Source organism: Pseudomonas sp. LJDD11, assembly GCF_024584215.1.
Classification (GTDB): domain Bacteria; phylum Pseudomonadota; class Gammaproteobacteria; order Pseudomonadales; family Pseudomonadaceae; genus Aquipseudomonas.
On record NZ_JANJFL010000023.1, the window covers coordinates 57,672 to 107,727 of the forward strand.

A 50,056-nucleotide genomic window follows, 5' to 3' on the forward strand; every position below is an offset into this window, starting at 1 on the left:
TGCCATGGCTGCCACGAATCCCCACCTCGAAGGTATTGGCTTTTTGTGGCCGCACATCCGACAGCCACGGGTTGCCGGTACTGCCCAGTTGCCAGGTTACCGGCGGGTCGATACTGCGGCTGACATTACTGAACAGCTGAAGGTCAGGGTTCAACTGGTAGCGCACGCCGATACGTGGCGCCAGGTAGTTCTCGCTGTATTCAACCGAACCGGGGAAAGCTGAGGTATTGACGCCAGTGGTGTATTCGATCTCGGCCTTGCGCTTGATGTTGATCGCCGACAGGCCGGTAGACAGCCAGAGCCTGTCGGCCAGTTGCAGCTCGTTACCGAAGGTCAGCACGGTGTCGCGCGAGCCGGTGTAGTTGGTTTCCTGCTGTTTGATGCCGGTGGCAGCGCTGTGGGATTTCACGTCGGCCAGGTAGGCCCGGGTGTTGCTGAAAATGATGCTGCTGTCGCTGGGCAGGCCGAAGAAACTGTCGCCGGTACGCAGATAGCGCAGGGTCAGGTTGATGTCTTTGGAGCGCCAGTCCTGGGGCGCTACCGCGTAGCGCCAGCCGTTGAGCAGCGGGTAGTTGTTGTAGGCCGCACCGACTTCGAGCCTGGCACCGTCATCGAAGGTCCAGGTGGTCTTGTTGCCGATAAAAGTGGTGCCGTCCTTGCGCCGCCCGGTGGGCAGCAGATTGCTGCGCGGGTCGTGCTTGAGCTGCTGGCGGGTCAGGGTGTTGCCGTTGACCAGTTCTTCTTCACGGTATTTGACGAAGAAGCGGGTTTGCAGCTTGGGGCTGAACACATGGCCAAAGTTGGCGGCCAGACTCTGGCCTTCATTGGCCGCATGATCCTGATAGCCGTCGCGCTCGTTGTGGGTCAGGTTGATGTAGTAGTCGCTGTCGCCCACCACCCCTCCGGTGCTCAACTGCTGTTTACGGTAGCCGTAGCTGCCGATTTCAAAACGCGCGTAGTGACCGGGGTCGGTACGCCCGGTCTTGCTGACGAAATTGATCGCCCCGCCGAGCGACAGCGCCGCGTACTCGGCAGCGTTGGCGCCGTACAGCACTTCGGTGTGGTCAACGGCCTGCAGATCGAGAAAGTCCTCTTGAGTGCCGCCGGGGCCGGTGATCGGCAAGCCGTCGAAGAGGAATTTGGTGCCCAGCACATAGCCTTGATAGAAGGTGTTCAGGCCCGAGCCGCGAATCGAAATCTTGTTGGCTCCGGTGCCGCTGGTGGCCTGGGCGAATACCCCAGGCTGCAGGGCCAGCACGTCTTCGGCATTGGAGGCCCTGCCCTGCTCGACCTGGCGGTTATCGACCACGGCGGTATTGCCGGCCACCTTCTGCAAGCGCTTGCGCTCTTTGTGCACGTCACTGACCGCAGCCCCGGTCACCGTGACCCTCTCCAGCGTGGTTTGCGAATCGCCCGCCGCCTGCGCAAAAGGCACCAGCAACGCCGTCAGGATCGGCAGGCTGGCAGCACTGGCCAGCACCGGCAAGTAACGCCCATAGTTGTGTTGCTTAAGCATATTAACGACGCCCCAAGTTAGAATTTCGCTGGCCCGGAAGCCGGGCACGATTAAAGGTTCTTAAAAGAGGCATTGCACTTGTCGTGCCAGCACCCAACAAGGTGTTATTCAGCACCCACAGACTTTTCTGAAGTAACAAGCCCGTACAATCTGTTTATTCACTGTTGGCAGGCAAACAATAAACCGCGCACAACAGTCAAATCCCGAAGGCAATAGCCGGGCTGTGCAAACCTCAACAAACACGAAGCCAACCGGCTAATAACCATCGGTTACTGGCTTATTACTCGCACTGACCGCCACCACACAGTCATTCCACAAAGTTTCCTGTTTTCGCTCAGCTCATTATTAAGCAGCGCTATAAAACCCGCTATTTGCCGTTCTTTTAATACTGGCATAGAACCTGCTCTGCACTCTTTCCAGTGGCCTGACTATGCGCATAGAACGCCGAAGACAATGACCCATGGACGTCAGGAAACATCGCAATGTATTTAACAAAGAAAGATCACTTACAGGGAGCCTCTAAAAACGTCGGCGAGGAAGCCAGCGCAAGGCAAAAACAGGCGAGGAAGCGGAGTTTACAGGATGTAAATGAGCATTCTGAGCCTGTTTTTAACGCAGCGATGGCGACGCAGGTAGTTTTTAGAGGTTCCCTACAGGCAGCTATTGGCCGGGCCACCTTATTGATAGGCGCGTTGGGTTGCAGCATCGCCATGGCTGACGACAGTCCGCGTCGGCTCGAAACGGTCACCGTGCAAGGCGAACGGCAGAGTGCCGCTGAACAGGCCAGGAGTCAGTTGGCCGAGGTGCCGGGCGGCACCAGTGTGGTGGACAGTGAAGAGTTGGGCAAAGGCCGTACCGCCAACCTGCAAGACACCCTGGGTTACCAGCCCGGCGTGTTCGTGCAATCAACCGGCGGTAACGATGCGGCCAAGATTTCAATTCGCGGCTCTGGCGCCAACACCTCGCCGGGTTACTTTCGCGAGGGCATCAAGTTTCTGTTCGACGGTTTGTCGCTGACCGGGCCGGGCGGCACCCCCTATGAGTTTCTGAACGCCTCCGGGGTCGACTACACCGAGATTCTGCGCGGCGCCAATGCCTTCCAGTACGGCGCGTTGACCCTGGGCGGGGCGGTAAATTTCGTCAACCACACAGGCTACAGTGCGCCTGGCCTGCGCTTGCGTGCCGAGGCCGGCAGCTATGGCTACCAGAAGCAGGCGGTCAGCATCGGCGGCGTCGAGGGGGCGCTGGATTACTACCTCAACGTCGACAATTATCGCAATGAGGGCTATCGCGACTACAGCCTGTCGAAAAGCTCAGGCGTGGTGGCCAACGCCGGTTATCGCTTCAGCCCGCAACTGGAAACCCGCGTATTGCTGCGCTACCGCGACGAATTCCACAACGACCCCAGCGCCACCACCCTTACAGCGATCAAAGACAACGCCCGCCGCGCCAGTGCCACCGCCCGCTCCAGCGGTGCCGGGGCCAGGCGCCCCGGGAGTATCTGGCTGGGCAGCAAGACCACCTACACCTTCGATGACGATTCACGGCTATCGCTGGGCCTGGCCTACCACGACTACCGGCACACCAATAACCCCAACAGCCCGAGCAACCCGAGCTATTGGGACTGGCACGACCTGAACCTGGCACTGGGTTACGAGCGCTTCGATCAGGTGTTCGGCCGTGAGAGCCGCAGCAGTATTGCCTTCACCTCGACCCAGCATTTGCGCGGCGGGGTCAACTCGGCAACCGCTGGCAAATCCACGCTCAAGCGGGTGAACTACGAGGACTCGTTCGACCGGGTGTTTTCCCTGGGCAATGACCTGAGCCTGACCGACCGGTTGTGGCTGACCAGTGGCGTGTCGTTCGTCAATGTCCGGCGCAAGACCGACATCGAGCAGGCGGTCAATGCCAACACCACCAGCTTTCCCACTTACGAGGATTACAACAACTGGAGCATCGCCCCGCGCATCGGCTTGCGTTACGAGTTCACCCCGCAGCTGCAGGCGTTCGTCAACTTCAGTCGCTCCATCGACCCGCCGGCCTCCTGGGAATACTCAGGTTCCGGCCCGACCACGCCTTACATCAGGCCGCTGGTCGAGCAGAAAGCCAACACCCTGGAGTTCGGCATCAAGGGCACAGCGGGGATCTTCGACGGCAGCCTGGCCCTGTACCGCTCGTGGATTCATGACGAACTGCTCAATGTGCAACTGATTGCCGCCACCGCGAACTCTGCGGCAGTCACCGGCGCTTTCAATGCTTCACCGACCATTCACCAGGGGGTGGAAGCCGGGTTGACCACCCGCCTTTGGGAAAATCCGCAAGGCGACCGGTTGAACTGGCGTCAGGTGTACACCTGGAACGACTTCTACTACCGCAACGATGACACCTTCGGCAGCAACCAGTTGCCGGGCCTGCCAGAACACGTCTATCAGTCAGAGTTGCAGTACCAGCATCACAGCGGCTTCTACACCGGCGTCAATGTGCAGTCGGCGGCGCGTACCGCAGTGGACTACGCCAATACCTTTTATGCGCCCTCTTACACCATCTGGGGTGCCAACGTTGGTTTCGCCGCGCCCAAGGGCGACTGGAAAGTCTCGCTGGACCTGAAGAACCTCGCCAACAAGGCCCACGTAACCGCAGTGACCCCGCAATACAACGTGGCAGGCAACGACACCGCAGCGCTGTGGCCCGGAGACGGCATCGGCGCTTATGTGGCGGTGGAACTGCGGTATTGAAAAAAGCCCTGGGCTGGGCTATTCAGGCAGTTCAATGCGTCCTGAGCCTGGAGTGATGGCCAATGAAGTGGCTGCGTTTGCTGTGTGTTGTAGCGCTGGGCGCGGGCCTGTCCGGTTGCCTGAATGGCGCCGCTATCGAGCTGCCATGGCAGCCGCTGGAGCCATACCGGGCGGGCTATCGCGACGGCTGCGCAGACAAGCTCAAGCAAGACTATGACCGCAACCGGCAAGTACCCGCCACCGACGAGGCTGAGTACCTGCGCGGGTTGTCTGACGGTTTTGCGCTGTGTGATGCAGAGCGGGCGCGCCGCATCCCCAGCGGCAGCTATGCGCCGCCGCCCGCTTTCCCGGACGACGACAAGGACGCAGCACTCAAGACCAAGGACTGCCGGGAAAAGCGCCGGTTGTGCTACCCCGAAGTGCGCAACAACTGACGCCGACCGTGCGGCTTACTCCTGGCCAAATACCGGATCGCCCAGGTTGAGCATCAACCGGTTGGCCCAGGCAAAGATCGCCACCGCCTGAATCAAGTCCAGAATCTCGCCATCCTCAAGCCCGGCTTCACGCAGCGGCAGGACCTGCTCCGGGCCGGTGGCGCCGGGGTCGAGGGTCAGGTCGATGGAGAAGCGGATGATCGCTTGCTCGCGCTCATTGCCGCCTGCGGTTTGCGGGTCGGCGAAGATTTCGGCGATCACTTCATTGCGTTTGGCCAGTTGTTCGAAACGCTGGGCATGCACCGAGGCGCAGTACACGCAGTGGTTGACCCGTGACACGACGGTGCTGGCCAGTTCGCGTTCGGCACGCGGCAGGCCGCCGGGGGCGTACATGATGGCGTTGAACACCAGCGAACGCTGGCGCAGCACTTCGGGTTGATGGATCAGGGTCAGGTAATACTCACTGGTCAGCGCCTTGGGATGGCTTTCCTTGAGCACTTCCAGTTGCTCGGGGTTGGCCTGCTCCGGGGTGACGATCGGCAACCAGGATTTCCAGCCCAGGGTTTCATTGGTGAAGCCGTTGTGACGAATGATCTGGCTCATTGCGCAGCTCCCAACGCTTGCAGGGCAGCGAGACCGGCGGTCAGGCGTACCTGGTAAGAGATAAAGGCGATCAGTTGCGCCAAGGTCACGACGTCGAGCGGGCTGAGGCCGGCTTCACGCAATGCTTCCAGGGCCGCGCGGTCGCCTTCTTTCGGCGCGACGATCAGGGTGCGGGTATAGCCCAGAACCTGGCGCAGTGGCGCGTCATTGATAGCGCTCAGGTCGTCTTGCTCGACGGCATTGATTACAGCCGTGGCGCTGTTGAGCTCGACCAAGCGTTCACGGTAGTAGGCAACCAGCGCGGTCTGGCGGCTCAATGCGCTGCCATAGAGCGCCACCAGCAGGCGGGTTTCGACACTCAGGCTGCCAGCCAGCTCGGCGGCGAACAGGGCGTCGTGGCTGGCCTGAGTGGCCAGGGTGACTTTGCTGCGCGCCTGGCGAATCTCGCGCAGCGGGCTGTGTTCGCTCAGCACCAGGCTGTCGATCAGATCTGTAGCAGTGGCACTCATGGGTGTTTCTCCAGACTCGCCTGGCGCGCGGCCACGGCGTCTTGCAGGAATTGACGCACGCCCTGCCACGATTGCTCGTTGGCCTCGGCGTTGGCGGCGGGATTGCCGTCATTGCTCCAGGTGGACGGAATGTACGGCAGCAGGATGCTGTGCCCGGCCTGCGGGAAATCCAGATGCTGCACCGGCCAGCCGTGGTGGTGCTGCTCCAGGCGTTCACTGACCATGCGCGAGAACAAATCCGACGGCCAGGCCGCGTCATCACCGGCCGAAAGCAGGATCACCGGACCTTTGATGTTCTCGACCTTGATACGCGCCCGCTCGACCGCCTCAGGGTCATCCAGGGCGGTGCGCATCGATACGGCGTTTCGCTGGCCGGCATCGCGGGCCTGCCAGTTGGCGGTGCGGTTGTCATTCCACAGGTGCACCAGCGGTTTGCCCTGATACAACCAGGCCGGGCCATCACGGCCCACGGCAGGGTCGGCGGCGGCCTGACCGCCATGCACCAGCGCGCTGGGCACGTAGCCGATCACTGCCGAGACCTTGTCCGGGAACAGGCTGCCGAGCAGCAGCACCAGTTCACCACCGCGCGACTGGCCGCTCAAGGCGACGAAGTCATGGGCCGGTTTGACCTCACGGCGCAGCCAGTCCAGGCCGCGCTCGAAGTACTCCAGCGGGGTGTTGGAGATGTAGCCCGACAGCCCCGGCGCCTTGAAGTAACCCAGGGCCAACGCGGCGTAGCCACGCGAGGCATACAGCGCCGCGCGGGGTTCGTTGATGCCGCCGCCTGAGCCGTTGAGCACGATCACCGCCGGGTGCGGCCCGGCACCGGCCGGCAGGAACAGGGTGCCGACCAGCCCCTCTTCACGCACCTCACGCCGGGTCACCCCGGCAGCCGCCAGATACTGGGTCAGGGTCGCGGATGCCTCGCTGCCCTCAATGCTGATGCGGGTCTGCAAGGGTTGCAGCAAGTCGTGCGGGAACACCGCGCCGGTGGCCGGCTGACTTTCGGGTTGCTGGCTCCAGAGCAGGCCCAGCGGGCTGATACCCTGATAATCGCCAGCCACCGGCGCATCACGTTGCAGGTCTACCGTGCCGTGGGCATCGGCGACAAAGCTGGCCTGGCTGACCCAGTCCACGCCCTTGCCACGCCGGGTGCGGGTCCTGAGGGTGACGGTCTGCCCCGCCGCCAGACCCGCGACACGAATGTGCCGCGGCTCGTCGAGCAGGCCGCTGGCCGGGCTGATGCTCAGGCCGGTCACGGCTTTCCCCCGCTGGTTTGTTCTTCAGTCACCATCAGTGCGGTGGTGCGGTCGCTGACCCACGGCACCACTTTCAGGCCGTCACGGGCCGCCCAGATGTTCTGGTAGTGGAACAGCGGCAGGATGCCGACGTCGTCGCTGACGCGCTTGACCGAGTCACGCAGGATCGCGGCGCGTTTGGCTTCGTCGAACTCGACAGTGGCCTTGTCCAGGTCCGCATCGACCTGCGGGTTGCTGTAGCGGCCCCAGTTGGACATGCCCAGGCCTTTGCTTGCATCGGCAGTGGCGAGGATGTTGGTCAGGCCGTAGCTGGCTTCGCCGGTGCCGTTGCCCCAGGCAATCACGCTGACGGCGAACTCGTTCTTGTTGGCGCGGCTGGCGTACACCGACCATGGCACCACCTGCAGATCAACCTTGACCCCGATGCGCGCCCAGAACTGCGCCACCGCCTGCATCGATTCCGGCGCCAGCGGGTAACGGTCGCCCGGCACGTGCACGGTCAGTTGAAAGCCTTCCGGGTAACCGGCCTCACTCAAAAGCTCCTTGGCTTTTTTGGCATCGAAGGGAATGTCCTTGACCTCGGGGTTATAGCCGAAGGTATTGGCCGGCATCCACTGGTTGGCCTCGGTGACGGTGTTTTGCAGGATGCGCTCGACGATGGCCTTGCGGTTGATCGCCAGCGACAGCGCCTGACGCACTTTCACGTCACGCAGCGGGTTGTGTGCCAGCGGCTTGCCGCTGTTGTCACGGATGAACTCGTTGGGGCCTTCGCGGAAGCTTGGCTGGATGATCAGCGCACGCAGCCCGGGGTAGGCGAACACCTTCACGCCGCTGGTCTTGTTGAGTTTCTGCACGTCGCTGGGCGAAACCTTGTCGATGACGTCCACGTCGCCGGCCAACAGTGCGGCGGTACGCCCGGCCGGGTTGGGGATGTAGCGATAATCGACCTTGGCCCAGGCCGGTTTCGGCCCCCAATAATTGTCGTTACGCTCGAACAGTGCACGGTCGCCTTGACTGTAGGACACCAGCTTGTACTGGCCAGTGCCGATGGCGGCCTTGCCGCTGCCGTAGTCTTCGCTGGTGGCGGTGGCGCCGACGTGGCGGCTGACCAGGTAGGTGGCGTCGACGTTAGCCACCAGAATCGGGTTCGGGACGTTGGTCTTGATCTCGACGGTATGGGCATCCAGAGCCTTGACCGAGGCCACCGTGCGCAGGCCCGCCGCGTAGGACGCCACGCTGCCCGGCACATTGCGCGCCCGCTCGATGGAGAACACCACGTCGTCAGCGGTGAACGGCTTGCCGTCCTGCCACTTGACGTCGTCACGCAGGTGGAACACCCAGGTCAGGTTGTCTTTGGCTTCCCAGCTTTTCGCCAGGCCCGGATGATTGCCGTCGTCGCGGCGTTCGAGCAGCGACTCGTAGGTGTGCAGGGCGATGGAGCGGTCGCCGGCATGGTTGTTCAGTTGCGGGTCAAGTGACGACACCGGGTCGGCGTAGGCGATGCGCAGGGTCTTGTCGGCGTCGGCGGCCAGCGCGTGGTTGGCGCTTAGCAGGGCCAGGGTCAGCGCGCTTGTCAGTAAGGGTTTCAAATGGCGTTCCTCGTTCATACGGGGTGATTGAGATGGCAAGCGCTGAAGTGCCCCGGCGCCACCTTTTGCAACGGTGGCGCCTGCTCGCGGCAGCGGGCGCTGGCATACGGACAACGGGGGTGAAAGTGACAGCCCGAAGGGGGTGCCAGCGGGCTGGGCATCTCACCTTCAATAGGCGCGTACTGGCTGCGGCGCAGTTCAAAGCGCGGAATCTGCGCCAGCAAGGCCTGGGTGTAGGGGTGGTTGGGCCGGGCGAACAGGTCGTCCACCGACGCCTGTTCCACTACACGACCGAGGTACATGACCACCACCCGGTCGCACAGGTGCTCGACCACGCCAAGATCGTGACTGATGAACAGGTAGGTCAGGCCCAGTTGCTCGCGCAGGTCCATGAACAGATTGAGAATCTGGGCCTGGATCGAGACGTCCAGCGCCGCCACCGATTCATCACAGACCAGCACATCAGGCTGCACTGCCAGGGCGCGGGCAATGCCGATGCGCTGGCGCTGACCGCCGCTGAACTGGTGCGGGTAGCGCAGCCGCAGAGCCGGGTCGAGGCCGGCGCGCTGCAACTGGGTGCTGACGTAATCATCAAAGCCGGCGCGGTCAGTCAGGCCTTGCAGGCGCGCGCCTTCACCGACAATGCGGTCGATGCGCAGGCGCGGGTTAAGGCTTGAGTACGGGTCCTGAAAAATCATCTGCACCTTGAGCCGCGCCGCCTGACGTTGCGCACTCGGCAGCTCGTCCAGCACCTGGCCATCCAGGCGCACCTGGCCACGGGTCGCAGAGTTGAGACCGGCGGCGATGCGGCCGAGGGTGGACTTGCCACAGCCGGACTCACCGACCAGGCCGACCACCTCGCCACGGCGGATGCTCAGGTCAACACTGTCCACCGCACGGGTCAGCGCCGCTGGCCGGACCAGCCCCAGGCGCTGCAAGGCACGCCCGGCGATACCGGGCTGGCCGGAGGAAAACTCCTTGCTGACCTGACGCAGCTCGATCAATGGAATATCACTGGGCATGCGCTTCTCCTGCTCCGGCGCCGGGATGAAAACAACGCACACTGCATCCCTCAAGCAACTGCAATGGCGGCTCGTCAGCACAGGCCTGACTGGCCCGCGAGCAACGCGGTGCGAAGGCGCAGCCGTTGGGCAGGTTGCCCAGTGACGGCGCCATGCCGGGGATCTGCCGCAGCCGTTCGCCGCGCTTGTTACGGCTCGGCAGGCTGTCGATCAAACCTTGCGTATAGGGGTGCTGCGGGTTATCCAGCAGCGCGTCCACCGGGCCTTGTTCGACGATGCGCCCGGCATACATCACCGCCAGTTCATCGGCGAGCCCGGCGACCACCGACAGGTCGTGGGTAATCCACAGCAGCGAGGTGCCTTGTTCACGCACCAGTTTCTGCACCTCGGCGAGGATCTGCGCCTGAATGGTCACGTCCAGTGCGGTGGTTGGCTCGTCGGCAATGATCAGGTCCGGGCGGTGCAGCAAGGCAATGGCGATCGCCACCCGCTGGCGCATGCCGCCAGACAACTGATGCGGGTAGGCGCGCAGACGTTCATCCGGGCTGGCAATGCCCATGCTCGCCAGGGTGTTGCTGGCCAGGGTCCGGGCTTGAGCCTGGCTAACCCGCCGATGCGCGCGCACCGCCTCGATCATCTGGGTGTCGACCCGCAACACCGGATTGAGGGTCATCATCGGGTCCTGGAAAATCATCGCCAGCCGGTCGCCCTGCAACTCGCGCAGCTCACGGGGCTTGAGCCGGCGCAGGTCGCGGCCCTGGAACAGGATCTCGCCGGCGGTGATACGTCCGGGTTTATCCAGCAGACCCAAAATGGAAAAGCCGGTCACCGATTTGCCCGAACCAGACTCACCGACCAGCCCCAGAATGCGCCCCGGTGCCAGTGTCAGCGACAGGTCGCGCACCGCCGGCAGCAGGCCGTCGCGGGTCTGAAAGGCGGCGCTCAGGCCACGCACTTCCAGGGTAGCCGGCCGTACTTCAAGAACGGCCGTCATGCTTGCAGCCTCGGGTTGAGCACATCGCGCAGGCGGTCGCCCACCAGATTGATGGCGACAATGGTCAGCAGCAGGGCCAGCCCCGGAAACACACTGATCCAGTATTCATCGCCGAGCATGTACTGAAAGCCGTTGGCGATCAGCAGACCCAGCGAGGGTTCGGTGATCGGCACGCCCAGGCCAAGGAACGACAGGGTCGCTTCCAGGGTGATAGCGCGGGCGATCTGCAATGCGCCGATGACGATCAGCGGCGGCAGGCAGTTGGGCAGGATATGACCGAGCAGAATGCGCCAGCGGGTAATACCCTGGCCGCGTGCGGCCTCAACGTATTCACGACGGCTCTCGACCAGCGCCTGACCGCGGGCGGTGCGCGCGTAGTAGGCCCACTCCAGCACCACCAGGGTCAGCATCACGTTGCCAACGCCCTTGCCCAGCCAGGCGAGGATCATCAGCGCCATGAGGATGCCGGGGAACGACAGCAGCATATCGACCAGACGCATCAGCAGCGCATCGACCCAGCCACCGGCGTATGCCGCAGCCAGGCCGATCACGGTGCCGACCACCGCTGCAATCAACGCCGAGCCCAGCCCCACGACCAGGCTGATGCGCAGGCCATAGGCGATCGCCGAGTACAGGTCGCGGCCCTGGCCGTCGGTGCCCAGCCAGTAAGTGAAACCGCCACTCATGCTCTCGCTGCCCGGTGCCAGCCGTGCGTCGAGCACATCCAGTTGCAGCAGGTCATAGGGATTTTGCGGGGTGACCCACGGCGCCAGCACCGCCAGCAGGACGATGCCCAGCAACAGCACTAGCCCCAGCAAGGCCGAAGGCGAGCGCAAGAAATCGCCCAGGGCGCGCTGCCAGGGCGAAACGACAGACACGGCAGACACAGCACCACTCATCGCGCAGCCTCCAGACGAACCCGCGGGTCAAGCACGCGGTACAAGATATCGACGATCAGGTTGAGGGTGACGAAGATCACCACCACGACCATCAGGTAGGCGACCACCACCGGGCGGTCCAGGCTGTTGATGCTGTCGAGGATCAGCTTGCCGGAACCGGGCCAGGCAAAGATGTTCTCGGTGACCACCGCGTAGGCGATGGTCGAGCCCAGCTCCAGGCCCAGCACGGTGACCAGCGGAATCAGGGTGTTGCGCAGCACGTGCATCAGCACCACGCGCAGCGGCGACAGGCCCTTGGCACGGGCAAACCGGACGAAGTCCTGGGGCAGAATCTCGCGCACCCCGGCGCGGGTCAGGCGCAGGATCAGCGAGACCTTGAACAGTGCCAGGTTCAGCGCTGGCAACAACAGGTGCTGCCAGCCGTCGAGGGTGAACCAGGACCACTGGATACCGAACAGCTCACGGGTTTCGCCCCGGCCACTGGCCGGCAGCCAGCCCAGATGCACCGAGAAAAACAGCACCAGCATCAGCGCCACCCAGAACGACGGCAGCGAGAAACCGATGATGCTGGTGGCCATCATCAGCTTTGACAACGGGTGGTCAGGATACAGCCCGGCAAACAGCCCCAGCGGCACGCCGACCAGAATCGCCAGCAGCAGCGCCGTGACCGCCAGTTCAACGGTGGCCGGCAGGCGGTTGAGGACCAGTTGCAAGGCATCTTCGTGATGCACATAGCTCTTGCCCAGATGCCCGTCCAGCGCCCCGCCGATGAAGTGCAGGTACTGTTGCCACAGCGGCTGATCCAGACCCAGTCGGGCAATTGCCGCCGCCCGTTCAGCCTGATTGAGGTCTTCGCCGATCAGGATATCCAGCGGGTTACCGATGGCATTGAGGCCGACGAACACGATCAGCGACATCAGCACCAGCACGATGAACGCCTGGCCGATACGGCGCAGCAGCCAGCCGGTCACGTGCGCAGCTCCCCGGCCCGCAACCGGCCGGCCTGCCACTCATCACCGAGCAGCTCTGGGTCGGCATAGTCCTGCATCGCCCGGAAGTGATACTCGATGTCTTCATTGAACAACTGGCCGGCCAGGCCTTGGGCGATGCGCTTGGCGCCGTCGCTGATCGCCGGGATATCTCCCGACACGCCGCCGTAGGTCAGCGCAGCGGGATAGTTGAAGCAGTGGATACGCTCCAGCCCCGGACAGATACCCGGCTCACGCGGCAGAAATTCAAACAGCGGCCCCAGGTCGGGCAGTTGCGCGGCTTCGCTGTCGAGTTGGTCGGCCGGCAACGGAAAACGCTCGGACCAGCGCCGGATGTACGGCGCGAACGGGGCGAATTCCGGGCGTTTGTCCAGGTCGGTGCGAAAGCCGGTGGCGAAGACAATGAAGTCATAAACCAGATTGGCTTGCGAGGTGCGCACCTGCAACTGGCCCTGGCTGTCGAGTTCGACCGCTTCCAAGGCGTTGTCCAGCAGCAAACGGGCATTGGCGTGACGCGCCACACGCAAGGTACTGCCGCGTGGCGGCGGGGTCTGCTGGGCATTGAGGTATTCGCGGATCTGCCATTTCCAGGCATCGGGCAGGCGCCAGTAACCGTGGGTCATGCCGGGGCTGCCGGCCCCCTTGCCCTTGTTGATACGTGGCAGTTCACGGCGGCGCGCCAGCATGTCGACCGAGGCCGCGCCGGCTTCCAGCGCCGTGGCCGCCGCATCCATGGCCGAAGCCCCGGCACCGATCACCGCCACCCGCTTGCCCGTGAACCAGGCGTCCTGCAGGCCATCGGCCGAATGCGCCCAGTACTGGCGCGGCAAGGCCAGCGCCAGATCCGGCACCCAAGGGCCGCCCATGCCGTCGCGGCCGGTGGCGAGTACCACGTGCCGGGCGAGCACTTCCTGAAGGCCGTCAGGCGCATCGATCAGCAAGCGCACGAAGCCTTCGGCGGTCGGTTGCACACTGGCGATGCGGTGCTGGTTGCGTACATCGAGGTTCAGTACCTGGCGATACCAGCGCAGGTACTCGGCCCATTGCAGGCGCGGGATCTTGTCCAGCGCCTGCCATTGCGCAAGACCGAAACGGGCTTGATACCAGGCCCGAAACGTCAGGGCCGGCAAGCCCAGCGCGGGACCTGCCAGTTGTTTGGGCGAGCGCAGGGTTTGCATCCGTGCCGTGGTCGCCCACGGCCCTTCGAAACCCGCCTCGGACTGATCGAACAGCACGCTGCGCACGCCCAGGTGATGCAACTCGGCAGCGGCGGCCATCCCGGCCATGCCGGCGCCGACGATGGCGACATCGAGCAGTTCGGTGTCGCCATGCTGCTGAGTCTTGACCCAGGGTTGTGCGGGCAGGCCGAGCCATTCCAGGTCTTCGCGCAAGCGTGCTTCGAGGGCAGGCAGGCCGATGGGGGTATGGGTGTCAGGCATGGGTGTGCGGTCTCGGTAAAGGAAGTCGTGTGGTCTTGCTCGGCCTGTAGGAGCGGCTTCAGCCGCGAAGGCAAATACCGTGATTCGCGGCTGAAGCCGCTCCTACGACGAAACAGTTATCAAAAATCGATATTCAGCCGCCCATAGTAAAAAGCCCCGTATGAGCCAAACGGCGAGATCGACGAGTAATAGGAAGCGCCCGATACGTCGGTGACGGTGTGTTTGTCCGGGTAGACGTTGAACACGTTGTCCGCGCCCAGCGAGACTTTGACGTTGTCGGTGATCTGGTAGCCGACGTCGATGTCGGTGATCCATTTGGCGCCAAAGCGTTCGTCCACCCCGCCGTTGGTGTCACCCAGGCGTTTGACTTCGCCATAACGGGTGGTGCGCAGCCCCACGTCCCAGTCGCCACGCTGCCAGTTCACGCCCAGCAGAAACTTGGTTTTCGGCGTCAGGTCGGTGATGCCGCCCAGACCGCTGCGCTCAAAGCGCGACAGGCCAAGGCTCTGCAACTGGGCTGGGTTGTCTTTCTGATCGGTGATGGTTGCCTTGTTCCAGTTGGCGCCAAGGTTGTAACGCAGGCGGCCGAACTCGCCCAGGTGCTGGGTGTAGTCCACCACCAGATCCACACCGCGAGTACGGGTGTCGAAGGCGTTGGCGTAATACTGCACTTGTTGCACATGGGAAAAGCCGTAGGTCGCCAGGATGCCGTCCACCGCCGCGCCTTGCAGCGGGCTGACCAGGGCGATGCGGTCTTGCAGGTCGATCAGGTAGGCATCCAGCGAGACGTTAAGGTTTTTCAGCGGGTTCCAGGTCAGGCCGGCCGACAGACTCTGCGAGCGCACCGGTTCCAGGTCTTCGGCGCCCAGTGCCCGGCCGATGGCCGAGTCCGGCTGGACGCGCTTGATCATGATGTCGCGGGTTTCATTGCCAATGGTGCGACGGCCCAGGCCAGTCTTGGCGTAGCCCTGCTGGATCATCGACGGCGCCACGAAGCCGCTGCTCAATGCACCGCGAGCCGCCAGTTCCGGGGTGAAGGCATAACGGGTGGAAAGTTTGCCGGTCCAGGTATTGCCCGAGCTGTCGGTGTAATGCTCGAAACGCCCGGCCGCACCGACAAACCATTTGTCAGTAACGTCCAGACCGAAGTCCACATAGGCTGCGGTGTTGCTGCGGCGCAGATTGACTTCGTCTTCAGGCAGCAACAGGTAGTTGCCCAGCGCGCCGATAGCCGCCTGCTGGCCGGCACGCGGGTGGCCGGCCGGGTAACGGTAGCCGCCGCTGGCGTAGGAGTCCGGGTCGCCGGATTCGGTACGGTAATGCTCGAAGCGATGCTCCAGACCAGTGGCGAAGGTCAGCGGGTTGCTCAGGCCGATGTCCAGGGTCCGGTTCAGGTCCAGGTTGGTGGTCCACTGATCGAAGGTGTTGGTCTGCAACCAGAAGTCGGTGGGGCTGCTGGTGCCCAGCGACGGGTTGAGGTTGTTATCGGTCAGTTGCTTCTGGCGGTTGCGGCCATACGAGGTGCTCAGATCCCAGTCCCAACCGGCCACGTCCTTGCCACGGGCGCCAAACACGGCCTGGTAATCAAGGCTTTCAAAGGTGAAATTCGGCGCAATGCCATCGGGATACAGCTCATTGATGATGGTGTTGGAGTTGGGCCGGCGAAAGCCGATGGACACCAGCGCGTCCTGCTTACCCAGGGTGCTGAACGAATACAGGGTGGTGTCGTCGGTGATCGGCAGCTCGGCGTTGTAGGCCAGGTTGTATTGCTCGATCTCCGGCAGGCCGCCGCCGTAGTTGCGCCGCTCGACGGTGGTTTCGCGTGGGTCAGGCTGGCCGTTGACCGGGTAATAGAAACTGCCGGTGGCCTCGGCGGAGCGCTTGGTACTGTCCTGGTTCTTGGCGTCCAGGGTGAAGTTGAAGAAGCCGCCATTGGGCAGCTCAAAGCCTTTGTTGATGCTTTGCTGATAAGTCTCGCCGTTGGAGCCGACCCCGTGATAGCCGGAACGACGGCCGACCAGCGTCGTGGCGCTGCCGCCGCTGCTGTCCTTTTTCAGGATGATATTGATCACCCCGGCGATCGCGTCAGAGCCGTATTGGGCAGCAGCGCCGTCGCGCAATACTTCGACGCGGTCCACCGCCGCCACCGGAATCAGCTCAAGGTCAGCCGGGTTCCAGCCTTCGACCAGCACCGAGTTTTCCGAGGCCACCGAGCCGCCATGGCGACGCTTGCCGTTGACCAGCACCAGCACATAACCGCCCCCCAGACCCCGCAGGCCAGCAGCACGGGCGACGTTGCTGTAGGCGCCGCCGGTGACCTTGGCCACGTTGAACGACGGCAACAGATTGGCCAGCGCATCGCGCAGGCTGACACTGGCGCCCTGTTTCTCCAGGTCCTGGCCGCCAATCACATCAATTGGCACGGCGCTTTCGGCCACGGTGCGCTCGACACCACGGTTACCCACGGACACCACGGTCTGCAGCTGGACCGCCTGTTCTTGCTCGTCTGCCGCCTGGGCACCGCTTGCGCAGCACAGACCGGCCAAGGTCAAGAGCGCGGGCGCTGAAACCGTTGAAAACTTCGCTTGCATGAAACATCCCTCCGACAAGTCGCCGTGAAAAGTGATGCGGCGATTTGCCGAGGTCGGCTGGATTTCCGCTAAGCAGGATTGTGGTCTGAGCCATATAATCCATTTTTCGTATATTCAAAGCCGTTTCATTTGGTAATCGAATACTAAGAGACGCGACTTATCACCACAACAACTTAAAAATGCTATGGATATTCAGTATTGGAATATGAGCGATGCAGGAGCGAGCGCTGCTCGCGAAAGGGCCAACCCAGGCGCAACATCTGTAGCGTGTGAAAAATGGCCTTCGCGAGCAGAGCTCGCTCCCACAAGAACCTGCGATCAGCTGGCGTAAATCGCCTGCATCAACACATCGTGACGGTTGGCCGGGTGCAGGGTCATGCCGGGCAGCAGTGACTGCGAGGTGGTTTTCAGGGCCTCGACCAGCGCCCTGGCGACATCCGACAGCGGGCTGGCGTGGGCTGAGACCAGGCCGAAATAGAACGGAATCGCCGACTCGATGGGCCTGACCACCACGCCTTGCAACGGCACACCGAAGGCGGTGAACGGATCGACCAGCGCGACGCCCAACCCGACCCGCGCCATCTGCATGGCGATCAGCGAGGTGTTGGTATCCAGAATGTGTGCCGGTTCAAGACCTGCGCGCTCGAAGGCCTTGTTGATCCGGCGGCGAAAGCGGAACGGGTTGGAAATGCTCACCAGCGTCTGCCCCGCCAGTTGCGCCATGCTCAACACCGGCTCGCCCGCCAGCTCGCTGTCTGCGGCCAGCACCGCCACGCAAGGTGCCTCACCAATCCAGTGCAGTTCCAGGCCGCGATGCTCCAGTGGCAGGCTGATCATGCCCAGGTCGAAGGTTTTCGACAGCACTGCCTGCACCGCCGCCTCCGGCGACAGGCTCTGGATTTGCAGCTGTTGGGCGCGCAGGTCTTCAGGCAGCAGCGCCAGCGCCGGCGGTAACAGGCCGGCGGCCAGCGCCGGGGTGGCGACCAGACGCAGGCTGCGGTTTTCGTCGCGGGTCAGGTTCAGCGCGCGTTGATGCACATGCCGCACCCCTTGCAGGGCGCTCTCGACCTCGGCGGTCATCATGAAAGCTTTTTGGGTCGGGGTGACCTTGGGGCCGCTGCGTTCGAACAGAGCAAAGCCCAGTTCCTGCTCAAGTTCCTGGATCTGCCGGGTAATGGTCGGTTGCGAACGCCCGAGCATCTGCCCGGCACCGGTCACGCTACCGGCCGACATCACGGCGGCAAAGGCTTCGAGTTGACGCAGATCCACAAAAGCTCCTGATCGATGGGGAATCGAGAGACGAGGAGCCTACAGGTTTGTCGCGGATCTGGCACGTATCGATGTTTCGCGGCTGAAGCCGCTCCTACGGTTGTCGCAAACCCCGTAGGAGCGGCTTTAGCCGCGAAGACCGAATTACACCGCCAGGCTGCGCTCGCGCAGTTCGGTGTTGAGGATGCGGTCGTTCTCGCTGTAATCGACCGGGCAGTCGATCACGTGCACGCCTGGGGTGCTGATGCATTTCTCCAGCAGCGGCAGGAACTCGGCAGCGCTTTCGACGCGGTGGCCAAAGGCACCGTAGGCTTCGGCGTATTTGACGAAGTCAGGGTTGCCGTAGTCCAGGCCGAAATCGGTGAAGCCCATGTTGGCCTGCTTCCAGCGGATCATGCCGTAGCCGTCGTCACGCAGAATGACCACGGTCAGGTTCATGTTCAGGCGCACGGCTGTTTCCAGCTCCTGGCTGTTCATCATGAAACCGCCGTCACCGCACACCGAGATCACCGGACGCTGCGGATACACCAGGTGCGAGGCCATTGCCGATGGCAGGCCGGCACCCATGGTCGCCAGGGCGTTGTCGAGCAGCACGGTGTTGGGCTTGTGCGCCTTGTAGTTGCGGGCGAACCAGATTTTGTAGATGCCGTTGTCCAGCGCCACGATGCCTTCGGAAGGCAGCGCGCGACGGATGTCGGCCACCAGACGCTGTGGATACACCGGGAAGCGGTCGTCATCGGCGCCTTCGGCAATTTGCGCTTCGTTGGCTTCACGGATCGCCATCAGGCGGGTGAAGTCCCACTGCGCGCTGCCGTCGAATGCCGCAGCATCCAGCGCTTCGCCGATCTGCCAGATGGCGTTGGCGATGTCGCCGATCACTTCGATCTGCGGGAAGTACACCGCATCGACTTCGGCACTGCGGAAGCTGATGTGGATCACTTCAGTGCCGCCACGGACCATGAAGAACGGCGGCTTTTCGATCACATCGTGGCCGATGTTGATGATCAGGTCGGCTGCCTCTACCGCGCGGTGCACGAAGTCACCGGACGACAGTGCGGCGTTGCCGAGGAAGCGCGGGTGGCGCTCGTCGACCACACCTTTACCCATTTGCGTGGTGACAAACGGGATGCCGGTCTTGTCGATCAGTTGCTTGAGGACCTTGGCGGTCATCTTGCGGTTGGCACCGGCACCGATCACCAGAATCGGGCTGCGCGCGGCCTTGAGTTTGGCCACGGCGGCTTCGATGGACTTGTGCTCGGCCAGCGGACGACGGTGCACGCTGCGCGGAATCGGCATCACGTCGGTCTGTTCGGCGGCGATGTCTTCAGGCAGTTCCAGGTGCACGGCGCCGGGCTTTTCTTCTTCGGCCAGGCGGAAAGCTTCACGCACCCGCGACGGGATGTTGTCCGCGCTCGCCAGCTGGTGGGTGTACTTGGTCAGCGGCTGCATCATGCCGACCACATCCAGAATCTGGAAACGACCTTGCTTGGATTTCTTGATCGGCTTTTGGCCGGTAATCATCAGCATTGGCATACCGCCCAGGTATGCATAGGCGCCCGCGGTGACCAGGTTGGTGGCACCGGGGCCCAGGGTCGACAGGCTCACGCCGGTCTTGCCGGTCAGGCGACCATAGGTAGCGGCCATGAAGCCGGCGGACTGCTCGTGGCGAGTCAGCACCAGCTTGATCTGCGACTTGCGCAGGGACTCGAGCAGGTCGAGGTTCTCTTCACCCGGAATACCGAATACGTACTCGACGCCTTCGTTTTCCAGACATTGCACTACCACATCGGCGGCCTTGGCCATGATGCTCCTCGTCATTTAATAGGTTAAGAACAGCAGACGGTTTGAAAACGTCGCGAGCGAAGGTCAGGCAAGGCGAAAGCAGGCGAGGAAGCGGAGTTGACTGGTTGTCAATGAGCATTCCGAGCCTGCTTTCAACGCAGCATCACCGAGCGCAGCAGTTTTCATGCGGTCTGAGCGTAGACGCGCTTGCATGTCAAAAGGTAACAGTGCTCAGGCCAACTGATAAGTGGTTTTGACCCGGGTAAAGAAATGCCGGGCATGGGTGCCCTGCTCCCGCGAGCCAAGGCTGGAGGCGCCGTTGCCGCCAAACGGCACGTGGTAATCGACGCCGGCGGTGGGCAGGTTGACCATCACCATGCCGGCCGAACTGTGGCGTTTGAAGTGCTCGGCGTACTTGAGCGAGGTGGTGACGATGCCGGCCGACAGCCCGAACGGCGTGTCTTCGGCGGCAGCGAAGGCCTGTTCATAGTTGTGCACCTTGAGCACGCTGAGCACCGGGCCGAAGATTTCTTCGCGGTAGATGCGCATCTCGGGACGCACCTCGGTGAACAGCGCCGGGGTGAAGTAGAACGCACCGGCCTGGTTGTCGATGCGCTCGCCGCCACACACCAGCCTGGCGCCTTCTTGCTGACCAATGGTCACGTACGACAGGTTCTGCTCCAGTTGCTTGCCATCCACCACCGGGCCGATGTCGGTGTCGGCGGCCAGCGCTTCGCCGACTTTCAGGGCACGGGTGCGCTCGGCCAGACGCGCGACAAACGCATCATGAATACCGGCGGTGACAATCACCCTGGAGCTGGCTGTGCAGCGCTGGCCGGTACTGAAGAACGAGCCGTTGAGCACCACATCGACCGCCTGCTCCAGATCGGCGTCGTCGAGGACGATCAGCGGGTTCTTGCCGCCCATTTCCAGTTGCACGCGGGTCATGTTCTCGGCGGCCAGCCTGGCAATCTGCTTGCCAGTGCCTTCGGAGCCGGTAAAGCTGATGGCGTCGATATCGGGTGAGCGAATAATGGTGTCACCCACGCTGCGACCGGGGCCGATCAGCATGTTGAACACACCCGCTGGCAGGCCGGCACGCGAGATGATCTCGGCCAGCGCCCAGGCCGAGGACGGCACCAGTTCGGCCGGCTTGAACACCACGCAGTTGCCGAAGCACAGCGCCGGGGCGATCTTCCACGCCGGGATGGCAATCGGGAAGTTCCACGGGGCAATGATGCCCACCACGCCCACCGGCTGGGTGAACACATCAATACCCACCTCAGCACGCACCGACTGGTACTTCTCGCCTTCAGCACGCAGCACTTCCTGGGCGTAGAACTTGAACGAGCGACCGGCGCGGTCCACCTCGCCCAAGGCCTCACGAACGATCTTGCCTTCTTCGCGAGACAGCAAACGCGCCAACTCTTCGCGGCGGGCGAGAATCTCGGTGCCGATAAAGTCCAGTGCATCGGCGCGCACTTGCGGGTTGCTGCGTGCCCAGCCGGGTGCTGCACGGCGGGCGGCGGCGATGGCCTGTTCGGTGAGGTCTTTGTCGGCACGCACGAAGCGCTCGATCACTTCACCGGGGTTGGACGGGTTACGGTTTTCCAGCAGATCGCTGCTGCTGTCGAGCGCGACAAAGGCGCCGTCCACATAGCTGCTTTTGGTGACGATGGTCATGCGCTGAGGGTCCTTTTGACTGGCAGTTCAGCCTGGCCGTTGATGAAGTGGGTGATGTTGTCCACGGCGCTGTCCATCAACTGCTGCATGGCATCTTCACTGCTCCAGGCAATGTGCGGGTTGAGGATGAAGTCATCGCGGTCGAGCAACTGGAACAGCGGGTTGCTCGGGTGCAGCGGCTCGTGCTCGACCACGTCCAGGGCCACGCCACCAAGGCGGTTGCCCTGCAGCGCGTCGATCAGTGCGGCTTCGTTGACCACCCCGCCACGCCCGGTGTTGATCAGCAACGCATCAGGCTTCATCAGCGCCAACTGGTCGGCGTCGATCAGGTTGTAGGTCTGCGGGGTCAGCGGGCAGTTGATCGACAGCACGTCGCAGCTTTTCAGCAGCTCATTGAGCGGCCGCACATCAGCGCCCTGGCGCTTGCCGCCACGGTCTTCGAACAGCACCTGCATGCCCAGATGCCGGGCCAGTTCAGCCAGGCGGATGGCAATCGGACCGCTGCCGATGATCGCCAGTTGCCGACCGCGCACGTCACGAATGCGGTGGTCGAAGTAGATGTTCTTGAACGGCGCCTGGCCGTCGCGCACCTGGCGCATCAGCCGGGTGAAGGCGGCCGGGCGGCGGAACAGTTCGAGGATCATCGCCAGGCTGTGCTCGGCCACGGTGTTGGCGGCATAACCGGGGACGCTCGACACCTGAATGCCATGCGCCTCGCAATAATCGACATCGACGATATCGCGGCCAGTCAGCGCCAGCGAGATCATCTTCAGCTTCGGCAACTGGCGCAGGTGCTCTTCACGCAATGGCACGCTGCAGGTCAGCGCCACCGTGGCGTCCTTGAGGTGCTCCAGCACCTGGTCAGGCTGGGTATAGGCGTACTGTTGCCACTGATGCTCAAAACCTGGGCGTTTGAGCTGCGTCGAGGCGGCCAGGCCGTCGTCGTCGAGGAATACGACTTTCTCGGTCATCGTCATCGTCCTTATTTTTTCTGCGCCGGCACGTAACCGGCCGGGGCCATGGCCACCAGCTGTTTGGTGATGAACCCGGCGTCCTGATCGACGTCTTCCAGGCTCTCTTTGCGCACCAGCGCGTCACGCACCATGTGTGCCCCGAAGAAGCGGAACGGCTCTGGCGGCAGCAGTTTCATTTTCTGGTTGACCAGGCCGCAGTTGGACCACTCGTCATTGGCATGGGTGGCCAGCGACTTGATGATGCGGCTGGCAAATACGGTGGTCGCCACGCCGTTACCGGAGAAGCCGATGCCATAGCTGATGGTGCCGTGGTGGTCTAGGTAACCGAAGTTCGGCAGGCCTTTCATGGCCCGGTCAATCGGCCCGGTCCAACTGCTGACCACCGGCACGTCGGCCAGTTGCGGGTACAGCCGGCGCAGTTCGGCGGCGACGCGATCGGCAGCCGGCGAGGGTTTTTCGTACAGGTTGCCGATGCGCCCGGCATAGGCGAACTGGCCCAGCGGCTTGCCGAACACCACACGGCCATCCGGGGTGTTGCGCCAGTAGTTGAGCACGGTGCGCGAGTCGGTCATGCATTCGCCGCCGCTAAAACCGATGGCATCGAGTTTGGCTTTGACCGGCGCGGTGGCGACCATGTCGCTGGACATGATCGCGATCATGCGGCGCAGCTCAGGAAATTGTGCGCCCCAGGCGTTGAGTGCCAGCACCACATGATCGGCCTTCACATGGCCTTTGGCGGTATGCACCACCGGGTTCTTGCCGCGCTCAAGGTGAGTGAACGGCGATTTTTCGAAAATCTGCACACCGAGCTTGAGCGCGACACGGCGCAGGCCACGGGCGAGCATGGCCGGTTGTACGGTGGCGGCGTTGGGGTCAAAGATACCGCCGAGCACCAGTGGCGAGCCCATGCGGCCGGCGATGGTCTGCCGGTCCAGCTCCTTGAACGGGTTGACGCCCAGATTCTGCAGGCCGTCGGTCAGGACCTTCCAGGAGTTCATCTGCCGCTGGTTGGTTGCGCTCCACAGCCAGCCATCCTTGCGGTACTGGGCGTCGATGCCATGTTCCTGGCAGAAGCTGCCGATCTCGTCGATGGCCGACTCGGCGGCCTCGCAGATACGCCGCGCTTCCACGTCGCCGCAGATGGTGCGTACCGACAGGTACTTGCCCCACCAGTTGGTCGCCACGCCGCCGTTACGGCCGCTGGCACCAGAGCCGCAACGGTCGCGCTCGACGATGACGATGTTCTTTTCCGGGTGTGCCTGCTTGAGACGGATGGCCGACCAGAGGCCGAGAAAGCCGCCGCCGACAATGCAGACGTCAGCCTGGATGGATTGTTCGAGGGCGGGAGCGAGATCGCTGTCCAGATCGAGGGCCTGCGCATACCAGAATCCACGGTACATAGGAGTGCTGCCTTGGTGAGTGGTTTTTTCAGCATGATGCGCAGCCACCCGGCAGAGCGGCTATTACAGCAATGACAATTGATCGTAGGTTGCGACCGATCGTCCTTCACGTCCTGTTTATGGGGCTAAATATGATATTCAGGACAACCCGGCAGGCCTAGAATCGACACCACGGCATCGATGCCGGACGCTTGGAGATTGCCGATCATGGCCCTTGTCGATGCCCCGGATGCCGTTGCGGATGCGCCCTTGCCGACTCCGGTCAAACCGGACCTGCGGGTCGGTTTCATCCTGCTCAATCACTTCACTCTGGTGCCGGTGGCAGGCCTGGTGGACTCCTTGCGCTTTGCGGCCGACAAGTCGTTTCGCAGCCAGCAGGTGCATTGCCAGTGGGACTGGATGACCTGCCATGACCTGCCGGTGACCGCCAGTTGCGGCATGCCGATTTCGCCGACCAAGCCGCTCAATGTCTGGGCGCAATACGATTACATCGTGGTCGCCGGCGGGCTGATGGGCGAGACCCGCAACCCGCCGCAGTGGCTGCTCGATGCACTGTGCGACCTGCATGCCGCCAAGGTGCCGATCATCGCCCTGTGCTCGGCGTCGTTTGTGCTCGGTAAAGCCGGGTTGCTCAACGGCAAGCGCTGCGCGGTGCACTTCACCATTCTTGATGAGTTCAAGCAGTTGTACCCCGAAGCCGTTGCGGTGCTGGACAAAAGCTACGTGGACGACGGCGGGATCATCACCTGCCCCGGCGGCACCGCCATCGACCTGGCGGCCAGCCTGATCAGCCGCCACTGCGGGGCGATCCGGGCGCAGAAGGGCCTGGAATATCTGCTGGTGGAAAAACAGGCCGACACCCATACCCAGGCCGAGCCGGCTGCCCAGTCAGCCATTTACGAGAACGATCGGGTCAGCCGCGCGATCAAGTTCATGCGCGAGAACCTCGACACGCCGCTGTCGCTCAAGGAGGTTGCGCTGGCGGTCGGCACCCAGCCGCGCCAGTTACACCGTGAATTTGTCGCCAACACCCAAGAGCCACCGGCCAACTACTGGCGCAAACTGCGCCTGGACCACGCCCGGCGGCTGTTGGTCAACACCAGCCAGAACATCACCACCATCGCCCTGGCCTGCGGCTTCTCGGACGCTTCGCACTTCATTCTGTGGTTTCGCAAACAGTATGGTGAAACGCCGTATTCGTACCGCAAGCGCCGCCATGAGGTGGAGCGGTTCAAGACCGACTGGCAGGATGGACCGGTGGGGCTGGATCCGGAGTTGTAGGCGATCAGGCTCGGCGTCGCGCTGCAAACACGGAACATTGTAGGAGCCGCTTCAGCGGCGAAGCTTTAGCTGCAAAAGCTTCGCCGCTGAAGCGGCTCCTACGAGATCGTGTAGCATTTCGGCCCGTCTGCGGCCTGCAATTGCAAGATGCCTCTCTTTCTCTTGAAGGAAATTTCCGAGAAAATCCCGACCGCTTGCGCCCGTGAGTTTCGGTATCTACCCTCTGGCCGTCGCTGTAAATCCAGCGACCAGGTTTGGTAGGCCTGAGGGTTAACGGCGCAGGGCGCCACCTTTTGCGAGGCGCTTTTATTCGGCCTGCAGTTATGGTGGCCGTGCGCAGGGCGTCTTCGGACGCGCCGGGTTCCGTTAACCGGTCCTACCAACTTGTGCACGGTCGCCACCCGGCGTTTGGTAGGCAATGGGTGACGGCTCCATCAGCATTAACGGAGTTGTACTCATGAAAAAGATCGTTCCCGACCCACCCTCGCTCGAATCGTCCCTTACCCTTGTTGAAGGCCGCCTGGCCCATGCCGTGGAGTTGCTGCGCTGCGCCACCGCCACGGTTTATGAAAGCGCCGATGCGCTGCAAGGCCCGCCGCGTCACTTGGCGATGGCCGGTATGCACCTGATTACCCAGGCGCATCTGGTGCTGGACCAGGTGCTCGATCAGTGGCCGGTCATACACCGTGAAAGCCAGGAGCAAGCGCAACTGCCGGCCTGACAGCTTCCGGGGCGAAGCATGATTACAGCAGCCCGCGCTGTACCAGCAGATTGCGAATGGTACTGGCCGCGATGGCCTGGTTAGAGCCGTCGAGCGGCCCCCCGAGGAAATGCAGGCCGACAACCTCGCCGCTGTTGAGGTCGAGCAGCGGCGAGCCGGAGTTGCCGCGCAGGGTGCTGCAATCATGCAATACCGTGCCGGTGAAGCCGCTTACCATGCCAGGTGACAAGCACTTGTAGGTGTAGAGCTCCTGAAAAATCTGCTCCATCAGTTGCTGATCTTCAACTTCGGCGTCACGCACCGGGTAGCCAGCCGCTACGACGTGGGTGTTGGTCTGGGGAGGCTCTTTGGCAAGCAGCAGCGGTTCAATCCCGCTGTCCTGCGCCAGACGCAGAAACGCGATATCCGGTTTCCAGTCGCGGGCGATCCAGAGCACTTCGCTGATCGCTACCTTGCGGGTGAGCGCATTGCCGGCCTCTGCGAGAAAGTTGATGGCCGCGCTCTGCCGCCCGCTGCCCGATGTCGCTGAGCGAAAGCGGAAGCCATTGCCGTAGGGCATGGCGAACTTGTCGGCGACATGGGCGTTGGTCACCACGATGTCCTTGCTCACCAGCCAGCCCGTGCCGGCCAGCTCGTCGTCAGCATTACCCTGCAGCTCGATCCGGCCAATGGCAGGCAGGCATTGCTCAAGACGTGTACGCGCCTGCTCAAGCCGTTGCACGAGTGCACTGGCCGAACCGTCGTTGAGTGCATGGATATCGAAACTGCCTTGGCGTACCGCGAGGGCCGGCCGACCTTGGCGCAGGATGATAGACATAAATGTGAAATCCGTACTTGCGCGGTTTAATACCGGATCACGGCGCGCAGCCGGATCGACACGTGCCCCCCCCCTTGGGCATGCGTGCGCCACGTTCAATTATGAAACCGTGGCGCAGCATGTCAGCCTCCTTTAGCCTCTATCGACGCAAGCCTCAGTGGGAATGGGCTGAGCCTGCGGCCTCCCGGTTGCGCTTTTCGATGCCGTCCAGCCCGCCCGGAATGCCGGGATCGAAAATCTCGACCAGGCGCATCATGCCGGCGTCTTCATGGGGCAGGATGTGGCAATGCAAGACGAAGCGTCCGACGTAGCGCTCGTAGTGCGAGCGCACGACGACTTCGACGTCCGACTCCACCATGATGGTGTCCTTGTAGACGTCCTTCATGCCGAAATACTGCGAGCTGGGGTCCTGGGTCAGATCCTTGCCATCCTTGCCCGTTACGCGCACCACCTGGAACGGGTTGATATGAATATGGAAGGGGTGAGCAAAATCGGCGGTCCGCAGGCGCCACTCATCAGTGTCGCCAAGCTGCAGGGCGATCAGTTCGTCCGGTCTGGTGCTGAAGCGCACATCCTCGACCTTGCCCCAGGGGGCTTGCGGGTCGGGATCAGACGCCACTTCGAAATCGCCACGGGAAAAGCGTGTATGCCCGATTCCCGGTCCGGGGGACGGCGGCGACACATCTTTCTGCACCGACTTGAAGTCGAAGCGCAGCAAGCGGACATTGTCCACATGCAACCAGGCATCCTCCTGCTCACGCGTGGTCTGCCCTGTCAGCCTCTCGTGCGGCGAGAAATTCTCAAGCTTCAGGCCTGCGTCGAGATCGGCCAGGATCGCTGGCAGTTTCGAGACGTCAAGCCCCTGCCTTTGACGGTCTGCGGCCAGTCGCTTGGCGGCGCTGGAGAGGGTTTCATGAATCACGACTTTGGCCTCGGGAATCTGCGGCCGGGCATCGTTGCGCTCGACCCTGACAGAGAAGAGCAGGCGCCGGCTGTCCACCGAGCCTTCCACGCTGGCCTCGCCCTTGAGGGGTGAATCAATGACGCAGTAATCCTGATGGCGCAGGTTGCCGGCAGGCTGCGGGAAAGACACCAGCACGTCACTGCGGTAGCCCGGCTGCAGAACCCGCGCATCAGTTTCCAGGGCCTGGTATCGGGTCAGCCCATCGGCAGCGATCTCGAACACCTTCAGTGGCGGGCCATCGACGTCGCAGACGCGTGCGATTGTACGGTCATTGTCAGTGGCGGAGGTTTTGCTGAACAGCGCCTTGAGCGAGCTTGCCTCGCCTTTTTCCGGGTTTGGTTTGGCAGGATAGATCTGCACCTTGATGCTGTCATTGAAGCCGGCATGGATAAACCGCCAGCGCTCAGGCTGGCCGGCGATGACTTTCTCCTGACCAGGCTCACTGCCAATGCCCAGCATGTCAGCGACTCGGCCGTTGACCGTGGTGAAGCGCCCCGAATTTGTCCAGTTTTTCGGTCCGCCCAGATTGTTGTAGTTCACGATGGCGCCGATATCGCCCTCGGCGCAATTCCATTTGTCATCTTTGGGCGTGCCGTCGGGCTTGAAGCATTCGTACTGGATCTGCTGGAGCATGAAGACCCGGTCGGGAATCGGTTTGCCGTCGGGTTTGCTCAACAACACATCAATGTCGCCGCTGCGAAAACCTTGACCGTTCGCTCCCGGAACCGGCCACCGATCGCCGTTGACGATCAATGCGCCAGACAGGCCACTGGCGACCTGCAGAGCGGTGGAGCCGTGAATGTGCGGGTGATACCAGAAGGTGCCGGCAGGATGATCAGCCGGAATGTTGTATTCGTATTCGTGTGCAACACCTGCGCCGGGATACAGGCTGCGCAGTACGTTGTCACTGTTGCCGGCCGGATTCACCCAACTGCCATGAAAGTGGTTGTTGGTGACATTGAAGCAACCGGGGCGGCTGTTAGGCGTGTTCATTGAACCGGCATCATGCGCCGGATCGCACTCCTGCGGCGGGATCAGCTTTTCGTAAACGTCCTTGCCAAGCCCGGCCCGGGTGTAGTCCTGGCGCAGGTTGTCTGGCAGATCGTCCCAGGGCAGCAAATGATTGTAGATATCGAAGCGTACCGTCTGGCCGGGAAGTGCCTTGATCAGCGGGGCCGCGACCAGATTGCCAGGGGCATTGCTGTTATTGGGATCCGCATAACCGCGTAGCCAGACCGTGTCCTTGGTGCCCTTCTGCGGGTCCTGGATCTGGGCCTGCTTCAGACGCAGTTCCAGTTGTGCACCAGGGTCGTTCTGGCGAACGGCTGTGCGTGAGGTAACACCGGGAGCCTCACGCACACCGGTTACCGCTGCCGGCGCGTTGCGGTCAATCCCCATCCTCAGTGTCGGTGGGTTGCTGATGCCCTCCTCCTGAGCAGACAGGGCGGTAGCGACCCAGAAAAGCGATGCCAGCGACACGCCGCATCGAACCAATCCTTTGGACTGCATAGTAAGGTTCCTTCCCGAGAGATCGCCGCAAGCTGGCAATATGATATTCAGGCAGGAAATTAGCCTTTCCTTGGAAAAACGCAAGCGAATTTGAAATGTCCATCACAAGACGCCCCCGCCCAGCACCCGATCGAGTCAGGCGCTGGGCCGCTGCAGGCAATGTGAGAAAGCTGAGAAGTGCACCTGCAACGCGCAAAGGCATTGAATAGATGCCTGCTTCAGAGCCTTCTCAAACGGAGAACAGCTGAAACTTACTTTCCGGGGAAGTATTTGGCGACCAGCGCATAAACAATGGCTGCAGTTTCAAGATCAACTACACCGTTATAGTTCTCAGGTCTGAAGTGCAACTGAAAGGCTCTGACCAACCCACGATAACCACTGTCACCGGCGGCAGTAGAGGTGTCGTAGCCGTAGGTTTTTAGTTTGGCTGTTATATCAGCACGCGATGGCAGACCAGCGCTGAACTGTTGCTTGAAGGCTTGTACCGTGGCCGCGTCGTACCAGGCGCCCACGCCTGCGTCATAAAGCACTTTCCATGGAAAAACCGCGCCGGGGTCGCTCTTGCGGCCGGGTGAAATATCCGAATGCCCGACCACATTGACCGGGCTGATGTCCGGGTAACGTTGCAGGATATCGCGGGCCAGTTGTTTGACGGCTTCGATTTGCTCAGGATGGTACGGCGGGAACTTGAATACGCCGCCTTCGTCGGTGGCCAGATTGACGATCTCGATGCCAATCGAGGTGTCGTTGAGGCTATTGCGGTTGCCCCATGTGCTGACCCCCGCATGCCAGGCCCGCTCGCTTTCATCGACCAGGTTGAAGATGCGCAAGGTATTGAAACCTGCCTCCTGATAGTCCTTTTCCGACGGGTCGGGGATCAGATAATGGGCACTCACGGCCGGCCCGGTCAGGGCATTGACCGAGCCTCGAAAACCGATGGCCGTATAGTGCATGACAAGAAAACGAACGCGACGATTGAAACCTTTTACAGAGCGATAAGTAGTGCGATCAACTTCGTACACAAGCGCCTCCAATGACGGGCTAATACATTTAAAAAGCCCGACCAAACTAGCACCGTACAAAGCCCGTCAACGTATCGACTCCGTTACGTGGCACGACTAACGCACGCAGCATGTTTCATGATTAAGCGTTGCACCGCCTGGGTCTGGTTTGATGCGGTGACTTAAACCGGCCTCTTCGTCGCAATGCCGCCCAGACCAAGCGCCCACAGGGGGGTGTGATGCTTAATCGAACAGTATCGGCTTTAACCCGCACTGGGCATTCTTGGTGGACCGACTACCAATGACTTGCATACCCCGGTCTTGAACTAGCCACAGCGCGGTTTGGTTGTAGCGGTTTTACCGACTCTGTTACAGATACCCGCTGGCCTGAATCTCGATCAGGTACTGCGGCGTCACCAGTTGCGCCCCCACACATGCGCGAGTCGGCGGTGCTTCGGCGGCCCAGGCGTCGTAGATCAGGTTCATGGCGTCGAAATCGGCCATGTCACTGAGCCAGATCTGCACCCGAGTCACACGTTCCTTGCCGACGCCGATCCGCGCCAGCATCGCCTCCAGCTGCCTCAGTACACACTGGGTCTGGGCGGTGATATCGGTATCGGACTCAGGCTTGAGCGCCACCATGCCGGAGGTTTCGAAGCGGTCACCGGCAATGATGATCTGGCTGGCACGGGTGCCTGCGTTGATGCGTTCGATAGGTGTCATCGCCCGCTCCTAGAACAGTACGTAAGTTTTGCGGAAGTTCTCGCGGATGTCCCACACGCCTTCGCAGTTCTCCGGAAACAGTACAGCATCACCAGCGCTGAGTTTGACCGGTTCGCCACCGTCGGGAGTGAAGATGCACCAGCCGCTGATGATGTGGCTGAATTCACGGTTCTTCAGGTGCCGACGGAACACACCGGGGCTGCTTTCCCAAACGCCGATACTGGCGCCGACGGCTTCGTTGGTCTGATCCTGGGCGGTACGTGCCTGGGCGATAATGTCGCCGATCGGCAGCTTGGCCGGAGCCGGCTCGCCCAGCTCGGCGTGGTCAGCGTTGCGTACAACGGTCAGTACATTACTCATGGGTATCGGGGCCTCGTTGGCAGGGTTGAATCAGGCCCGCTCCTGCTGGCCTGCCAGCAAGGAGTCGAAGCCCGGTGCAGGTAAGACGGGTGGCTCAGTGGCCGGCAGAACGGCTCAGCAGGGCATCGAGCACCACTTCACAAGCTGCTTTCCATTGCGCGCCGGCCTGCGAGTGGTTGAGCAGCGCCAGCCCGTCGGCGGTGTAGGTGCCCGGAGTGGCGATGCGCTCGCCGAGGGCCTTGAGGCTCTCGTGCTGTTGTTCTTCAGAACAGGCCAGGCAGTCCTTGAGGCTGCTGAGCACCAGTTGCCGGGCCTGTTGCTCCGGCAAGCCTTTATCGGCCAGCCACTCTTGCAAGTCGTGCAGCAGGAAATAGAACCAGCCGTTCATGCAGGCGGCCACGGTGCCCAGCTCGAACTGCGTGTCATCGGCCAGCACCACCAGACGCCCCAGCAACCCCAACAGCGGTTCCAGCTCAGGGGTCGGTGGGGTCAGGGCAACCGTCGACTGGCCGAACTCGGCAGCGTACGACAGCATGACGCGCACGCAACGAGCGCCCGGAAACAACTCGGCAAGCCGGCTCAGACTTTCGCCGGCCACCACCGACACCAGCCATTGACCGGGCCTGACCTGAACCTCAGCGGCCAGGCTGGCCAGGTCGGCCGGGCGCACGCCAACGACTAACAGCTGCGCCTGTTCGGCCACTGCCGCGTTGCTTTGCAGCGTGCTACAGCCGTAGTCGGCGACCAGTGCCGCAGCCCGTTCGCGATTGCGCGGCGAGAGCAGGATCGGCCCGTCAAAACCGCCGTTACGCAGCCCGCGAACGAGTTTTTCGGTCAGTTCGCCAACGCCCAGAATGCCGATGCTGTGCATATGTTGCTCTCCTTGGCGGCTCAGCTTTCCTGACCCGCACGGTGTTGGCCCAGGCGCAGGTTGAAGTTCACTCCCAGGCTCAGGAACGGCTCTGGCGGGTTGGCATTCGGCCCTTTGGAGGAGAGCAGAAAATCAATCAGTTCATCGCGCTCACCGGCCAGCCAGTCGGCCAGCAGCGTGCCGGTGATGGTGCCGCGGGTGATGCCCAGACCGTTGCAGCACAATGCACCGTGAATGCGCGGCGCCAGTGTGCCGAAAAACGATTCATGGTTGCGCGACAGGCACATCGAGCCACCCCAGGTGTAATCGAATGGCGTGCCGGCGAGCATCGGAAAACGTCGTTCGAACGACTCGCGCTGCTGGCGTTCGGCACGCTCCAGGTATTTCTTGTGGCTGCGCCCGTCGGGGTTGAAACTGAAGCTGTTGCGCACCAGCAGGCGCTGGTCCGGGGTACGGCGCAAGGTGCTGCCGAACGGGTCCGCCGGGATAATGCCCCAAGTGCTCTTGCCACCCAGACGCGCCTGTTCTTGTTCGGTCAGGGGCCGGGTCATGCTGGCGTAGGTGAACACCGGCAGCAGGCGGCCCTTGAGGAAGCCGAAGTGCGAGGCGAAAGCGTTGTTGGTCAGCAGCAACTGGTCGGCGATCAACCGGCCGTTGTCGTGGATCAGGGTGACTTTGTCGGCGCCCTGCTCGATGCTGTGAATGCGGGTGTTCTCGAACAGCGTGACGTTGGCCGGCAGGCTCTCGGCCAGCCCTTTGACCAGTGCCGCAGGCTGCAGCAGGTAAGTGCCGGGGGTGTACAGCCCGCGCTTGTAGAAGTGCGTGCCGACATGCTCTGGCATGTCTTTGCCATCGATCATCTGGTAGGCCTGGCCGAGTTTTTCAAGACCGCTGCGATAGGCTTCCAGCACCGCAATGCCCTTGGGCTCGATGGCCGCCTGGTACTTGCCGGCGGCCTGCAACTGGCAATCGATGCCGTGCTCGGCAATCAGTTTTTTCAGCAACTCCTGGGCGCGCAGGTTGAGCTTGAGGCTCATGCGCGCGGTGGCCAGGTCGCCGATGTAGTCCGGGGCGCCGATGTCATGGGGCAAATCGATGGCGAAGCCGGAGTTGCGGCCTGAAGCACCGAAACCGACCTGTTGGGCTTCGACCAGCACAATCTGGTCATTGGGGTAATGCAGGGCCAGTTGCCGGGCAGCGGCCACACCGGTAAAGCCTGCGCCCAGCACGACCCAGCGCGCCGAGGTGCTACCCGAATGCGCCGGACGCACTTTGCGCCCCAGGCTGAGGTGGAACCAGCCACAACCGTTGTCGTCTGCCGGGGTTACAGTGCGCTCGAACATGCTCGAATCCTTTTATTTTGGCCACTATCGCATCGGCTGCGGGGTGAGCCATATAACAAACGGGACGAGTCATAGAAGATGTGGGTGGCGCCCAGCCTCACAGTTCTGCCAGTCGCCGGATTGCCTGTTCGCAGTGAAACTTCAGCCTGAGCATGATTGGCCGAGGCTTTCACATATGCCTGCGCACAACTGGCTTTGCCGCTATCAATACGACGCCCTGGATCGCCTGGCAGGTCGGCTACCCGGTGAAACAAGCAACGAGCGGTGTTTCTATCAAGAGAAGCGACTGACGACCATTGTTCAGCAACAGCGCAGCACCTCCTGGCTGAATACGGCGCACTCGATCCTGTCGCAACAGCAGCGAGAACAGCGCAAGACGCTATGTGCACTGGTCGGTAGCGATCCGTCAGGTTCGGTGATCCATAGCGTTGCGACGTCAGGACTAAGCGTCTGTACCTATGCACCCTACGGCCACCGGCATCCTGTCGCTGCCTTTGAGCAGTTACCGGGTTTCAATCGCGAGCGAGCGGATCCAGTCACAGGTCATTATTTATTAGGCAGCGGTTTCCGGTCGTTCAATCCGGTGCTGATGAGGTTCAACAGCCCGGATGATATGAGTCCGTTTACCGAAGGCGCACTGAACGCCTACGCCTACTGCGTGGGCGACCCGATTAACCGTTTTGACCCGACCGGGCACCTGCCGACGTTTCTGAAAAAGATTCTTCGCCCTGCCGGTTTGATCAGAACCCGTAGTCAGGTTCGGATGCAGAGCTACTTGAGAGACATAAGCCCGAGAGCTTCGGTTGCATCGACCGATACGCTAACGACTGTGGTTTCAGACTCGCAGGACTTCGACCTCATCCAACTGACCAGGCAATCATCCCAACCCGCCATTGAAAGCAGATCTGTCGTTGAGTTGAAGCCTGCCATTGAGCCAACCGCCAAGGCCGGTGTGCAGCCCACCACCAGTTCGAGTCTGGGTATGGATTATTGGGGAAAAAGAGCGGCGTCCCGACAAGCGCAGATATCTTTCGGAGAACCCGTTCAGAGCAGGCAGGCATCGGTCAGGGGTAGCAGGAGCGTTCAGAAACGCCCCTGAAACACTGCCTACTTAACCGGTCACACAGGCTTGCGGCTTCTTGCCAGCAAAGGTATCCACCAGGCTGGCAATCACCATCTCGCCCATACGGGTACGGGTCTGCACTGTGGCGCTGGCGCGGTGGGGTTGCAACACCACGTGCTCGTTGTCGAACAGCGCATCAGGCACGCGGGGCTCATCGACGAACACATCCAGTGCCGCACCGGCGATGCTGCCGGCCTTGAGTGCGGCGACCAGCGCGTCTTCGTCGACCAGCTTGCCGCGTGCGACGTTGACCAGGTAGCCGTCCGGGCCCAGCGCTTCGAGCACGTTGGCATCGATGATCGCTTTGCCGCCGTCGGCGGCGGCGGCGAGGATCAGGGCGTCGCTGTTGCGGGCCAGTTCGCTCAGGTCGGCGACGTAGCTGTAGTTGACGTCGCTGATCGGTTGCAGGTCGGTGTAGCTGATCGGGCAGCCGAAGGCGGCGGCGCGGGTGGCCACGGCGCGCCCTACCCGGCCCAGGCCGACGATACCAACGCGCATGCCGCTGAACTGACGGGCCAGCGGTAGCGGCGCCAGCGGGGTCGGGCTGTGCTGCCACTGACCGCTGCGCACATAGCGGTCGCTGGTGCACAGGCCACGGCAGGCCGCGATCAACAGACCGATGGCCAGATCGGCAACATCGTCGGTCAGCGCGCCGATGGTGGCGGTGACATGGATGCCCAGGTCGCGGCAGTAAGCCAGGTCTACCGCATCGGTGCCGACCCCGTTGACCGCGACCACTTCGACGCGGGGCAGTTTCGACAGGACTTCACGGGTGATACCGGTGTGGCCGCCGGTGATCACGCCCCGGATGTTCGGGCCGTGTTCGGCCAGGTAGGCAGCTTTGTCGGTTTGCTGGAAGTACGGGCGAATGGTGAAGAGCTCGGCGAGGCGTTCGCGGATTTCAGGGATGAGGATCGGGCTCAGTTGCAGGACTTCTGGTTTCATGGGGTACCTCGTTTGATTCGGATAATGGGGGCGAGCGCTGCGCGCTCGGTCGCGAGCAGAGCTCCCTCCCACAAATGTGGTGTGTCAAGCGTCAGCCACGGCCTACGAACGGCATCTTGGTGGCCATGACGGTCATGTTCAGGACGTTGGCCGACAGCGGCAGCGCGGCGATGTAGCGCACTGCGTCGGCGACGTGCTGGACGTCGACCATGGGTTCTACGGCGATTTCGCCGTTGGCCTGGCGCACGCCACGGGTCATGCGTTCGGAGAGTTCGGTCAGGGCGTTGCCGATGTCGATCTGGCTACAGGCGATGTCAAATTCACGGCCGTCCAGGGCCAGGGCTTTGGTCAGGCCGAGTACCGCGTGTTTGCTGGCGGTGTAGGGCGCGGTAAAGGGGCGCGGGGTATGCGCGGAGATCGAACCGTTGTTGATGATCCGCCCGCCTTGCGGTTGCTGGCGGCGCATCAGGCCGAAGGCTTCGCGACAGCACAGGAACACGCCGTTGACGTTGGTGGCGATGACGTTGTCCCAGGTGTCGAGCGGCAGTTCGTCCATGGGCACGGCCGGGGCGTTGACGCCGGCGTTGTTGAAGATCACATCCAGGCGGCCGTAGCGTTCTTCGACGGTGGCAAACAGTGCTTTGACACTGGCCGGGTCACGTACGTCGGTCACCACCGGCGTGGCTTCCCAACCTTGCGCTGCGGCCTGTTCGGCCACGTTCAGCAGCGGCTCCAGACGCCGCCCGGCGAGGACCACGCGGTAGCCGTCTTGCAGCAGGCCCAGCGCCACGGCTTTGCCGATGCCGCTGCCAGCCCCGGTGACCAGGGCGATTTTCGAGGAGGATTTATTGGACATTGTGACGCTCCTGTTGATGTTCGCTGAATTCAGGCGGCGCGCTGGCCGACCCGGACGTCGATCTGCCCGACCCCTTCTACGCCGGCGCTGATCCGGTCGCCGGGTTCTAGCGCTGCGACGCCTTCCGGGGTGCCGGTCATGATCAGGTCGCCGGGCAACAAGGTGATGCTGCGCGACAGGTGGCTGATGATCTCCGCCACCGACCAGAGCTGGCTCTCCAGGCGCGAGCGCTGGCGTTCGGTGTCGTTGACCATCAACCAGACTGCACCCTGTTGGGCATGGCCCTGACGGCTCACTGGCTGGATCGCGGTGATCGGTGCCGAACCATCAAAGGCCTTGGCGCCCTCCCATGGCATGCCGGCCTGTTTGGCGCTGCGTTGCTGGTCACGGCGGGTCAGGTCCAGACCGGCGGCGTAGCCCCAGACATGCTCCAACGCCTGGCTTTCCGGGATGTCTGCCCCGCCGCTGCCGATGGCCACGACCAGTTCGATTTCATGGCAGAACTCTTCGGTCTGCGGCGGGTAGGCGATCTCGCTGCGGGCTTCGATCACCGCCGAGGCGGGCTTCATGAAAAACAGCGGCACACTACGACCCTGGCCGTCGCTCCAGGGGTAGTTGCGGCCGACGCAGAACACCCGGCTGACCGGAAAGCGCTGGTCGCTGCCGACCACTGGCAGGCTGGGTTGCGGAACGGGGCTGAAGACAAAATCGCTCATGGTGGTTTGACTCGGTAGGTACGGTCGACAGGTCCAGCCTAAAGCGGCTTTGCCCGGCAAAGTTGGACGAAAGCCGCTTCGTTTTGGAGTTAACAGCCTTATTGAGTCTTCAACTCGATGCGGTACAGGCGACCCAGCAGCAGCGAGTACGACAACGTACCCATCAGCGCTACGCCGCCGATGAACCAGAACGCCAGGGCGAACGAGCCGGTGGCCTGGACGATGGCGCCGATCACAATCGGGCAGACAATCCCGCCGATATTGGCCGCCAGGCTGGTGACCCCGCCGGTCAGGCCGATCAGCTCTTTGGGCGCAACTTCCGAGACCGCCGCCCACGACGACGAAGCAATGCCCTGAGCGAAGAAGGCGATGGTCAGGATCGCAATGCAGACCAGGTTCGAGTCAGTGAAATTGACCAGCACGATGGACATGCCGAGCATTGAACCGACCACCAGCGGCAGTTTGCGGGCAAACGACATGCTGTAGCCGCGGCGGATCAACAGGTCCGAGACGATCCCGGCGAGCAGAATGCCGATGGTGGCGCCGATGAACGGCAGTACGGCGAAGATGCCCACCTTGATGGTGGTCAACTGACGTTCTTCGATCAGGTAGGTCGGGAACCAGGTGAGGAAGAAGTACAGCGCCGAGGTGCTGGCGAACTTGCCGATGCAGATCGCCCAGATCTGCCGGTAACGGAACAGCTCGGCAATCTGCCGCCAATTGAATTTGGTACGTTCCTGGCTGCTTTTGACCAGGCCACCACCGTCTTCGATGTACTTGAGTTCTTCCTTGCTGACCTTCTTGCAGCTCAGCGGGTCGCGATACAGAAACAGCCAGACCACGCCGAACAGGATGCCGACCAGGCCGGTGCTGTAGAACACATGGCGCCAGTCATAGGTGGTGGCCAGCCAGAGCAACGCGCCGGTGAACAGCGCGGTGCCCAGGTACTGGCCGCACACATACACGCTGCTGGCCATGCCGCGCTCGCGGGCCGGGAACCAGACGGTCACCGCCCGGCTATTGGCCGGGAATGCCGGCGCTTCCATGGCCCCGACCGCCAGACGCAGGCCGAACAGTGCCGCAAAGCCGCTGGCCAGGCCCTGGCATACGGTCACCGCCGACCAACTGATCAGCGACACGCCGTAGGTCACCCGTGAGCCGAATCGGTCAGCGATGAACCCGGCTGGCACCAGGGCCAGGGCGTAGGTCCAGGCGAAGGCGGAAAAGATCAGGCCCATCTGGATCTTGTCCAGCCCCAGGTCTTTGGCCATGAACGGCGCGGCGATGGAGATATTCACCCGGTCGACGTAGTTGATGATGGTCGCGATCAGCAGCAGGCTGAGCATGAACCAGCGTCGGCGAGTGGGCAGCCGGGTGGTGCCGGCGGCTTCAAGGGAGGCGGCGCTGGTGGCGACAGACGCAGCCTGGGAATTGGGAAGGCTCGACATGGGTTGACCTCATTGTTGTTGGGATATCGAGGTTTTCAGGCAAGACAGCGCCGTCCCTGCGTGGCGCGCAAGGCATGGACTGTGTGTGTGGGCGATGTGGGTCAGGCGCGGCGCAGCGGCCTGTCATTCAGATGCGGCGGCGGTGGCCACCAGCGAAGCGTGGTTTTCATTGGGCGAGCACCTTGTGATTATTGTTGATAGATGTCTGCGGCAACGCTTATCAAGGTGGTCGTACGACCAAAAAAAATCAACGCAAGGGTTAGATCGTTTTTTCACCAGAGGCCGGTGTAATTCCCGAATGTCCAAAAACTCCCGCCACTGCCGGGATCCTGAACGAAAACTTAATTCTTGCTGAAAACACCGTAATAGAGCCTTTCAACAGCGAGCCGTAGCGACTATGGTGATTCACCAGTGCCTCGCGATTGTCCAAACGGAACCCGCGAGATGAGCACTACGGTCATCGTACAATTGCTTGTCAGCTTGACCCGCGCCTGTACAAAATCAGCTCTGCAACCCTGGCTGCGACATCGGGCAGCCGTCGAACAAGAAGGGAGATGAACATGCAGTCAGTCAGCCGGGTACCGACCTACGGCATGCAGCAACGCAGTGAGCGAGCGGACTTTTACATCCGCGATGAGCAGGCGCGGATCGCCGAAACCGCCCTGCACCGCCACGAATATTTCCAGATTCAGGTCAATCTCGGTGGCGATACGGTGCAGCATATCGGCTCTGTGCAGCGGCCATTCCCGCGTAACGCCCTGGCGTTTATCCTGCCGCATCGTATGCACATGATCCCGCACCCGGCCGACAGCCATTTCGTGGTGATCAATTTTTCCCAGACCTTTCTGCTGCCGCACCTGGAGTGCGACCCGATGGATCTTGAAGAGGTGTCGATCCTGCTGGCACCGGAGTTGTCGCCGTTTCGCTTTCAGGAGCATCTGGACTTTATCCTCGACCCGGATGACTTCGAGGTGATCTGCACGCTGGTACAGCAGATGCGCGACCTCGACCCGCAGCGCCAGTTCGGCAGCCGGGAAATCATCAAGGGCCTGTTACTGCAACTGATCGGCAAGGTGTGCATGAGGTTTGCCGAGCCGCTCAAGCAACTGGCCCAGGACAACGCCGCCCAGACCAGCCGCCGCGATGCGCTGACGCGCATGTCGGAGTATGTGCGCAAGAACCTCGCCGACCCGGACCTGAACCTGACCAAGGCCGCCGCCGCGACCTACCTGTCGCCCACCTACCTGACCCACTGGTTGCGCAAGGAGATCGGCAAGACCTTCAGTGAACTGGTCCTGGAGCGGCGCATGCATGCTGCGCGCAGTTATCTGCTGGGTGGCTCCAAGCCGGTGGGCGAAGTGGCGCGGCTATGTGGCTTTGCCGATGAAGCCTATTTCTCGCGGCGCTTCCGGCAGATTCATGGGTTACCGCCGGGCCAGTTCCGCCGCCAGCAGCTGGATATGGCGGTGATGCCGTAGCAGCGTAGGACCTGCTTTAGCAGGGAACTCCCCCCATTCGCGACTCAAGCCGCTCCTACCGGGTTAATGCCGATCAAAGGGGAGCGGCGGTTTGCTGTTCGCTGAAATGCCCACGGGCCATGTTGATGAAGCGTGGCAGCGCCGGGTTGTCGTTGTCGTCACGGTAGACCATGTACATGTCGGCCGACAGTTGCGCATCGGCCAAGGGGCGAAACTGCAGGTGGCCGATATACAGCTCCCGCGCCGAGGCCGGGACGATACCGATGCCCAGCCCGGCGCGCACCAGACCCAGAATCGAGTGGGTCTGTTTGAGGTAGTACAGGTAGCGCGGCAGCACCCCGGCGCTGGCGAACAGGCCGACGATGCAGTCGTAGAAATAGCGGCCCTCTTTGGGCGAATACATCACGAACGGCTGGTGCGCCAGGTCTGTGATAGCAAGCGTTTGCCGCCCGGCCAGCGGATGACCGTCAGGCATCACCACCACCAGCGGCTCGCGGCTGGCCAGTTGGTAGCTCCAGCCCGGCCGCGGCTCGGCGTGGCGCACAAAACCGATGTCGATCATGTTGGCGGCCAGCGCTTCGGTCTGGTCGCTGGAGACCATTTCATGCAGCTCAAAGCCGATATCCGGCAGTGACTGGCCCGCCGCCCGGAGCAGTTCGGGAACCATGTTGTAACCACTGACCGCCGTGAAACCGATCACCAATTGCCCCGCCTCGCCGCTGGCCAGCCGCCGGGCACTGTCGCTGGCCTGTTCGGTGTAGGCCAGCAGATGCTGGGCATCACGCAAGAACTGCCGACCGGCCACCGTCAGGCGTACCTGACGGTTACTGCGGTCAAGCAATTGCACACCCAGCGAGCGCTCCAGCAACTGGATCTGGCGGCTCAGCGGTGGCTGGGTCATGAACAAACGCTGGGCCGCGCGACCGAAGTGCAGCTCTTCGGCGACCATCACAAAACAACGAAGTTGGTGGAGTTCCACGATTCAATTCTTGTATCGAAACATTCAGGATGAATGTTAGACGTGAATCGATGCTTTTCCTAGGCTGTCGTCCAGTCCTCTACAACGACAACTCACAGGAAGACGATGATGACCCACGACATCCTGCTTACCCAGCCGGTCCCGGCACCGATCGATGCGCAGTTGCTACAGAGCTACAACGTGCATCGCCTGTATCAGGCCGATGATCAGGACGCGCTGCTCAATGCCGTCGGCGCGCGCATTCGCGGCGTGGTGACCGGCGGCGCCAAGGGCCTGTCCAACGCGCTGATGGACCGCTTGCCTAACCTGCAGATCATCGCCATCAGCGGTATCGGCACTGATGCGGTGGATCTCGATCACGCCGCCCAACGCGGGGTAAGGGTCACCACGACCCCCGGCGTACTCACCGATGATGTAGCCGACATGGCCATGGGGCTATTGATCATGAGCCTGCGTGAGCTGGGCGTGGGTGAACGTATCGTGCGCAGCGGCCAGTGGGGCACGGTCAACCAGCCGCTGGCGCGCAAGGTCAGCGGCACCCGGCTGGGTATTGTCGGCCTGGGCCAGGTCGGCCATGCCATCGCCCGCCGTGCCCAGGCGTTCGGCATGAGCATTCAGTACAACGACCTGCGCGAACAGCCGCAGACCGGTTATCGGTTCTTTGCCGACCTGCTGGACCTGGCCCGTAACAGCGATGTGCTGGTGCTGGCGGCTTCCGCTGATCTGGGCAGGGCGATCATCACCGCAGCGGTGCTCGAGGCGCTCGGGCCGCAGGGTTATTTCATCAACGTGGCGCGCGGCAAGCTGGTCGATGAACAGGCGCTGATCACCGCCCTGCAGACCCGCACTATCGCCGGGGCCGGGCTGGATGTGTTTGTCGATGAGCCCAACGTACCGCAAGCCCTGCGCGAGCTGGACAACGTCGTGCTGCAACCGCACCGCGCCAGTGCCACCGAACAGACCCGCCTGGCCATGGGTGAAATCGTGCTGTCGCACTTGCAGGCCTGCTTCGCCGAACCGCAACTGCGGGCAGCCATTCCGGCCTGATGCCCGCTTCTCCAGCCAATAACAACACAGCCCCTTGAGGGCATCGGAGAACACCATGAATAGCAAGACTGCGCCCATTGAGGCTGCGGTGACAGAGACTCGCGTCGGCCGCCAGCGCTTTGTGATTCTCGCGCTGATTTTTGTCGTCACCGTACTCAACTACGCCGACCGCGCGACCATGTCGATTGCCGGCACTGAAGTAGTCAAGGAACTGGGGCTGGACCCGATCATGCTCGGCATGATCTTTTCGGCCTTCGCCTGGGCCTACGCGCTGGGGCAGATCCCCGGTGGCTGGCTGCTGGACCGCTTCGGCGCACGCCGGGTGTACGGCTGGAGCCTGTTTCTGTGGTCGCTGTTTACCATGCTGCAAGGCACGGTGGGCTGGATCGGCCTGGTCGGTTCGACAGCGGCTATTACCTTGTTCGGCATGCGTTTCATGCTGGGTCTGGTCGAGTCGCCGGCCTTCCCGGCCAATAACCGCATCGTCGCCAGCTGGTTCCCGACCCGCGAACGCGGCACGGCTTCGGCGCTGTTCAACTCGGCGCAGTACATGGCCGTGGTGGTGTTTGCGCCGTTGATGGCCTGGCTGACCCACAGCATGGGCTGGGAGCATGTGTTCCTGTGGATGGGCGGCCTGGGTATTGTCGCGACCTTCTTCTGGTTCGCCCTGTACCACGACCCGGCCAGCCACCCGCGCCTGCAAAAGGCCGAACTGGATTACATGCGTGAAGGCGGCGCACTGGTCAGCCTGGAAACCACGCGCAAAACCGAAAAACCCAAACTGAAATGGGCCGAGGTCAAACAGCTGTTCACCAGCCGTACCCTGTGGGGCATCTATCTGGGCCAGTACTGCATTACTGCCCTGACCTACTTCTTCATCACCTGGTTTCCGATCTACCTGATCAAGGGTCGCGGCATGACCATCATGGAGGCCGGCTGGGTTGCGGCACTGCCCGCGATCTGCGGTTTTTCCGGCGGGGTGTTGGGCGGCGTGGTCTCTGACTGGCTGATCCGCCGCGGCGTCCACCCTTCGCGCGCGCGCAAGACGCCGTTCGTGATCGGCATGGCGTTGTCGGCCACGCTGGTGTCGGCCAATTATGTAGACGCCAACTGGATGGTCATCGCCCTGATGGCAATGGCGTTTTTCGGCAAGGGGCTGGCCGCCGTCGGGTGGGCAGTGCTCTCCGATACCGCACCGAAAAACATGGTGGGCCTCAGTGGCGGCGTGTTCAACGGCATCGGCAACACGGCGGGGATCATCACCCCGGTGGTGATCGGCTATTTCGTCGCGACCACCGGTTCGTTCAACGCCGCACTGTGGTTCGTCGCCGCCCACGGGCTGGTCGCAATCCTGGCCTATACCGTGATTGCCGGGCGCTTCGAGCGGGTGGAGATAGCCAAATAACCCGCACTGCCGGGGTCAGGCATCCGACGCAGCCTCGCCAATATGGATGGCCAGCCATACGGTGGGCTGCGCCGGGTCGGTAAAGGTGACGCGGTGTTGCATGCCTGCCGGAATGAACAGATGATCGCCAGGCGCCAGGGCGGTTTCGACATCGTCCATAAGCACCCTGGCCGAACCGCTCAACACCACGACCCATTCATCATGGGCCTGCTGATACGGACGCTCAGGCGACGTGACCTGCCCTTGGGAGACGATCCGCTCGACCCGACAGCCTGGCCTGACCAGCAGATCGGTGAAAACCTCTGCCTGACGGGCATCGGGAAGCGGGGTGAACAGGTTGGTGGGGGTCGGCATGGGGGCTGGCTCGTGCGTGAAAGGCTGGCGCCCAACCTTACCGCAGGAGCAGCCGGGCGGCGATTCGCTTTAGCTGCGATGATGCCTTCGCGGCTAAAGCGGATCGCCGCCCGGCCGCTCCTACGGGTACCGGTCCAAGCACCATCAGCTCAGATGAAAGCGCGCCGTGTTGTCGTTCAGTGCCCGGCTGCCTTTGCTCAGGGTATCGGCGGCCTGGTTGACTGCCCGGGCGCCGTCGAGCAATCGCCCGGCAGCCTGGTCGACCTGCTGGATACTGCCACTGACCTGGTCAGCCGTGGAGGCTTGCTCTTCCACCGCCGTGAGGATTTGCGCCAGGGTGTCGGTCACGCTCTGTACTGCGCTGGCGATTTCGCCCAGCCGCACGCCCAGGCCGGTCACTGACTGCGCGTCGTCCACGGCCTGGCCACACGCGGCTTCCATCAACTGGACAGCCTGGGTCACGGTACTGCGCAGGCTGTCGACGGTGTTGGCAATCTGTGCAGTAGAGGCCTGGGTTCGCTGCGACAGGCTGCGTACTTCATCGGCCACCACGGCAAAGCCGCGCCCCTGTTCGCCCGCCCGCGCCGCCTCGATGGCCGCATTGAGCGCCAGCAGGTTGGTCTGTTCGGCGATGCCGCGAATGGCATCGACCACCGACTGGATCTGCTGACCTTGCTCGCTGACCCGCCCCAATGCCGCCGCAGTGTCGGTCAAACGGCGATTGAGTTGCTGGATACTGTCGGTGGTGCGCTGGCTGTCGCGGCTGCTCTCTTCGGCAATCTTGCGGGTCTGCCGGGCACTGTCGGAAGCCTGCTCGCAGCTCTTGGCCACGCCCTGGGAAGTGGCGGCCAGCTGTGTGGCGGCTGCCGCGATCTGGCTGATCTGTTGCTGCTGGTCCTCAACCTCGCCCAGAGTGTCGTTGGACTGCGCATTGAGGGTCTGCACGGCCGAGCCCAGTTGCAGGGTCTCGTGATTGACGCCCAGCAGGCTGGTCCGCAATTGCACCACCGCGACGTTCAGCGCCTGGCTGATGACGGCCAGTTCGTCGCGGCCCTGCACCGAAACCTCGACGCACAGATCGCCGTCACGCAGCGACTCGGCCAGGGTGGTGATACCGCTGGCACTGCGGCGGATCGACGCTTGCAGGCAGGCAAACAGATAGAGCGCAGCGATCAGCAACACGCCGAAGATCACCCCGACCGGGATAAATTCCCGATTGGACTTGTTATGGTAGTAGCCCAGGCGCTCGTTGAGCGACACCAGAGACTGATTTCGCAGCCCGGCCATCTCGTCCAGCAGGCGATCGACACTGCGCTCGAACTCCACCGGCTTGAGCTTGATCGTGCCGCCAAACACACCGTCATCGAGCACCTTCAGTTCTTCCGCGAGCACCTGCATGCTCGCGGCGTAGCGGTTGGCCCAGGGTTGCAGCTCTGGCGGCAGCCGGGTTTGCAGAATGTTTGCAGTCTTGACCATCTGGTCGCGGGCATCGTCAATGCGGCTGCGCAGGTCACGCATCTGCAGCCGGCTTTGCAGGCTGAACTGGCCGCTGACCACGGACGTCTGGCCAACACTGGCCATGCGCCCGATGCGCTCGATCAGGTCGGGGGTCTGCTGGGTGGAGAGCTGCATCAGCAGGTAGGTTTCCAGCCACGGATCCAGGATCAGGCCGGTGTCGATCGCGACCTGTTCGCGCACACCTTGCAAATGACTGATCGCGGCGGTGAAGCGCTCATAGCCATCCGGCCACCAGCCCACACTGCGCAGCGATTGCGTATCCATACCGGTAACAGAAGCCTCCAGGACTTTGTAACGGGCAAAGGTGTCGGCACTGGCCTGTTCCGCCTTCAGCGCAGCGCCGAGGCGTTCCAGCGCCTGCTTGATGCGCGGCACCGCAGCGTCGATCTGCTCCATGATCTGCCGCGCTTCGGGGGTCGGCTCACGCAGGATGTCCACAGCCTTCCAGCGCGCCGCACGGTCGCGCTGGGCGACCAGTTCACGATCCAGATCTTCGAGCACCAGCAACTGGCGCACGCCCGATTGCTCACCGGCGATCACTGCCAGCTTGGCGCGATATTCACTGCCAATCATCCACAGGCTGCCCACCAGAGGCAGCATGAACAAGAGGAATAACAGCTGAAACTTGCGAGCAAACCCAAAGCGCCCCAGCAGACGCATACCCGGCGACAACAAGCTGTCCATGGACTTCCCCCAACGCGTGGATACCTTTGCGGCACAGCCTGCTCAGGTATCTTTCTTATAAATTAGAAGCAAAATGCCATGCTTATGTTTCCGATCCAGGTCGGCATCTGTCCAATGCTACGGACACGACACCGACCCGCCTGAAAACGTCATGGCAATTCGATAGCAAGATCCGGACCGAAGCGCATCAGGTAATGATCAGTGGCACCCGCCTGACGCCCACGACCAAAAACGCACCATTTGTGTGCGCAGTTACACAGCAGACGTCACTGGAAGAAACAACCGGTGGGAAGGCAACGACAGGGACCACAGCGCAAATCGCTAAGCGATTGATCGCATGGAAATATTTTTAAGATATTCGCTTGACACCTATCTGATATCGGCGAATAATGCGCGCCACTTGGCTACATAGCTCAGTTGGTTAGAGCATAGCATTCATAATGCTGGGGTCCGGGGTTCAAGTCCCTGTGTAGCCACCAAGTTCACAGTAAAGCCCGCCTAGTGCGGGCTTTGTTGTTTCTGGGGATCTGCAATCGCTCTTCCCCGCGCCCGCCCTGCCGTTTACGCTCATTCAAATAACGCCCTGCTCCATCGCTCAGGTAAAGGAATCCCTATGCGCTGTGCTCTAGCTCTGACCTTGTTCTGCCTGCCCGCTGTCGCTTCTGCCGATTGCACCGCACAGCTGGCCGGTTGGGCGAAAAAGCTGCATCCCGATCTGACCTTCTCTGCCCAACACTCGGTGTGCAAGGCCTCTCCTGTCGATGCCAAGCGAACCCTGGCAGCCTTGGCGTTTGTTGAAAGCGGCGATGAGGAGGACGGCGCGACCTACGGGCTGGAGGTTCTCACCGCTGTAGGTGGCCAGATCGAGCAGCATGTCTATGAAAGTGCGGCGATCAGTTCCGATGCAGTGCGCTTCGAAAGTCTGAGCCTGGACACCGCACGCTATCACCTGACACCTGAGCTGCGCGCATTTGGGGTGCGTGCCAGCTATGTCGGCTCATCACGCGTGAACCCGTTCTCCTCCACCGACCTGAGCCTGTATGTGCTCGACGGCGCCAAGCCGCGCATGGTTCTGGACAAGCTGGAAGTACAACGTTCAGGCGGAGAGTGGGATGGCAACTGCCAGGGCGAGTTCTATGACATCACCAGCAGCCTGGCGATCGACAAGACGCTTAGCCATGGTTATGCGGGCCTGGCGGTGACGGAAAAGACGGTAGAGTCGCGCTCGTTCGCGAAGCACGACGATTGCAGTAACAGCGAGAGCAAGCCGGTGACCAAGAGGTACCTGGTGACCTACGATGGCACCCACTATGTAGTGCCAGGCCAGGGCAAGCATCAGTGATGCCGAATGGGCCTGGGTGAAATCGGCAGCGCATCACATTTCTGACGTGTTGCCCGCAAACAGCCAGGGATGCGGGACGACATATCGACAGACTTGGACTAGATTAGTGAACGCTCTCCTATTTCCAAGCGCCCGGCACCCGCAGTGCCAAGGATGCCCAGATGCTGCTTTCCCATGCCGATCTGCGCCACATCATGGAAACCGCGTTCGTCCCGTCACTGTGCAAGTGCACCATCACTGCCGACGGGCTGATGAGTCTCGAACTGAGTCATCCCAGAACCCAGGCTGAGGAATTCAGCCTGAGCGGCATTCCGGTCGCTCAGCTGGACACCGGACGCGCCATTGCATCGCTGGTGCTGGGTATCCGCGAAGAGGTCAGGTTGCGTCAGGTGGCCCGGCCGCTGCGAGCCATGCATCAGGCCTGAGTTCGTTCAACCGACGCTGCCTTTCAATCAAGCAACGGGCGCATAAAACTGCGCTCGTAACTGATGATGAATTTTTTCTCGGTTGCCAGTTGCACGGCCTCGATGCATTCAGGGTCAGTGGCGGCCTGTTCGCGATAACGTTCGTAGTCGGCCAGGCTGGGGAAGCTGAACAGGCAGTAGGCGACGTTATTGGCGCCTTCTGACGGCAGGAAGTAGCCGTGGTGCTGCCCTCCCATGCGCCCGACCAGATGAATCCAGCGACGGCAATAGGCTTCGAAATCGACCAGTTGATAAGGGTCAATGATGTAGCGGACGTGGCAGGTGATCACTGGATCATTCCTTTGAAAAAACCGGGACGCCATTCTAACCCGGCGTTCAGCCTACTCTTCTTGAGTTACTCAGAAGACAAACTGATTGAGCGCTACAAGCCCACCGACTACCCAGACCGCCGCGCCCAACGCGGTGACCCATTCCGAGCTCGGCTTGCCTGATAACCATGACTCACGAGGTGACCATTGACCCAGCGTTATCAGTTTGAGCAACAGCCAGCCAACGGGATAGAAAAGACAACGCAGGACAAACTCAACAATGAGTTCCAGCAATGCGTCCAGCATCAAAACTACTCCCTGATAGAGGCCATCGAAGATGGCCGCATGATCTTATCAGGTCACAGACCGTCATAAATCACCTGCAATTACCCTAGTGGCCAGTATCGCCTTGCAAGGTGCGCGGCTGGCAAAGTGAAGGCCTTTTTTCAGGCACCAAGGAACACACCCAATGCTGACCCTGAACATCGGCCCTCTGGCACTGGCCATGCAGCATGTCCTGATCATTGGCAGCCTGTTGCTGGCGAGCCTGACCGGCTGGCGCGTGGGCCGCCGTCAAGGGCTTAATCCGGAGAAGCAACTGTTTGGCCTGCTGATTACGGCATTGCTGGCGGCTCGTGTTGCCTTCGTGGCGGTGTATTTCCAGCATTACCGAGACCAGCTCTGGGGAATTGTCGATATCCGTGACGGCGGCTTTATCGCTGAGGCGGGGCTGTTGGCTGCGCTGCTTATGGGCGCCTGGAAGCTGTATAAAAACCCGCCGCTGCGCAAGCCGTTGGGCATAGCGATGATGGTCGGTTTATTCGCCTGGGGTGCGGGTAATCTTGTCTTGCACTGGCAGGAACGAGAATCACGCCTGCCTGATCTGGCGTTGGTCGAGCTGGACGGCAAGCCGGTCAACCTGCAGGCGTATCGTGGCACGCCGCTGGTCATCAATTTGTGGGCAACCTGGTGCCCGCCGTGCAGGCGCGAGATGCCGGTGCTGATGAAAGCCCAGGCCGAACATCCGCAGATGACCTTCCTGTTCGTCAATCAGGGTGAAACAACGGATGAGATCCAGCGCTTCATGCAGTCCCAAGGGCTGGAGTTGAGCAATGTACTGCTCGACCGACACAACCAACTCGGCAAGCTGGCCGGCTCCATGGCCTTGCCAACCACCTTGTACTTCGACAGTGAGGGTCGGCAGGTCGGCAATCACCTGGGTGAGCTGTCGCAGGCCAGCCTGGCGCGGGCCTTGAAAAGCCTGAAAAACAGTGAGGAGTCAGGCCAGTGAAGCGGTTGCCATCCTCTTACGGATTGACTAGTCTCGCCCCCATGATCATTTTCGCGCTGACCTCGACCACCACTACCACGACCGCCCATGGCGGGTCGCGTGCGGTGTCGTGAGTAACTGAAGCACGATCCCCCAAGGCCCCGCCAGCGATGGACGGGGCCTTTTTATTGCCCGTGTCGCTGGCTTTTCAAGCAAGGAGAAGCGACATGCACGCACTATTGGTTCTGGATATGCAGGTCGGGCTGTTCCATGGCCCGGACACGCCTTGGCAAGCCGAGCGGCTGCTCAATACGGTCAATCAACTGCTGGGCAAGGCCCAGGCAGCGGGAGCACCGGTGTTCCTGGCCCGTCACGTCGGCCCGTCTGGCTCGCCCATCGAACCGGGCAGCAACCTGACCCGCCTGATCGATGAACTGCATCTGAGCGGCAACGAGCATATTTTCGAGAAAACCCGCCCCAGCGCGTTTGCCGGCACTGATCTGGTTGAACGCCTGCACGCGGCAGGCACAAAAAGCCTGGTGATCGTCGGCCTGAAGACTCAGTACTGCGTGGACAGCACCTGCCGCGCCGCACGCGAGCTGGGCTTCGATGCGGTGCTTATCGAAGACGGCCATAGCTGCTCTGACACGCCAGCTCTCAAGGCCGAACATATTGTTGCCCACCATAATGCGACCCTCGCCGGGCCGTTTTGCCGAGTGGTGCATTCACAGGACTGGCAGTTCGATTGAGCTACGATTGTCTCCTTCAGAGTGACAGTAAAACGCTTTTCAGCCGATTTATCCCATCCCGGTAAATCCTTAATCTGTGTCCAAGTTGAACGCAACGCCACTTACCCCACAACTTCTCAGATAAAGGATCTA

44 protein-coding genes and 1 tRNA gene (1 of these 45 running past the window's edge) are annotated in these 50,056 nt (G+C 62.0%); 13 read left to right on the forward strand and 32 right to left on the reverse strand.

From position 1 onward, the window contains the following. On the reverse strand, nt 1-1,516 hold the 5' portion of the coding sequence (locus NRB16_RS22185; RefSeq protein WP_257106947.1) for a TonB-dependent receptor domain-containing protein. Its footprint begins 590 nt before the window's first position; the window shows 1,516 of its 2,106 coding nt (coding positions 1-1,516); its start codon is at nt 1,514-1,516; the stop codon falls past the left edge of the window. A 710-nt stretch (nt 1,517-2,226) separates the two neighbouring features. Between NRB16_RS22185 and NRB16_RS22190 the strand changes: the two genes are divergently transcribed. Together NRB16_RS22190 and NRB16_RS22195 are read left to right on the forward strand one after the other, a co-directional pair. After that, nucleotides 2,227-4,251: a TonB-dependent receptor domain-containing protein gene (locus NRB16_RS22190; protein WP_257106948.1), complete on the forward strand. Its 2,025-nt coding sequence runs from the start codon at nt 2,227-2,229 to the stop codon at nt 4,249-4,251. A gap of 62 nt (nt 4,252-4,313) precedes the next feature. Continuing rightward, complete coding sequence (locus tag NRB16_RS22195; protein ID WP_257106949.1) at nt 4,314-4,685, forward strand: hypothetical protein; 372 nt, start codon at nt 4,314-4,316, stop codon at nt 4,683-4,685. A gap of 15 nt (nt 4,686-4,700) precedes the next feature. Here the strand turns inward: NRB16_RS22195 and NRB16_RS22200 are convergent, their stop codons facing one another. The 15 genes from NRB16_RS22200 to NRB16_RS22270 all read right to left on the reverse strand — a co-directional run bounded on the left by NRB16_RS22200 (nt 4,701) and on the right by NRB16_RS22270 (nt 23,687). Next, complete coding sequence (locus NRB16_RS22200) at nt 4,701-5,288, reverse strand: peroxidase-related enzyme (RefSeq protein ID WP_253140626.1); 588 nt, start codon at nt 5,286-5,288, stop codon at nt 4,701-4,703. Beyond that, complete coding sequence (locus tag NRB16_RS22205; RefSeq protein ID WP_045483356.1) at nt 5,285-5,797, reverse strand: CMD domain-containing protein; 513 nt, start codon at nt 5,795-5,797, stop codon at nt 5,285-5,287. The genes NRB16_RS22200 and NRB16_RS22205 overlap by 4 nt, the downstream gene beginning before the upstream one ends. Further along, on the reverse strand, nt 5,794-7,056 hold the full coding sequence (locus NRB16_RS22210) for an acyl-CoA thioesterase/BAAT N-terminal domain-containing protein (RefSeq protein ID WP_257106950.1): 1,263 nt from the start codon (nt 7,054-7,056) through the stop codon (nt 5,794-5,796). Before NRB16_RS22210 ends, NRB16_RS22205 begins: the two co-directional genes overlap by 4 nt. Beyond that, nucleotides 7,053-8,645 (reverse strand): ABC transporter substrate-binding protein, encoded by a 1,593-nt coding sequence (locus NRB16_RS22215; RefSeq protein WP_257106951.1) that lies wholly within the window; start codon nt 8,643-8,645, stop codon nt 7,053-7,055. The genes NRB16_RS22210 and NRB16_RS22215 overlap by 4 nt, the downstream gene beginning before the upstream one ends. Before the next feature lie 14 nt (nt 8,646-8,659). Continuing rightward, on the reverse strand, nt 8,660-9,667 hold the full coding sequence (locus NRB16_RS22220; RefSeq protein ID WP_257106952.1) for an ABC transporter ATP-binding protein: 1,008 nt from the start codon (nt 9,665-9,667) through the stop codon (nt 8,660-8,662). After that, a complete protein-coding gene (locus NRB16_RS22225) occupies nt 9,657-10,661 on the reverse strand; it encodes an ABC transporter ATP-binding protein (protein WP_257106953.1) in 1,005 nt (334 codons plus the stop codon). Before NRB16_RS22225 ends, NRB16_RS22220 begins: the two co-directional genes overlap by 11 nt. Further along, the gene (locus tag NRB16_RS22230; RefSeq protein ID WP_253140631.1) at nt 10,658-11,560 is read right to left on the reverse strand and encodes an ABC transporter permease; all 903 of its coding nucleotides are present in this window, start codon (nt 11,558-11,560) and stop codon (nt 10,658-10,660) included. The genes NRB16_RS22225 and NRB16_RS22230 overlap by 4 nt, the downstream gene beginning before the upstream one ends. After that, nucleotides 11,557-12,531, reverse strand: a complete 975-nt coding sequence (locus tag NRB16_RS22235) for an ABC transporter permease (RefSeq protein WP_045483370.1) — start codon at nt 12,529-12,531, stop codon at nt 11,557-11,559. The genes NRB16_RS22230 and NRB16_RS22235 overlap by 4 nt, the downstream gene beginning before the upstream one ends. Continuing rightward, a complete protein-coding gene (locus tag NRB16_RS22240; RefSeq protein ID WP_257106954.1) occupies nt 12,528-13,988 on the reverse strand; it encodes an NAD(P)/FAD-dependent oxidoreductase in 1,461 nt (486 codons plus the stop codon). Before NRB16_RS22240 ends, NRB16_RS22235 begins: the two co-directional genes overlap by 4 nt. 119 nt (nt 13,989-14,107) lie before the next feature. Then, nucleotides 14,108-16,579 (reverse strand): TonB-dependent siderophore receptor, encoded by a 2,472-nt coding sequence (locus NRB16_RS22245; protein WP_257106955.1) that lies wholly within the window; start codon nt 16,577-16,579, stop codon nt 14,108-14,110. Between the two features lie 318 nt (nt 16,580-16,897). Next, nucleotides 16,898-17,848, reverse strand: coding sequence for a LysR family transcriptional regulator (locus tag NRB16_RS22250; RefSeq protein WP_257106956.1), 951 nt, complete (start codon nt 17,846-17,848; stop codon nt 16,898-16,900). Between the two features lie 144 nt (nt 17,849-17,992). Further along, nucleotides 17,993-19,651: an acetolactate synthase large subunit gene (locus tag NRB16_RS22255; RefSeq protein WP_045483382.1), complete on the reverse strand. Its 1,659-nt coding sequence runs from the start codon at nt 19,649-19,651 to the stop codon at nt 17,993-17,995. Between the two features lie 210 nt (nt 19,652-19,861). Then, complete coding sequence (locus tag NRB16_RS22260) at nt 19,862-21,313, reverse strand: aldehyde dehydrogenase family protein (RefSeq protein WP_257106957.1); 1,452 nt, start codon at nt 21,311-21,313, stop codon at nt 19,862-19,864. Further along, complete coding sequence (locus tag NRB16_RS22265) at nt 21,310-22,284, reverse strand: NAD(P)-dependent oxidoreductase (protein ID WP_257106958.1); 975 nt, start codon at nt 22,282-22,284, stop codon at nt 21,310-21,312. The genes NRB16_RS22260 and NRB16_RS22265 overlap by 4 nt, the downstream gene beginning before the upstream one ends. Nucleotides 22,285-22,295: 11 nt before the next feature. Continuing rightward, complete coding sequence (locus NRB16_RS22270) at nt 22,296-23,687, reverse strand: FAD-binding oxidoreductase (RefSeq protein ID WP_257106959.1); 1,392 nt, start codon at nt 23,685-23,687, stop codon at nt 22,296-22,298. A 207-nt stretch (nt 23,688-23,894) separates the two neighbouring features. Between NRB16_RS22270 and NRB16_RS22275 the strand changes: the two genes are divergently transcribed. Further along, a complete protein-coding gene (locus tag NRB16_RS22275) occupies nt 23,895-24,968 on the forward strand; it encodes a GlxA family transcriptional regulator (RefSeq protein ID WP_257106961.1) in 1,074 nt (357 codons plus the stop codon). Between the two features lie 457 nt (nt 24,969-25,425). After that, nucleotides 25,426-25,689 carry a DUF6124 family protein gene (locus NRB16_RS22280; protein ID WP_045483397.1) on the forward strand — a complete coding sequence of 88 codons (264 nt, stop codon included), beginning with the start codon at nt 25,426-25,428 and terminating at the stop codon, nt 25,687-25,689. A 22-nt stretch (nt 25,690-25,711) separates the two neighbouring features. Here NRB16_RS22280 and NRB16_RS22285 read toward each other — a convergent pair whose 3' ends face one another. The 7 genes from NRB16_RS22285 to NRB16_RS22315 all read right to left on the reverse strand — a co-directional run bounded on the left by NRB16_RS22285 (nt 25,712) and on the right by NRB16_RS22315 (nt 33,277). Continuing rightward, nucleotides 25,712-26,506, reverse strand: a complete 795-nt coding sequence (locus NRB16_RS22285) for a serine protease (protein WP_052483349.1) — start codon at nt 26,504-26,506, stop codon at nt 25,712-25,714. A 154-nt stretch (nt 26,507-26,660) separates the two neighbouring features. Continuing rightward, on the reverse strand, nt 26,661-28,979 hold the full coding sequence (locus NRB16_RS22290; RefSeq protein ID WP_257106962.1) for a multicopper oxidase family protein: 2,319 nt from the start codon (nt 28,977-28,979) through the stop codon (nt 26,661-26,663). A gap of 251 nt (nt 28,980-29,230) precedes the next feature. Further along, entirely contained in the window at nt 29,231-30,001 is a 771-nt protein-coding gene (locus NRB16_RS22295) for an N-acetylmuramoyl-L-alanine amidase (protein ID WP_257106976.1), read from the reverse strand. A 348-nt stretch (nt 30,002-30,349) separates the two neighbouring features. Then, nucleotides 30,350-30,703 carry a RidA family protein gene (locus NRB16_RS22300; protein ID WP_253140642.1) on the reverse strand — a complete coding sequence of 118 codons (354 nt, stop codon included), beginning with the start codon at nt 30,701-30,703 and terminating at the stop codon, nt 30,350-30,352. A gap of 9 nt (nt 30,704-30,712) precedes the next feature. Then, on the reverse strand, nt 30,713-31,063 hold the full coding sequence (locus tag NRB16_RS22305; RefSeq protein WP_253140643.1) for a cupin domain-containing protein: 351 nt from the start codon (nt 31,061-31,063) through the stop codon (nt 30,713-30,715). A gap of 94 nt (nt 31,064-31,157) precedes the next feature. Beyond that, the gene (locus NRB16_RS22310) at nt 31,158-31,934 is read right to left on the reverse strand and encodes a pyrroline-5-carboxylate reductase (protein ID WP_253140644.1); all 777 of its coding nucleotides are present in this window, start codon (nt 31,932-31,934) and stop codon (nt 31,158-31,160) included. 20 nt (nt 31,935-31,954) lie between these two features. Continuing rightward, a complete protein-coding gene (locus NRB16_RS22315) occupies nt 31,955-33,277 on the reverse strand; it encodes an FAD-binding oxidoreductase (RefSeq protein WP_257106963.1) in 1,323 nt (440 codons plus the stop codon). A gap of 175 nt (nt 33,278-33,452) precedes the next feature. Between NRB16_RS22315 and NRB16_RS22320 the strand changes: the two genes are divergently transcribed. Then, on the forward strand, nt 33,453-34,376 hold the full coding sequence (locus NRB16_RS22320; protein WP_253140646.1) for an RHS repeat-associated core domain-containing protein: 924 nt from the start codon (nt 33,453-33,455) through the stop codon (nt 34,374-34,376). A gap of 12 nt (nt 34,377-34,388) precedes the next feature. On the opposite strand, the gene NRB16_RS22325 is transcribed toward NRB16_RS22320, so the two are convergent. The 4 genes from NRB16_RS22325 to NRB16_RS22340 form a co-directional block, all read right to left on the reverse strand. Next, on the reverse strand, nt 34,389-35,345 hold the full coding sequence (locus NRB16_RS22325; RefSeq protein ID WP_257106964.1) for a 2-hydroxyacid dehydrogenase: 957 nt from the start codon (nt 35,343-35,345) through the stop codon (nt 34,389-34,391). 91 nt (nt 35,346-35,436) lie between these two features. Further along, nucleotides 35,437-36,201 carry an SDR family oxidoreductase gene (locus tag NRB16_RS22330; RefSeq protein ID WP_045483420.1) on the reverse strand — a complete coding sequence of 255 codons (765 nt, stop codon included), beginning with the start codon at nt 36,199-36,201 and terminating at the stop codon, nt 35,437-35,439. A 29-nt stretch (nt 36,202-36,230) separates the two neighbouring features. Next, nucleotides 36,231-36,917: a fumarylacetoacetate hydrolase family protein gene (locus tag NRB16_RS22335; RefSeq protein ID WP_045483423.1), complete on the reverse strand. Its 687-nt coding sequence runs from the start codon at nt 36,915-36,917 to the stop codon at nt 36,231-36,233. 98 nt (nt 36,918-37,015) lie between these two features. Then, nucleotides 37,016-38,365: an MFS transporter gene (locus NRB16_RS22340; RefSeq protein ID WP_257106965.1), complete on the reverse strand. Its 1,350-nt coding sequence runs from the start codon at nt 38,363-38,365 to the stop codon at nt 37,016-37,018. A 560-nt stretch (nt 38,366-38,925) separates the two neighbouring features. Between NRB16_RS22340 and NRB16_RS22345 the strand changes: the two genes are divergently transcribed. Then, nucleotides 38,926-39,843, forward strand: a complete 918-nt coding sequence (locus NRB16_RS22345) for a response regulator transcription factor (RefSeq protein ID WP_257106966.1) — start codon at nt 38,926-38,928, stop codon at nt 39,841-39,843. 73 nt (nt 39,844-39,916) lie between these two features. Here the strand turns inward: NRB16_RS22345 and NRB16_RS22350 are convergent, their stop codons facing one another. Further along, nucleotides 39,917-40,822, reverse strand: coding sequence for a LysR family transcriptional regulator (locus tag NRB16_RS22350; RefSeq protein ID WP_253117629.1), 906 nt, complete (start codon nt 40,820-40,822; stop codon nt 39,917-39,919). A gap of 108 nt (nt 40,823-40,930) precedes the next feature. Here NRB16_RS22350 and NRB16_RS22355 point away from each other — a divergent pair, with 108 nt between their 5' ends. Together NRB16_RS22355 and NRB16_RS22360 are read left to right on the forward strand one after the other, a co-directional pair. Then, nucleotides 40,931-41,869: a 2-hydroxyacid dehydrogenase gene (locus tag NRB16_RS22355; RefSeq protein ID WP_257106967.1), complete on the forward strand. Its 939-nt coding sequence runs from the start codon at nt 40,931-40,933 to the stop codon at nt 41,867-41,869. A gap of 55 nt (nt 41,870-41,924) precedes the next feature. After that, entirely contained in the window at nt 41,925-43,274 is a 1,350-nt protein-coding gene (locus NRB16_RS22360) for an MFS transporter (protein WP_257106968.1), read from the forward strand. A 15-nt stretch (nt 43,275-43,289) separates the two neighbouring features. On the opposite strand, the gene NRB16_RS22365 is transcribed toward NRB16_RS22360, so the two are convergent. After that, nucleotides 43,290-43,628 carry a cupin domain-containing protein gene (locus tag NRB16_RS22365; RefSeq protein ID WP_257106969.1) on the reverse strand — a complete coding sequence of 113 codons (339 nt, stop codon included), beginning with the start codon at nt 43,626-43,628 and terminating at the stop codon, nt 43,290-43,292. Nucleotides 43,629-43,772: 144 nt separating this feature from the next. Then, entirely contained in the window at nt 43,773-45,830 is a 2,058-nt protein-coding gene (locus NRB16_RS22370) for a methyl-accepting chemotaxis protein (RefSeq protein ID WP_257106970.1), read from the reverse strand. A 402-nt stretch (nt 45,831-46,232) separates the two neighbouring features. On the opposite strand from NRB16_RS22370, the gene NRB16_RS22375 reads away from it, so the two are divergent. From NRB16_RS22375 to NRB16_RS22385, 3 genes are all read left to right on the forward strand, one after another. Further along, nucleotides 46,233-46,309, forward strand: a tRNA-Met gene (locus NRB16_RS22375). Nucleotides 46,310-46,443: 134 nt separating this feature from the next. Further along, nucleotides 46,444-47,172 (forward strand): hypothetical protein, encoded by a 729-nt coding sequence (locus tag NRB16_RS22380; RefSeq protein WP_257106971.1) that lies wholly within the window; start codon nt 46,444-46,446, stop codon nt 47,170-47,172. Nucleotides 47,173-47,333: 161 nt separating this feature from the next. Then, entirely contained in the window at nt 47,334-47,597 is a 264-nt protein-coding gene (locus NRB16_RS22385; protein ID WP_052483352.1) for a DUF1652 domain-containing protein, read from the forward strand. A 23-nt stretch (nt 47,598-47,620) separates the two neighbouring features. On the opposite strand, the gene NRB16_RS22390 is transcribed toward NRB16_RS22385, so the two are convergent. Both NRB16_RS22390 and NRB16_RS22395 read right to left on the reverse strand, forming a co-directional pair. Next, entirely contained in the window at nt 47,621-47,926 is a 306-nt protein-coding gene (locus tag NRB16_RS22390; RefSeq protein WP_253140655.1) for an NIPSNAP family protein, read from the reverse strand. 69 nt (nt 47,927-47,995) lie between these two features. Next, nucleotides 47,996-48,211: a hypothetical protein gene (locus tag NRB16_RS22395; RefSeq protein ID WP_253117668.1), complete on the reverse strand. Its 216-nt coding sequence runs from the start codon at nt 48,209-48,211 to the stop codon at nt 47,996-47,998. Nucleotides 48,212-48,374: 163 nt separating this feature from the next. Between NRB16_RS22395 and NRB16_RS22400 the strand changes: the two genes are divergently transcribed. Next, nucleotides 48,375-49,196 (forward strand): TlpA disulfide reductase family protein, encoded by an 822-nt coding sequence (locus tag NRB16_RS22400; RefSeq protein ID WP_257106972.1) that lies wholly within the window; start codon nt 48,375-48,377, stop codon nt 49,194-49,196. A gap of 206 nt (nt 49,197-49,402) precedes the next feature. After that, the gene (locus NRB16_RS22405) at nt 49,403-49,924 is read left to right on the forward strand and encodes a cysteine hydrolase family protein (protein WP_257106973.1); all 522 of its coding nucleotides are present in this window, start codon (nt 49,403-49,405) and stop codon (nt 49,922-49,924) included. Nucleotides 49,925-50,056: the final 132 nt, after the last annotated feature.

What these genes read in the sequence shown, in the direction of transcription:
- NRB16_RS22275 (WP_257106961.1), top strand. Translation starts at nt 23,895, where the DNA reads ATGGCCCTTGTCGATGCCCCGGATGCCGTTGCGGATGCGCCCTTGCCG.
- NRB16_RS22265 (WP_257106958.1), bottom strand. Translation starts at nt 22,284, where the DNA reads ATGACCGAGAAAGTCGTATTCCTCGACGACGACGGCCTGGCCGCCTCG.
- NRB16_RS22380 (WP_257106971.1), top strand. Translation starts at nt 46,444, where the DNA reads ATGCGCTGTGCTCTAGCTCTGACCTTGTTCTGCCTGCCCGCTGTCGCT.
- NRB16_RS22360 (WP_257106968.1), top strand. Translation starts at nt 41,925, where the DNA reads ATGAATAGCAAGACTGCGCCCATTGAGGCTGCGGTGACAGAGACTCGC.
- NRB16_RS22255 (WP_045483382.1), bottom strand. Translation starts at nt 19,651, where the DNA reads ATGGCCAAGGCCGCCGATGTGGTAGTGCAATGTCTGGAAAACGAAGGC.
- NRB16_RS22340 (WP_257106965.1), bottom strand. Translation starts at nt 38,365, where the DNA reads ATGTCGAGCCTTCCCAATTCCCAGGCTGCGTCTGTCGCCACCAGCGCC.
- NRB16_RS22395 (WP_253117668.1), bottom strand. Translation starts at nt 48,211, where the DNA reads ATGCTGGACGCATTGCTGGAACTCATTGTTGAGTTTGTCCTGCGTTGT.
- NRB16_RS22305 (WP_253140643.1), bottom strand. Translation starts at nt 31,063, where the DNA reads ATGAGTAATGTACTGACCGTTGTACGCAACGCTGACCACGCCGAGCTG.
- NRB16_RS22220 (WP_257106952.1), bottom strand. Translation starts at nt 9,667, where the DNA reads ATGCCCAGTGATATTCCATTGATCGAGCTGCGTCAGGTCAGCAAGGAG.
- NRB16_RS22370 (WP_257106970.1), bottom strand. Translation starts at nt 45,830, where the DNA reads ATGGACAGCTTGTTGTCGCCGGGTATGCGTCTGCTGGGGCGCTTTGGG.
- NRB16_RS22230 (WP_253140631.1), bottom strand. Translation starts at nt 11,560, where the DNA reads ATGAGTGGTGCTGTGTCTGCCGTGTCTGTCGTTTCGCCCTGGCAGCGC.
- NRB16_RS22330 (WP_045483420.1), bottom strand. Translation starts at nt 36,201, where the DNA reads ATGTCCAATAAATCCTCCTCGAAAATCGCCCTGGTCACCGGGGCTGGC.
- NRB16_RS22335 (WP_045483423.1), bottom strand. Translation starts at nt 36,917, where the DNA reads ATGAGCGATTTTGTCTTCAGCCCCGTTCCGCAACCCAGCCTGCCAGTG.
- NRB16_RS22290 (WP_257106962.1), bottom strand. Translation starts at nt 28,979, where the DNA reads ATGCAGTCCAAAGGATTGGTTCGATGCGGCGTGTCGCTGGCATCGCTT.
- NRB16_RS22270 (WP_257106959.1), bottom strand. Translation starts at nt 23,687, where the DNA reads ATGTACCGTGGATTCTGGTATGCGCAGGCCCTCGATCTGGACAGCGAT.
- NRB16_RS22245 (WP_257106955.1), bottom strand. Translation starts at nt 16,579, where the DNA reads ATGCAAGCGAAGTTTTCAACGGTTTCAGCGCCCGCGCTCTTGACCTTG.
- NRB16_RS22260 (WP_257106957.1), bottom strand. Translation starts at nt 21,313, where the DNA reads ATGACCATCGTCACCAAAAGCAGCTATGTGGACGGCGCCTTTGTCGCG.
- NRB16_RS22365 (WP_257106969.1), bottom strand. Translation starts at nt 43,628, where the DNA reads ATGCCGACCCCCACCAACCTGTTCACCCCGCTTCCCGATGCCCGTCAG.
- NRB16_RS22280 (WP_045483397.1), top strand. Translation starts at nt 25,426, where the DNA reads ATGAAAAAGATCGTTCCCGACCCACCCTCGCTCGAATCGTCCCTTACC.
- NRB16_RS22240 (WP_257106954.1), bottom strand. Translation starts at nt 13,988, where the DNA reads ATGCCTGACACCCATACCCCCATCGGCCTGCCTGCCCTCGAAGCACGC.
- NRB16_RS22405 (WP_257106973.1), top strand. Translation starts at nt 49,403, where the DNA reads ATGCACGCACTATTGGTTCTGGATATGCAGGTCGGGCTGTTCCATGGC.
- NRB16_RS22205 (WP_045483356.1), bottom strand. Translation starts at nt 5,797, where the DNA reads ATGAGTGCCACTGCTACAGATCTGATCGACAGCCTGGTGCTGAGCGAA.
- NRB16_RS22385 (WP_052483352.1), top strand. Translation starts at nt 47,334, where the DNA reads ATGCTGCTTTCCCATGCCGATCTGCGCCACATCATGGAAACCGCGTTC.
- NRB16_RS22225 (WP_257106953.1), bottom strand. Translation starts at nt 10,661, where the DNA reads ATGACGGCCGTTCTTGAAGTACGGCCGGCTACCCTGGAAGTGCGTGGC.
- NRB16_RS22200 (WP_253140626.1), bottom strand. Translation starts at nt 5,288, where the DNA reads ATGAGCCAGATCATTCGTCACAACGGCTTCACCAATGAAACCCTGGGC.
- NRB16_RS22345 (WP_257106966.1), top strand. Translation starts at nt 38,926, where the DNA reads ATGCAGTCAGTCAGCCGGGTACCGACCTACGGCATGCAGCAACGCAGT.
- NRB16_RS22325 (WP_257106964.1), bottom strand. Translation starts at nt 35,345, where the DNA reads ATGAAACCAGAAGTCCTGCAACTGAGCCCGATCCTCATCCCTGAAATC.
- NRB16_RS22195 (WP_257106949.1), top strand. Translation starts at nt 4,314, where the DNA reads ATGAAGTGGCTGCGTTTGCTGTGTGTTGTAGCGCTGGGCGCGGGCCTG.
- NRB16_RS22315 (WP_257106963.1), bottom strand. Translation starts at nt 33,277, where the DNA reads ATGTTCGAGCGCACTGTAACCCCGGCAGACGACAACGGTTGTGGCTGG.
- NRB16_RS22400 (WP_257106972.1), top strand. Translation starts at nt 48,375, where the DNA reads ATGCTGACCCTGAACATCGGCCCTCTGGCACTGGCCATGCAGCATGTC.
- NRB16_RS22355 (WP_257106967.1), top strand. Translation starts at nt 40,931, where the DNA reads ATGACCCACGACATCCTGCTTACCCAGCCGGTCCCGGCACCGATCGAT.
- NRB16_RS22285 (WP_052483349.1), bottom strand. Translation starts at nt 26,506, where the DNA reads ATGTCTATCATCCTGCGCCAAGGTCGGCCGGCCCTCGCGGTACGCCAA.
- NRB16_RS22190 (WP_257106948.1), top strand. Translation starts at nt 2,227, where the DNA reads ATGGCTGACGACAGTCCGCGTCGGCTCGAAACGGTCACCGTGCAAGGC.
- NRB16_RS22320 (WP_253140646.1), top strand. Translation starts at nt 33,453, where the DNA reads ATGCCTGCGCACAACTGGCTTTGCCGCTATCAATACGACGCCCTGGAT.
- NRB16_RS22310 (WP_253140644.1), bottom strand. Translation starts at nt 31,934, where the DNA reads ATGCACAGCATCGGCATTCTGGGCGTTGGCGAACTGACCGAAAAACTC.
- NRB16_RS22300 (WP_253140642.1), bottom strand. Translation starts at nt 30,703, where the DNA reads ATGACACCTATCGAACGCATCAACGCAGGCACCCGTGCCAGCCAGATC.